At 64.0% G+C, this 54,442-nt stretch carries 59 protein-coding genes, 1 tRNA gene and 1 pseudogene (2 of these 61 only partly in view); 23 read left to right on the plus strand and 38 right to left on the minus strand.

Translation table 11 applies throughout. The features are described from left to right. Nucleotides 1-7 carry the beginning of a glycosyltransferase gene (locus CXY91_RS09965; RefSeq protein WP_100960938.1) on the minus strand. 1,013 nt of this gene lie to the left of the window's left edge, so only the first 7 of its 1,020 coding nucleotides appear in the window; the start codon lies at nt 5-7; its stop codon lies off the left edge, out of view. On the opposite strand from CXY91_RS09965, the gene CXY91_RS09970 reads away from it, so the two are divergent. Next, nucleotides 6-1,322 (plus strand): glycosyltransferase, encoded by a 1,317-nt coding sequence (locus tag CXY91_RS09970; RefSeq protein WP_248307426.1) that lies wholly within the window; start codon nt 6-8, stop codon nt 1,320-1,322. The genes CXY91_RS09965 and CXY91_RS09970 overlap by 2 nt on opposite strands. 18 nt (nt 1,323-1,340) lie before the next feature. On the opposite strand, the gene CXY91_RS09975 is transcribed toward CXY91_RS09970, so the two are convergent. From CXY91_RS09975 to CXY91_RS09985, 3 genes are all read right to left on the minus strand, one after another. Then, entirely contained in the window at nt 1,341-2,807 is a 1,467-nt protein-coding gene (locus tag CXY91_RS09975) for a mannose-1-phosphate guanylyltransferase/mannose-6-phosphate isomerase (protein WP_349236585.1), read from the minus strand. Continuing rightward, entirely contained in the window at nt 2,804-3,568 is a 765-nt protein-coding gene (locus CXY91_RS09980) for a hypothetical protein (RefSeq protein ID WP_100960940.1), read from the minus strand. The genes CXY91_RS09975 and CXY91_RS09980 overlap by 4 nt, the downstream gene beginning before the upstream one ends. 110 nt (nt 3,569-3,678) lie before the next feature. After that, entirely contained in the window at nt 3,679-3,906 is a 228-nt protein-coding gene (locus CXY91_RS09985) for a hypothetical protein (RefSeq protein ID WP_100960942.1), read from the minus strand. 192 nt (nt 3,907-4,098) lie between these two features. On the opposite strand from CXY91_RS09985, the gene CXY91_RS09990 reads away from it, so the two are divergent. The 8 genes from CXY91_RS09990 to CXY91_RS10025 all read left to right on the plus strand — a co-directional run bounded on the left by CXY91_RS09990 (nt 4,099) and on the right by CXY91_RS10025 (nt 14,223). Beyond that, nucleotides 4,099-5,436, plus strand: a complete 1,338-nt coding sequence (locus tag CXY91_RS09990) for a polysaccharide biosynthesis/export family protein (RefSeq protein ID WP_158673341.1) — start codon at nt 4,099-4,101, stop codon at nt 5,434-5,436. 71 nt (nt 5,437-5,507) lie between these two features. After that, nucleotides 5,508-6,131, plus strand: coding sequence for a LuxR C-terminal-related transcriptional regulator (locus tag CXY91_RS09995; RefSeq protein ID WP_091833802.1), 624 nt, complete (start codon nt 5,508-5,510; stop codon nt 6,129-6,131). 448 nt (nt 6,132-6,579) lie between these two features. Then, nucleotides 6,580-7,119 carry a sugar transferase gene (locus CXY91_RS10000; protein WP_248307467.1) on the plus strand — a complete coding sequence of 180 codons (540 nt, stop codon included), beginning with the start codon at nt 6,580-6,582 and terminating at the stop codon, nt 7,117-7,119. A 75-nt stretch (nt 7,120-7,194) separates the two neighbouring features. Next, nucleotides 7,195-8,352 (plus strand): glycosyltransferase, encoded by a 1,158-nt coding sequence (locus tag CXY91_RS10005; protein ID WP_091833808.1) that lies wholly within the window; start codon nt 7,195-7,197, stop codon nt 8,350-8,352. Nucleotides 8,353-8,389: 37 nt separating this feature from the next. Further along, nucleotides 8,390-9,082, plus strand: a complete 693-nt coding sequence (locus tag CXY91_RS10010; protein ID WP_100960946.1) for a class I SAM-dependent methyltransferase — start codon at nt 8,390-8,392, stop codon at nt 9,080-9,082. 64 nt (nt 9,083-9,146) lie between these two features. Further along, nucleotides 9,147-10,550, plus strand: a complete 1,404-nt coding sequence (locus tag CXY91_RS10015; protein ID WP_100960948.1) for a hypothetical protein — start codon at nt 9,147-9,149, stop codon at nt 10,548-10,550. Beyond that, the gene (locus CXY91_RS10020) at nt 10,547-12,550 is read left to right on the plus strand and encodes a glycosyltransferase (RefSeq protein ID WP_100960952.1); all 2,004 of its coding nucleotides are present in this window, start codon (nt 10,547-10,549) and stop codon (nt 12,548-12,550) included. Before CXY91_RS10015 ends, CXY91_RS10020 begins: the two co-directional genes overlap by 4 nt. Next, a complete protein-coding gene (locus tag CXY91_RS10025; RefSeq protein ID WP_248307427.1) occupies nt 12,547-14,223 on the plus strand; it encodes an exopolysaccharide biosynthesis protein in 1,677 nt (558 codons plus the stop codon). Before CXY91_RS10020 ends, CXY91_RS10025 begins: the two co-directional genes overlap by 4 nt. 5 nt (nt 14,224-14,228) lie before the next feature. Here CXY91_RS10025 and CXY91_RS10030 read toward each other — a convergent pair whose 3' ends face one another. The 3 genes from CXY91_RS10030 to CXY91_RS10040 all read right to left on the minus strand — a co-directional run bounded on the left by CXY91_RS10030 (nt 14,229) and on the right by CXY91_RS10040 (nt 18,920). Beyond that, nucleotides 14,229-15,371, minus strand: a complete 1,143-nt coding sequence (locus CXY91_RS10030) for an acyltransferase family protein (protein WP_158673342.1) — start codon at nt 15,369-15,371, stop codon at nt 14,229-14,231. Continuing rightward, nucleotides 15,368-16,849, minus strand: a complete 1,482-nt coding sequence (locus tag CXY91_RS10035) for an oligosaccharide flippase family protein (protein ID WP_100960955.1) — start codon at nt 16,847-16,849, stop codon at nt 15,368-15,370. Before CXY91_RS10035 ends, CXY91_RS10030 begins: the two co-directional genes overlap by 4 nt. Nucleotides 16,850-16,943: 94 nt before the next feature. Beyond that, a complete protein-coding gene (locus CXY91_RS10040) occupies nt 16,944-18,920 on the minus strand; it encodes an HAD family hydrolase (RefSeq protein WP_100960957.1) in 1,977 nt (658 codons plus the stop codon). Between the two features lie 264 nt (nt 18,921-19,184). Here CXY91_RS10040 and CXY91_RS10045 point away from each other — a divergent pair, with 264 nt between their 5' ends. The 3 genes from CXY91_RS10045 to CXY91_RS10055 all read left to right on the plus strand — a co-directional run bounded on the left by CXY91_RS10045 (nt 19,185) and on the right by CXY91_RS10055 (nt 22,683). Then, the gene (locus CXY91_RS10045) at nt 19,185-20,534 is read left to right on the plus strand and encodes an FAD-dependent oxidoreductase (protein WP_100960959.1); all 1,350 of its coding nucleotides are present in this window, start codon (nt 19,185-19,187) and stop codon (nt 20,532-20,534) included. Between the two features lie 75 nt (nt 20,535-20,609). Further along, nucleotides 20,610-21,704, plus strand: coding sequence for a glycosyltransferase family 4 protein (locus CXY91_RS10050; protein WP_100960961.1), 1,095 nt, complete (start codon nt 20,610-20,612; stop codon nt 21,702-21,704). Between the two features lie 46 nt (nt 21,705-21,750). Continuing rightward, entirely contained in the window at nt 21,751-22,683 is a 933-nt protein-coding gene (locus CXY91_RS10055; RefSeq protein ID WP_100960963.1) for a glycoside hydrolase family 16 protein, read from the plus strand. A 244-nt stretch (nt 22,684-22,927) separates the two neighbouring features. Here CXY91_RS10055 and CXY91_RS10060 read toward each other — a convergent pair. Continuing rightward, nucleotides 22,928-24,874, minus strand: a pseudogene (locus tag CXY91_RS10060) (excinuclease ABC subunit UvrA); the annotation flags it as partial. A gap of 68 nt (nt 24,875-24,942) precedes the next feature. Between CXY91_RS10060 and CXY91_RS10070 the strand changes: the two are divergent. Next, on the plus strand, nt 24,943-25,893 hold the full coding sequence (locus tag CXY91_RS10070; protein WP_248307428.1) for a J domain-containing protein: 951 nt from the start codon (nt 24,943-24,945) through the stop codon (nt 25,891-25,893). Beyond that, nucleotides 25,894-26,247: a chaperone modulator CbpM gene (locus CXY91_RS10075; protein ID WP_100960965.1), complete on the plus strand. Its 354-nt coding sequence runs from the start codon at nt 25,894-25,896 to the stop codon at nt 26,245-26,247. It abuts the gene before it with no gap. 3 nt (nt 26,248-26,250) lie between these two features. Here CXY91_RS10075 and CXY91_RS10080 read toward each other — a convergent pair whose 3' ends face one another. From CXY91_RS10080 to CXY91_RS10215, 29 genes are all read right to left on the minus strand, one after another. Continuing rightward, complete coding sequence (locus CXY91_RS10080) at nt 26,251-26,838, minus strand: nucleotide exchange factor GrpE (RefSeq protein WP_248307429.1); 588 nt, start codon at nt 26,836-26,838, stop codon at nt 26,251-26,253. Further along, the gene (dnaK, locus tag CXY91_RS10085) at nt 26,819-28,729 is read right to left on the minus strand and encodes a molecular chaperone DnaK (protein WP_100960966.1); all 1,911 of its coding nucleotides are present in this window, start codon (nt 28,727-28,729) and stop codon (nt 26,819-26,821) included. The genes CXY91_RS10080 and dnaK overlap by 20 nt, the downstream gene beginning before the upstream one ends. A 217-nt stretch (nt 28,730-28,946) precedes the next feature. Next, nucleotides 28,947-29,615 (minus strand): helix-turn-helix domain-containing protein, encoded by a 669-nt coding sequence (locus tag CXY91_RS10090; RefSeq protein WP_100960968.1) that lies wholly within the window; start codon nt 29,613-29,615, stop codon nt 28,947-28,949. Nucleotides 29,616-30,155: 540 nt separating this feature from the next. After that, nucleotides 30,156-30,223: transfer RNA gene (locus CXY91_RS30105), tRNA-OTHER, on the minus strand. Between the two features lie 403 nt (nt 30,224-30,626). After that, nucleotides 30,627-31,769, minus strand: coding sequence for a tyrosine-type recombinase/integrase (locus CXY91_RS10095; RefSeq protein ID WP_100960969.1), 1,143 nt, complete (start codon nt 31,767-31,769; stop codon nt 30,627-30,629). Between the two features lie 354 nt (nt 31,770-32,123). After that, on the minus strand, nt 32,124-32,462 hold the full coding sequence (locus CXY91_RS10100; RefSeq protein ID WP_100960972.1) for a hypothetical protein: 339 nt from the start codon (nt 32,460-32,462) through the stop codon (nt 32,124-32,126). Then, nucleotides 32,452-32,670, minus strand: coding sequence for a hypothetical protein (locus CXY91_RS10105; RefSeq protein ID WP_100960974.1), 219 nt, complete (start codon nt 32,668-32,670; stop codon nt 32,452-32,454). The genes CXY91_RS10100 and CXY91_RS10105 overlap by 11 nt, the downstream gene beginning before the upstream one ends. Next, entirely contained in the window at nt 32,663-32,899 is a 237-nt protein-coding gene (locus CXY91_RS10110) for a hypothetical protein (RefSeq protein ID WP_100960976.1), read from the minus strand. The genes CXY91_RS10105 and CXY91_RS10110 overlap by 8 nt, the downstream gene beginning before the upstream one ends. After that, nucleotides 32,892-33,086: a cytidine/deoxycytidylate deaminase family protein gene (locus CXY91_RS10115; protein ID WP_100960980.1), complete on the minus strand. Its 195-nt coding sequence runs from the start codon at nt 33,084-33,086 to the stop codon at nt 32,892-32,894. The genes CXY91_RS10110 and CXY91_RS10115 overlap by 8 nt, the downstream gene beginning before the upstream one ends. 322 nt (nt 33,087-33,408) lie before the next feature. Further along, entirely contained in the window at nt 33,409-34,590 is a 1,182-nt protein-coding gene (locus tag CXY91_RS10120) for a hypothetical protein (RefSeq protein WP_100960982.1), read from the minus strand. Continuing rightward, nucleotides 34,583-34,789: a hypothetical protein gene (locus tag CXY91_RS10125; protein WP_100960984.1), complete on the minus strand. Its 207-nt coding sequence runs from the start codon at nt 34,787-34,789 to the stop codon at nt 34,583-34,585. Before CXY91_RS10125 ends, CXY91_RS10120 begins: the two co-directional genes overlap by 8 nt. Further along, nucleotides 34,782-35,234, minus strand: a complete 453-nt coding sequence (locus tag CXY91_RS10130; RefSeq protein ID WP_100960986.1) for a hypothetical protein — start codon at nt 35,232-35,234, stop codon at nt 34,782-34,784. Before CXY91_RS10130 ends, CXY91_RS10125 begins: the two co-directional genes overlap by 8 nt. Before the next feature lie 10 nt (nt 35,235-35,244). Further along, entirely contained in the window at nt 35,245-35,400 is a 156-nt protein-coding gene (locus CXY91_RS30115) for a hypothetical protein (RefSeq protein WP_158673344.1), read from the minus strand. Then, a complete protein-coding gene (locus tag CXY91_RS10135) occupies nt 35,397-35,684 on the minus strand; it encodes a hypothetical protein (RefSeq protein ID WP_100960988.1) in 288 nt (95 codons plus the stop codon). Before CXY91_RS10135 ends, CXY91_RS30115 begins: the two co-directional genes overlap by 4 nt. A gap of 53 nt (nt 35,685-35,737) precedes the next feature. Beyond that, nucleotides 35,738-38,038 (minus strand): bifunctional DNA primase/polymerase, encoded by a 2,301-nt coding sequence (locus CXY91_RS10140; RefSeq protein ID WP_100960990.1) that lies wholly within the window; start codon nt 38,036-38,038, stop codon nt 35,738-35,740. Further along, nucleotides 38,035-39,078, minus strand: coding sequence for a DNA-methyltransferase (locus CXY91_RS10145; protein ID WP_199777398.1), 1,044 nt, complete (start codon nt 39,076-39,078; stop codon nt 38,035-38,037). The genes CXY91_RS10140 and CXY91_RS10145 overlap by 4 nt, the downstream gene beginning before the upstream one ends. Beyond that, nucleotides 39,078-39,275: a DUF6511 domain-containing protein gene (locus CXY91_RS10150; protein WP_100960991.1), complete on the minus strand. Its 198-nt coding sequence runs from the start codon at nt 39,273-39,275 to the stop codon at nt 39,078-39,080. The genes CXY91_RS10145 and CXY91_RS10150 overlap by 1 nt, the downstream gene beginning before the upstream one ends. A 224-nt stretch (nt 39,276-39,499) precedes the next feature. Further along, on the minus strand, nt 39,500-39,838 hold the full coding sequence (locus tag CXY91_RS10155) for a TSCPD domain-containing protein (RefSeq protein ID WP_100960993.1): 339 nt from the start codon (nt 39,836-39,838) through the stop codon (nt 39,500-39,502). Beyond that, nucleotides 39,828-40,628 (minus strand): DNA-methyltransferase, encoded by an 801-nt coding sequence (locus tag CXY91_RS30550; protein WP_199777399.1) that lies wholly within the window; start codon nt 40,626-40,628, stop codon nt 39,828-39,830. Before CXY91_RS30550 ends, CXY91_RS10155 begins: the two co-directional genes overlap by 11 nt. 183 nt (nt 40,629-40,811) lie before the next feature. Beyond that, nucleotides 40,812-42,524, minus strand: coding sequence for a DEAD/DEAH box helicase (locus CXY91_RS10165; protein ID WP_100960995.1), 1,713 nt, complete (start codon nt 42,522-42,524; stop codon nt 40,812-40,814). After that, nucleotides 42,524-43,456 (minus strand): oxidoreductase, encoded by a 933-nt coding sequence (locus CXY91_RS10170; RefSeq protein WP_100960997.1) that lies wholly within the window; start codon nt 43,454-43,456, stop codon nt 42,524-42,526. Before CXY91_RS10170 ends, CXY91_RS10165 begins: the two co-directional genes overlap by 1 nt. Before the next feature lie 271 nt (nt 43,457-43,727). Then, on the minus strand, nt 43,728-44,078 hold the full coding sequence (locus tag CXY91_RS10180; RefSeq protein ID WP_100961001.1) for a hypothetical protein: 351 nt from the start codon (nt 44,076-44,078) through the stop codon (nt 43,728-43,730). After that, a complete protein-coding gene (locus tag CXY91_RS10185; RefSeq protein ID WP_210202602.1) occupies nt 44,075-44,323 on the minus strand; it encodes a hypothetical protein in 249 nt (82 codons plus the stop codon). Before CXY91_RS10185 ends, CXY91_RS10180 begins: the two co-directional genes overlap by 4 nt. Beyond that, nucleotides 44,320-45,399, minus strand: coding sequence for a DNA polymerase III subunit beta (dnaN, locus tag CXY91_RS10190; protein ID WP_100961005.1), 1,080 nt, complete (start codon nt 45,397-45,399; stop codon nt 44,320-44,322). Before dnaN ends, CXY91_RS10185 begins: the two co-directional genes overlap by 4 nt. A gap of 155 nt (nt 45,400-45,554) precedes the next feature. Further along, nucleotides 45,555-46,328, minus strand: a complete 774-nt coding sequence (locus CXY91_RS10195; protein WP_100961007.1) for a hypothetical protein — start codon at nt 46,326-46,328, stop codon at nt 45,555-45,557. A gap of 80 nt (nt 46,329-46,408) precedes the next feature. Further along, on the minus strand, nt 46,409-47,014 hold the full coding sequence (locus CXY91_RS10200; protein WP_100961009.1) for a DUF669 domain-containing protein: 606 nt from the start codon (nt 47,012-47,014) through the stop codon (nt 46,409-46,411). 134 nt (nt 47,015-47,148) lie between these two features. Then, nucleotides 47,149-47,979: an ATP-binding protein gene (locus CXY91_RS10205; protein ID WP_100961011.1), complete on the minus strand. Its 831-nt coding sequence runs from the start codon at nt 47,977-47,979 to the stop codon at nt 47,149-47,151. Nucleotides 47,980-48,039: 60 nt separating this feature from the next. After that, on the minus strand, nt 48,040-48,897 hold the full coding sequence (locus CXY91_RS10210; RefSeq protein WP_158673345.1) for a hypothetical protein: 858 nt from the start codon (nt 48,895-48,897) through the stop codon (nt 48,040-48,042). An 11-nt stretch (nt 48,898-48,908) separates the two neighbouring features. Continuing rightward, nucleotides 48,909-49,139, minus strand: a complete 231-nt coding sequence (locus tag CXY91_RS10215) for a hypothetical protein (protein ID WP_100961015.1) — start codon at nt 49,137-49,139, stop codon at nt 48,909-48,911. Nucleotides 49,140-49,363: 224 nt separating this feature from the next. Between CXY91_RS10215 and CXY91_RS10220 the strand changes: the two genes are divergently transcribed. Beyond that, nucleotides 49,364-49,573 (plus strand): helix-turn-helix domain-containing protein, encoded by a 210-nt coding sequence (locus tag CXY91_RS10220; RefSeq protein ID WP_100961886.1) that lies wholly within the window; start codon nt 49,364-49,366, stop codon nt 49,571-49,573. A 40-nt stretch (nt 49,574-49,613) separates the two neighbouring features. Here the strand turns inward: CXY91_RS10220 and CXY91_RS30120 are convergent, their stop codons facing one another. After that, a complete protein-coding gene (locus CXY91_RS30120; RefSeq protein WP_158673346.1) occupies nt 49,614-49,892 on the minus strand; it encodes a hypothetical protein in 279 nt (92 codons plus the stop codon). A 139-nt stretch (nt 49,893-50,031) separates the two neighbouring features. On the opposite strand from CXY91_RS30120, the gene CXY91_RS10225 reads away from it, so the two are divergent. The 8 genes from CXY91_RS10225 to CXY91_RS10245 form a co-directional block, all read left to right on the plus strand. Next, a complete protein-coding gene (locus CXY91_RS10225; protein WP_100961017.1) occupies nt 50,032-50,460 on the plus strand; it encodes a helix-turn-helix domain-containing protein in 429 nt (142 codons plus the stop codon). A 91-nt stretch (nt 50,461-50,551) separates the two neighbouring features. After that, the gene (locus CXY91_RS30125; protein WP_158673347.1) at nt 50,552-50,908 is read left to right on the plus strand and encodes a hypothetical protein; all 357 of its coding nucleotides are present in this window, start codon (nt 50,552-50,554) and stop codon (nt 50,906-50,908) included. Beyond that, nucleotides 50,905-51,114 (plus strand): hypothetical protein, encoded by a 210-nt coding sequence (locus tag CXY91_RS30130; protein WP_158673348.1) that lies wholly within the window; start codon nt 50,905-50,907, stop codon nt 51,112-51,114. Before CXY91_RS30125 ends, CXY91_RS30130 begins: the two co-directional genes overlap by 4 nt. Further along, on the plus strand, nt 51,111-53,093 hold the full coding sequence (locus tag CXY91_RS10230) for a DEAD/DEAH box helicase (protein WP_158673349.1): 1,983 nt from the start codon (nt 51,111-51,113) through the stop codon (nt 53,091-53,093). Before CXY91_RS30130 ends, CXY91_RS10230 begins: the two co-directional genes overlap by 4 nt. Before the next feature lie 42 nt (nt 53,094-53,135). Beyond that, the gene (locus CXY91_RS10235; protein ID WP_100961022.1) at nt 53,136-53,492 is read left to right on the plus strand and encodes a hypothetical protein; all 357 of its coding nucleotides are present in this window, start codon (nt 53,136-53,138) and stop codon (nt 53,490-53,492) included. Then, nucleotides 53,489-53,791, plus strand: a complete 303-nt coding sequence (locus CXY91_RS30135; RefSeq protein ID WP_158673350.1) for a hypothetical protein — start codon at nt 53,489-53,491, stop codon at nt 53,789-53,791. Before CXY91_RS10235 ends, CXY91_RS30135 begins: the two co-directional genes overlap by 4 nt. A gap of 56 nt (nt 53,792-53,847) precedes the next feature. After that, nucleotides 53,848-54,225 carry a hypothetical protein gene (locus CXY91_RS10240; protein ID WP_100961024.1) on the plus strand — a complete coding sequence of 126 codons (378 nt, stop codon included), beginning with the start codon at nt 53,848-53,850 and terminating at the stop codon, nt 54,223-54,225. Then, nucleotides 54,225-54,442 carry the start of a sigma-70 family RNA polymerase sigma factor gene (locus tag CXY91_RS10245; RefSeq protein WP_100961026.1) on the plus strand. 337 nt of this gene lie beyond the right edge of the window, so only the first 218 of its 555 coding nucleotides appear in the window; its start codon is at nt 54,225-54,227; its stop codon lies beyond the right edge, outside the window. Before CXY91_RS10240 ends, CXY91_RS10245 begins: the two co-directional genes overlap by 1 nt.

A 54,442-nucleotide genomic window follows, 5' to 3' on the forward strand; every position in this document is an offset into this window, starting at 1 on the left:
CGATCATGCGCCGCTCCGCTGAAGCCTGGACCCGGGCGGCGCTCGCATGGCGACTGGTCTGCGCCATCGGCGACGAGGCGCCCGCTTGGCGCAGACATTGCAAGAGCCGTACCGGGCCGATCGACGGCGCCGGAACGATTGTCGAGCACGCAATGCCGGACAGGAAGACCAGGGTTCTCTATATCGTGCCGCCGACGCGGTCCTTTGCCGGCATAGAGCGTGTCACGGATTCGATCTGTTCGGCGCTGGCGACCGAATACCAGAGCGACCTCGACGTTTCAGTCCTCTACACGTCGCCCTTCGAGCAGATCGTCGGCCAACCGCGGCCATACCACGTCATTCTCAGCTTCTCCGACGGGCGGCTTGATCTGCTGCGGCGGGTCCGGAAGACGATCGCCGGCGGCCGGTTCGACCTCGTCGTGGTGCCGCAGGTCGAAGCGACCGCCGTTTTCTGGCTCGCCTGTCTCGGCATCAGACGCCGCTTCATCCTCTATCTTCACGGCAATCCCCGGCTCGAGCGACGTTCCTTCAAGGCGAGCGCGCTGTTCGAGGTGATGCGGCTTCTGGTCTTGCCGCGGCTGGCGCGCGTCTTCGGGACGTCGCCGCGCCAACTCGACGCCTTCCGAAGCGACTATCCCAGCAAGGTCGAACATGTCTGGGTGGCCAACCCCGTGCGCTCCTTCGATGCGCCCGTCCCTGTGCCGGCACCCGCCATCGGCCGCCCGGTCCGCTTCGTCACAGTCGGTCGCTTCGCCTATCAGAAGGGCTACGACATCCTTCTGCGCGCCTTCGCGGCCTTCTGCGAGAAGCGCGGGGATGCCGAGCTCGCGCTCGTCGGCTATGGCGAGGAGGAGCCCGCGATCCGCAGCTTGATCGACGAGCTCGGCCTCGCCGGCCGGGTCACGATCCAGCACTACCCCGATAGTCCCGCCATTCCATTGTCGAACAGCGACGTCTATTTGTCGGGCGCGCGCTGGGAAGGCTGGTCGCTCGCCATTTGCGAGGCGCTTCGCTTCGGCCTGCCGGTGGTCGCCTTCGACTGCGAATTCGGACCGAGCGACATCATCGTCGATGACCGGCTCGGCCGGCTCGTCCCGCTGGGCGATACTGCCGGTTTCGTCAAGGCGATGGTGCATTACCACGACCATGTCGTGTCGGAGCGCCGCCACGCGCAGTACCGCATCGACTACATCGATCGTTTCAGCCTCGACAAGGTGGTGCACGCCCATGCGCGAGCCTTGCTCGCCGCCGACGGACGTGTCGAGACACGGACCAGTGCCACGGCGGACAGCCTGAGAGCTGAGCCAGCCGGAGCGTCCTGAGTCCGGGGGCTGCTCCGCTCATACCCGGCGGTAAACGTCCTCGTAGCGGACAATGTCGTCCTCGCCCAGATAGGAGCCGGACTGGACTTCGATGATCTCGAGCAGGATCTTGCCCGGATTCGCCATGCGGTGAACGCAGCCGATCGGCAAATAGATCGACTCGTTCTCATGCACGAGGATGGTTTCGGCATCGCGCGTCACTTCGGCCGTGCCGCGAACCACCACCCAGTGCTCGGCGCGGTGATAGTGGCTCTGCAGGGACAGCTTCTGGCCGGGATCGACGACGATGCGCTTGACCTGGAAGCGCGCGGCGAGGTCGAGCGTCTGATAGTACCCCCAGGGCCGATCGACACGGCGGGAGCTCACCACCGCCGGATGGCCGTCGGCCTTGAGCCGCTCGAAGGCGCCCTTGACCTCCTCGGCGCGCTCGCGCTTCGTCACCATCACCGCGTCGTTCTCGACCACGACCACGGCATCCTCCATGCCGACGAGCACGGTGAGCGGGCCGCTGCTCTGGACATAGCAGTTGCGGCTGTCGACGAACTCGACATTGTCGCCGCCGGCATTGCCGGCCTCGTCCCGTGCCGAAGCCTCCCACACGCTCGACCAGCTGCCGACGTCCGACCAGCCAAAGGAGGCGGGAACGACGCTGGCGAGTTCGGTTCGCTCCATCACGGCATAGTCGATCGATTTGCGGGGCGCGCTGGCAAAATGTTCGGTGTCCAAGCGATGGAAGCCGATATCCTCCTTGGCGTGCGCCACGGCCGCCGTCGCGGCGCTCGCGATCGCCGGCTCGTGCCGGCCGAGTTCGGCCATGAAGCTGTCGGCGCGGAACAGGAACATGCCGCTGTTCCAGAGATAGCCCTCGTCGAGATAGCGGGCCGCGGTCGGCGCATCTGGCTTCTCGACGAAGCTCAGCACCTTGCGGGCGCCGGCATCGCCCGGTTGGGGGCGGATGTAGCCATAGCCTGTCGCGGGCTTGTCCGGGACCATGCCGAAGGTGACGAGCTGGCCTTGGATCGCAGCAGCGGCCGCGATCTCGACCGCGCTGCGGAAGGCTGGCAGGTCGCCGATCAGATGGTCGGAGGCGAGCACGAGGACGAGCGCTTGGGGATCGCGCTTCTGGATGAAGCTCACGGCGGCGGCGATGGCCGGTGCGGAATCACGGCGCGCCGGCTCGAGCAGGATCTCGCCCGCCATCTGGACCTGCTTCATCTGGCTCAGCACGAGGAAGCGGAAATCCTCGTGGGTCACGATCACGGGGGCGCCGAATAGCGGGTGCCTGATCCGGCCCAGCGTCTGCTGGAACATCGACTCCTCGCCGAGCAGCGAGATGAACTGCTTCGGGAACGCTTCGCGCGATGCCGGCCACAGCCGTGATCCAGCGCCGCCGCACAGCACGATCGGCACGATCGTGCCGGCGCGAGCGACGAGAGGTGGCTCGACCGCGGTCGCAGAAGCCTGGGTGATAGGATCGATCTTCACAAGCTCCTCGCAGATGGTTTGAGCCGCTCGACGCCGGAGACGAGCGCAAAGCCCAGCCCAAGGCCGATGGCCTTGATCCAGACGTCGTGGATGGTGCCGTGCCGCGTCGGCGACCAGTTCTGGGCGAGTTCGAGCGAGATTACCGCAGCAAGACCGACAGCGAAGATGAGAAAGCGCTGCCGCGGATAGCCGATCGCGAAGGCGGCGGCCGCGGCGAGAAAGGCGAGTCCGCGTTCAAGATCCGGGATGAGCCAGGAGACGGACGGCCGCTGCTCGATGCCGGACAGCGTCGCATAGACGATGACGAGCATCAGCGCCCAGCCGGAGACGCGTGAGAGGCGGCGGATGGCCGCCATCCGCGCCCGCACCAGCCGCACGAGGCGGGAGAGCCACCTGCTCGCTCTGGTTCCGCCACGCAGCGCGCCGCCGATGCCGGTGTCCTCGATCTCTGTGCGCCAGGCTGCCAGCATCGACCTTTGCGCCCGCAGCTGTTCGAGGCGGCGGAACGCGGCCATCATCTGCGCCTCCGCCTCGACCAGCCTGGCCTCGTCGGCCGGCTCGCGCTCGAAATAGATGCCGTCCTCGTTCCCGAGCAGCGCTGCGGCGCGGGTGCGGGCCTCGTCGAGCCGCCGCGACAACCCGGCGCTTTCGCGCTCGATCCCCGCAAGCGCCTGCTCGAGCTGGCGGTAGAGCGGTCCGAGCCTGTCGAGATCGGTTTCGCGATCTCGATCCAGGCTACGAAACCGGGCAGGCAGCGTCATTGCCCTGTCTCCCCTCGCAATGCGGGTAGCGGAACGACGCGCGATCGCGCCAACCGCTGTTGCGGGGATGATCAGCAATTCATGTGCCAGAAGGCCGGCGCAGCGAAGGGTCAGCGAGGCTGACGCGGCCCAAGGATGTCGAGGACGCCGCGCGAGCGCGGTTCTTTGCCGGTTGCGGTCCGCGACCTGAGGACCATGACGAGCGCGGCGAAGGCGGCGACGGCCGCGCTGGCGACCACGGCGGTGGCGATCAACGCGACCAGCAGCCCATGCGGCCACATGAGCCAGAGGGTCAACGCGCCGCTGGCAATGGCAGCCAGGAAGAAGACGATCAGCATCACTCGTGCTTTCGCGGCTCGCTATCGGCCAGTGACTATAGCTTTGCTCGCCGGTTCGAGAAAGGCTTCACGGGCGTGCGGACTATCCACCAGCCTGAGCCGTCGTGGTTAAGGGCGCGCTAACGGCGCTCGAAGGGGGCTGGCAACGGATTTGCTTGGGAGCTGCCGGATCAGTCCGCAGCGGAGAGTTTCGTGAGACGTCTCACCCTCCTCGACCATTTTTTCCCAATGCGTATGCACGCTTGTGCCTGGGCACTCGCCCCCTTGCTGACGGTGTTGTCTCTGACGCTTGCCGGCGCTGGGCAGGCCTGGGCGAATGACTTCGAATACCGTGTCGCCGCGCAGGATCGGCTTAAGATCAAGGTGTCCGAGTGGCGGCCGAACTCGCGCGAACTCTTCGAATGGTCGGCGCTCAGCGGAGAGTTCGCCGTCAGCTCGACCGGCATGCTTTCGCTGCCGGTGGTCGGCACGTTCTCGGTCGATGGCAAGGCCCCGGCCGAGATCGCGGCACTGATCTCGGAGCGGCTGAAGGGAACGGCCGGGCTCGTCAACGCGCCTGCAGCCGCCGTCGAAATTGCCCAGTATCGGCCGATCTATGTCGTGGGCACCGTCGAGAAACCCGGCGAGTACGCGTTCAGGCCGACGATGACCGCGTTGCAGGCGGTCGCGATTGCCGGCGGATTCCAGCGCATGGAGCTGGCGCTGGGCCGTTTCGAGCGCGAGACGATCGTCGCCGAGGGCGAAATTCGCGTTCAGCAGACGCAGTTGCTCGCCCTGCAGGTGCGCCGCGACAGGCTGCTGGCGGAAACGCGCCAGGCGGAAGCGATCACCTTCTCGGAGGATATCCGCAGGAGCCTCGATGACAGCGCCGCTCAGGCGATGCGCGAGGAGAACGCATTGTTCGCCTCGCGTCGCAAGGCGGTTCGCTCGCAACTCGATCTCCTGCAGCAATCGCGCGGGCTGCTTGAGGAGGAATTGCGCACGCTCGGCGCCAAGGCGGTGACCCAGCAGCGTCAGCAGGATCTTATCCGGCGCGAGCTGAACAATATCAACAGCTTGATCAGCAAGGGATTGGCCGTGAGCCCCCGCCAGCTCGCGGTCGAGCAGAATCTCGCGCAATCCGAGAGCCAGGCGCTCGACCTGATGCTCGCAACGGCGCGCGCCAAGCAGGAGATCAGCCGCATCGACCGCACGCTGGCCGATCTGGAGAACCAGCGCGAGATCGATACCAGGCGCGAACTGCGCGAGACCCAGCTTTCGCTCAAGCAGTCCGAGGACCGGATCGCGGCGCTACGCGCGCTCATCCACGAATCGACCGCACTAGCGCCAAGGCTGCAGAGCCAGCAGGAGAAGCAGCTCGCGCGCATGCGCTTGAGTGTACAGCGCCGCCAAGGCGACGCGGTGAACGAGATCGCGATCGAGGAAAGCTCGCCGATCCTGCCCGGAGATATCGTCAGGGTCGAGCGAGCCTCACTGCAATCGATCATCTCGTCGCTGCCCTCCACCAGCACGGCCGGGGCGCAGAACTAGATATCGCAGGAAACCCCCGGGTCGATTTGCGGCCGCTGAAAGCAGGCTCCCGTCCATGCGGAGGTAGGCCTATGTTGTCATTCTCGCGACCTGCTCGCATTTTTCTTGCAGACGAACATCCGATCTTCCTGGCAGGACTGCGCTTTTGCCTGGCCGACCAATCGAACATGATCGTCGTCGGCGAGGTCCATTCATCCGCAGACCTCGCACGGGTGGTCGAGAAGGCAGCTCCCGATGTCGCCGTCGTCGGCGAGCATTTCAACGGTGTTTCGGTCGTCGAAAGCCTGCTGAACGACCTTCCAGCCTTGCGGATCCTCGTCGTTGCCGAGGAGCGCGACAATGCCCGCGCCCATCGCCTGCTTGCGTTCGGCGTACGCGGCTATGTCCTGAAGCAATCGCCTGGCTCGATCATGTGCAAGGCGATCGCGACAGTTCTCCGCGGCGGCTGCTTCCTCGATTCAGTGGAGCCCGTTCCGCTTCAGGCAGGGGGCCGGCGAGCAGCTGTCCTGACCGAGCGCGAGCAGGAAGTTCTGCGCTTGATCGCGCTGGGATTCAGTATTCGCGAGGCAGCCGAGCGCATCGGAATCACCGCAAAGTCCGCGGAAACCTATAAGATGCGCGCCAGTGCCAAGCTGAGCATCGATAGCCGGCAGCAGATCGTGCAATACGCCATCACGCGCGGATGGTTTGAGTAGCGCTTCTAAAGAATTTAGATCGCGGTCGGTTCATCCATTTGTTTTATTCGGATCTCCCGCTGCGTCACCGCGACGCAGCGGAGGGCTGGTGCGCGGCTGGGCGCAGTTCGCCGATATGCTCCTGAAAGAAGCGAATTTCCGTCAAATCTGTCAGGAATTTTACTGACAAAGCCCAGCTCGCAGTCAGGCAGCTGCATTGCTGAACAAATATGCTGCATCGCACAAAAGCCTATTGTTATGTATTCGTTGCGCGTTAATAATCTATTAAGATGCGGTTTATGCGTAGGGTGCTGCAATGAGCCGATTTCCGGACTCGCAAAATTTGTCGGCGTCCTTCTCTCTACCCATGCGTGTATCGCAAGGGGAGTACAGATTCGCCAGGGGCGTAGTAAAGAGAGGGTTCGACCTTACGGCGGGAATCCTCCTTCTCTTTCTGCTCGCGCCCCTTATGCTGCTCATAGCTGCCCTGGTCAGGGCCGGCGATGGCGGTCCAGCCCTTTTCAAGCAGCCGCGGGTTGGCCGCGGCGGGAAAAGCTTTCGCTGCTGGAAGTTCCGCACCATGGCCTGCAACGCCGATGAGGCGTTGCAGCATCTGCTCGCCACCGATCCCGCTGCCGCCAAAGAATGGGCCGAGAGTCAAAAGCTCACACGCGATCCGCGGATCACGCCGGTCGGCGCCTTCCTGCGGCGCTCGAGCCTCGACGAACTGCCTCAGCTCTTCAACATCATCGCCGGCGAGATGAGCTTCGTAGGGCCGCGCCCTATCGTAGCAGCCGAGCGCGAACGCTATGGCGAGGCCTTCAATCACTGCTTTTCGGTCCCGCCCGGGCTCACCGGTCTTTGGCAGATCAGTGGCCGCAGCGATTGCTCCTACGCCACCCGAATCTCGCTCGACAGCCAGTACGCGTCGGAATGGCACCTCATGCTCGACGCCAAGATTCTGGTGAAGACGGTCCCGGCAGTGCTGATGCAGCGGGGGAGTCGATAAGGCCCGCCGAAGTCCGCGAGCCTGATCCGCAAGTTCACGCCCAGCTCAGATGGGTTCCATGGAGTTCCTCGGCCCATGAAAATCGCGATCGTCCACTACTGGCTCGTCGGCATGCGCGGTGGCGAGAAGGTGATCGAGGCGCTGTGCCGGATGTATCCGGACGCGGACGTCTTCACCCATGTCTACGTTCCCGAGGCGGTCTCCGACGAGATTCGGCGACACAAGGTGACGACGAGCTTCATCGGCAGGCTGCCGCGGGCCGCGAAGCTCTACCAGCGCTACCTGCCGCTGATGCCGCTGGCTCTCGAGCAGCTCGACCTGCGCGGCTACGACCTGATCATTTCCAGCGAGTCCGGTCCGGCCAAGGGCATTGTGCCGCCACCGGGTGCGATGCACATCTGCTATTGCCATTCGCCGATGCGCTATATCTGGAACATGTTCCACGAATACAGGGAGCGCTCCGGACCGATCACTCGCCTGCTCATGCCGACATTGGCCCATTACATCCGCAATTGGGATAGTGTCTCGGCCAATCGTGTCGATCACTTCGTCGCCAACTCCGAGACGGTGGCCACCCGGCTGCATCGCTACTATCGCCGCGCCTCGACGGTGATCCATCCGCCCGTCGATGTCGACGCCTTCGAGGTGCTGCCCAACGGCCTCGTCGAGGATTACTGTCTCATGGTCGGCGAGCTCGTCGGCTACAAGCGGCCGGAGCTCGCAGTCGAAGCGTTCAATCGCACTGGCCGACGCCTCGTCGTGATCGGCGGCGGTGAGATGCTCGCCGAGCTCCGCCGCATCGCCAAGCCGAATGTCCAGGTGCTTGGGCCCCAGCCCTTCAGCGTCCTGCGCTACCATTATTCGCGCTGCCGCGCCCTGATCTTCCCCGGCGAGGAAGATTTCGGAATCGTGCCGGTCGAAGCCATGGCGAGCGGGCGGCCGGTGATCGCCTTCCGCCGCGGCGGCGCCACCGAGACGGTGGTCGACGGCATGAGCGGCGTCTTCTTCGACGAGCAGAGTGTCGATGCGCTCATCGCTGCCGAGGAGCGGGCCAGGGCGATTGCCTGGCAGCCGCGGGAGATCGCGGACTATGCCCGCAGTTTCTCGACCGCCGTCTTCGAGAAGCAGATGGCGCTGCACATCAACCAGCTGCTCAAGCCGCTCGCCGGGACGATCTCGATGGCCATGCCGCCGGTGCAGCCACGCCCTGCCCTGGTCCAGAGCCTGGCGTGAACGAGACCGGCCCTTCGCGATACCGAGGAAGAACCCGATGCAGACGATCTACCAGAGCGACGTCTATGCCGACCTGAACCCGACCTGGCACGAGGAAGACTCGCCGTGGAAGGCGCGGCAGATCGAGGCGATCCTGCGCAAGAACGCGATCGCCTTCGACAAGGCCTGCGAGGTCGGCTGCGGCACTGGCGAGATCCTGTTCAACCTGGCGAAGGCGTTCCCGCAGGCACGTTTCGATGGCTACGAGATCTCGCCGCACGCTTTTCAGCGCGCCAAGTACAAGGAGACCGACCAGGTCAACTTCTCGCTTGGCGATTTCACGACCGAGGGCCCATCGGATTACGACCTGCTCGTGATCGCCGATGTGATCGAGCATGTCGAGGACTACATCGCCTTCATCAAGGCCTTGCGCGGCAAGGGCCGCTACAAGGTCTTCCACATTCCGCTGGATCTGTCCGTCCAGTCGCTGCTGCGCGGCTGGCCGATCACCAAGCTGCGCGAGAACGTCGGCCACCTGCATTACTTCTTCAAGGAGACCGCCCTCGCGACCCTCGCGGACTGCGGCTACCGCGTCATCGATCACGCCTACACCGCGAGCCGGCTGGAGCTGCCGAACCAGGCGCTGAGCAGCCGATTGATGCGCCTGCCGCGCCGGCTCTGCTTCTCGCTCAATCCGGACCTGACGGTCCGCGTGCTGGGCGGTTACTCGCTGATGGTGCTCGCCGAATGACCATGGCGCGCGGATACGATCAGGGCGGAGGCGGGCTGGCGCCACCGCGGAAGGCTCCGCTGCCATGAGCATGGAGCCGATCGGCGTGCTGACTATCCTGATCGGCCTGATCTGCCTGACACTCGGGACGGGCGCGCTCGTCCATGGGCTCGCGATCCTGGCGGTCCTGGGGGCAGCCGCGGCCATGCTGATCGGTGCCGCCAACATTCAGCCCGGGCATGTGATGCTGGTGTTCCTCGCCTTCGGCGCGCTGAGCCGCCGCCGCGAGGCCGCAGCCGCCATCCGCGCGCTGCATCCGAACGAGCCCGGCTTCTGGTTCGCCTGCCTCGTCATCTATGGTGTCGCCACCGCCTTCCTGATGCCACGCCTGTTCGCCGGCATCACCGAGATCGTCCCCCTCGGCACCACGGCCTTCGACGATACCGGCTCGACCGTGCCGCTGGCACCCGTCTCGAGCAACGTCACCCAGAGCCTCTATCTTTCGACCACTCTGCTCTGCCTGGTCACACTGACCGCGATCGCTGGGACGCGTCAGGGCTTCTCGGCCGTCTTCAATGCGCTGCTCGCCTGCTGCATCGCCAATACGGTCTTCGCCGTCCTCGACATCGCGACCTATGCGACCGGCACGCAGGAGTTGCTCGGCTTCATCCGGAACGCCCGCTACACGCTGCACACCGACACCGAGATCGCCGGTATGAAACGGATCGTCGGCTCCTATACGGAGGCTTCGGTCTTCGCACGCTCGACCCTCGGCGTGCTCGGCTTCACCGGCACCTTGTGGCTCTGCGGCGTGCGACCGGGGCTCACCGGCTCGATCGCCGGGCTCTCGCTCGTCCTGATCGTCCTCTCGACCTCCTCGACCGGCCTGGCCGGCGCTCCGGTGATGCTGCTCCTGCTCCATGCCTTCGCCATGACCCGGCTCGTGCTGGGCAATGCGGCGCGGCAGGCGACCTTCTTCGCCCTCGGTGCTCCGGTCATCGGTCTGGCGGTCGTCCTGCTGCTTCTGCTCGACGCCGAAGCGATCGCGAAGATCTACGGCTATGTCGACCTCGTCGTGCTGAACAAGGCGAGTTCCGATTCCGGCATCGAGCGCAGCTCCTGGAACGTGATCTCCTTCCAGAATTTCCTCGACAGCTGGGGGCTCGGCGTCGGGGTCGGCACCGCGCGCGCCTCGAGCTTTGCGGTCGCATTGCTCGCGAGCGTTGGCGTTCCCGGCGCACTCTTCTATGCGGTCTTCGTCTTCGAATGCTTCCTGCGCCCGCGCGGCCAGCCGGGGAGCCTCGAGGCCGACATCGCCGTCGCCGCGCGCAACGGCTATGCCGGCTTGCTGATCGGCGATCTGCTCGTCGGCCCGATCATCGATCAGGGCTTCTTCTTCTGCATGCTGGCCGGGCTCGCGGCCGCGATCAGGCCGCGAACCTCCAGCGTCCCCAGGGCTGTCCCTTCGTTCACCGGAGCGAGAATATGACCGAGACCTTCGCGGTGAACGGCCGCTTCATGGCGCAGGCAATGACCGGCGTGCAGCGCTATGCGCACAACGTCGTCGCCGCGCTTGACGAGAGCCTGGCGGCCGCCGGCCAGAGAGCCGTCCTCGTTGCACCGCAGGGTACCGACACCCCTGCGCTGCAGGCGCTCGATACGATCCGGGGCGGGCGATTGAAGGGGCACGCCTGGGAGCAGATCGAGCTGCCGCGCCTTTGGGGAGGGCGCCTCCTCAACCTCTGCAACACGGCGCCGGCCATAAAGGGCGACCAGATCGTCTGCATCCACGACGCCAATGTCTTCACGGCACCCGAGAGCTACAGCCGTGGCTTCCGCGCCGCTTACACCACGCTGCAGCCGCTGCTGGCACGCCGCAGCGCCAGGATCGCCACCGTCTCGCACGCCTCCGCCCGGCAACTCGCGCGCCACCTGCCGCTTCGCGCCGCCGAGATCGCGGTTCTCCCGAACGGCCATGAGCATGCCCTGGCCTGGGACCCGGCCAAGGCGGATCGGGCTCGGGCGCTGTTGGCGGCACCGGAGGTTAATGAGCGGCCTTTCGTCCTGGCTTTGGGCTCGCAGGCCCGCCACAAGAACCTCGCGCTTCTCGCCACGATCGCGCCGGCCCTGGCCGAACTCGGCGTCGATATCATCGTCGTCGGCGGCGGCAGCGGCATCTTCGCGCCGGAAGAGCGCGCGCAAGCCGCCAACCTCAAGCTTCCGGGGCGGGTCAGCGACGACGATCTTGCCTTCCTGCTCGAGCGGGCGCTTTGCCTGGCTTTCCCATCCTGGACCGAGGGGTTCGGCCTGCCGATCGTCGAGGCGATGGCGCGGGGCTGCCCGGTCGTCTCCTCGAACTGCGCCAGCATGCCTGAGGTCTGCGGCGACGCCGCGTTGCTGGCATCGCCCGCGGATCCGGAAGCGTGGGTCGAGCATGTCAGAACACTGCTGGGGTCGGCGGCGCTGCGGCAGGAGCTGAGCGGGCGCGGCCGCGAGCGTCTGCCGCTATTCTCCTGGCGCAGCAGCGCCGAGGGCTACCTCGAGCTGGCGCAATCGCCGAAGGCACATCGCGCCACGCCGCCCGCGCCGACGATCCAGGCCCCGCGCATCGCCGCCGTGATCGCCACTCGCGGCCGGCCGGAGGTGGTGACGCAGACCGTCCTGCATTTGCTCGCCCGGCAGAGCTTGAAGCCCGACAGCGTCATCGTCTCCTGTATCGATCCGGCCGATGCCGGCGAGTTGCAGGGGCGAAACGACGTCGTGGTGCTGACCGGGCCGGCCGGGCTCGCTGCGCAGCGTAACACCGCGCTCGCGAACCTGCCGCCCGGCACCGAGATCGTCGCCTTCTTCGACGACGATTTCGTCGCCCATGAGGATTGGCTGGCGACGGCCGCCCGCACTTTCCGCGACGAGGCCAGCGTCGTCGCCTTCACCGGCCGGGTCCTGGCCGACGGGGTGGGGGGCCCCGGTATCGAGCTTGCGGAGGCGATGAGGCTGGTCGCGGCTCCGCCGGCGAGCGACTGGTCCTGGGTCGAGCCCTACAGCCCCTATGGCTGCAACATGGCCTTTCGCCTCGCCAGCATCGGCGACCTGCGCTTCGACGAGCGGCTCGTACTCTATGGCTGGCTGGAGGATCGCGACTTTGCGGCAGGGTTGGCCCGCCGTGGCGGCCGCTTGGTCAAATCCGCCGATGCGATCGGCGTCCATATGGGCGTCAAGGGTGGGCGCATGGCCGGCGAGCGCTTCGGCTATTCGCAGATCGTCAATCCGCTCTACATGCTGCGCAAGGGCACGATGACGCTCGGCCAGGTCGCCGACCACCTCTTCCGCAACATGTCCGCCAATCTCGGCCGCTCGCTGCGCCCCGAGCCGTTCATCGATCGACGCGGCCGTCTCCTGGGCAATCTGCTCGGGATCGCCGACATCCTGCGCGGGCGCATGCAGCCCGAGCGCGCCGCCGCCTTGCAGCCGAGGGGTAAGTTCAGATGATGCTGGGAAAACCGGGCGCATCCGGCGCGCCATTCCGTATCCTGCCGCTGCCGGACCCGGCCATGGCGCCGGTAAGCGATGGCCCGGTCGCCCTGCTGCGGACGATCGGTGCCGCCGGCTTGCGGCACAAGGGCAAGCTGGCCGTCTGGGTCGCGCTCTGCCTGGCGGCTGGCTTCTTCTATGTTCGAACCACGCCGCCGACCTATAGCGCGGCGGCGACCGTGCTGCTGGAGCCGCGGCGGCAGGCTCCGAGTTCGGCGCGCGAGATCGCGGCACCGAGTTCGCTCGACCTGAATGCCGCCGACAGCGAACTGCAGGTGATCCGCTCGGAGCGCTTGCTCAGCACCGTTTTCGACGCGCTGGCCCTGAGCGATCATCCTGAGCTCGGACCACAGTCGCCAGGTCCGTTGCAGGCATTGAGCGGTCGCATCACAGGCGCGCTTCGCGGTGCCTTGGTGGCATTGGGACTGTCCCAGCCGCCGAGCCGGAGCGCGGAAGCGTCGCTGCGTGTCGATCCGCGCCGCAACGCCTTCGAGAATTTTGTGCGGCGTTTCTCGGCGCGCCGTGTCGGCCAGTCCTATGTGCTGGAGATCGCCTATTCCTCAGCCGATCCGGAGCTTCCGGCGCGCGTCGCCAACGCGGCCGCCTCCGCCTATCTGCTCCAATCCGTATCCTTCAAGGCCGACGCCGCGCGTAGCGGCGCGGAGTTCCTGCAAGGCAGGCTGGACACGCTCGCGACCCAGGTCCGGACCGCGGAAGCGGCTGTCCGCAGCGGCACGTTGCCGGCGCAGCCGATCCCCGATGCGGATGCCAGGATCATCGGTGCCGCCCAGATGCCGCTCGGCCCGTCGGCACCGCGCGGCAGCCTGATCATGGCGTTCGCCGGCGTCTTCAGCCTGCTCAGCGGCCTGTTCGTCGCCGTGCTCGCTTCGGTCTTCGACCGCCGCGTCCGCCTCCCGCAGGACCTCGTACGCGAAACGGGCCTGCCCTGCCTCGGCGTTGTGCCCCAGGTCGGGAGCTGGGGCGGGCAAGTGCGAGCCTCGGGCCCGGACAAGTCGCTGCTGGTGACGCGCGAGGACGCCGGTCCCTTTGCCGCGGCGATCCGTGATCTGCAGACGGCGATCGAGATCGCCTGGGGCGCGGGCCGCTCCCAGGGCAGCCCGGTCGTCGCGATCGGAGCGTGGCGGGCAGGTGCCGGCGCGACGCTGCTGACGATGAATCTCGCGCAGCTGATCAACCATCGCGGCCGGCAGGTCAGCGTCATCAGCCCTGATGCCGCCCGCACGCAGGCCGACCACGGCAAGGAGGGGGCATCGCTGACCGACGTGATCGCCTCGGGCAGCGCGGCGCCGGCGGCCTATGCCAACGTCGAGGGGGTTCACCTGCTGCCGATCCGCTCGGCGACGCCGCAGCTCAACCGGTTCGTCGACTTTCGGGATCCGCGCGCTGCCCTGGTCGTCGCTCAGGCGAGACAACGCGGCGAGGTGCTGATCGACCTGCCGCCGCTCGGCGAATCCTCCGATGCGGTCGCCCTCGCGACCCATGCCGACATCGTCGTCCTCGTCGCGGCTGAAGGCGTGACGAGCCATGACGAGCTCAACGAGGCATTGGGTTCTCTGCGGCGCGCCGGCATCACCGTCATCGGCGCCGTGATCAATCGCAGTCGATCCTGATTGTCTCAGCCGGCTGCGCCGCGCATGTCGCGGCGCCCGATCGGGATTGTGCGAAGCCGCCGGCGCAAGCCACCGAGCAGTCCAAGAAAGGGCCGCTCGAGCCAGCGCTCGGCGGCGTAGGCGATGGCGACCATGAGCAGCAGGCTCCCGGCGACGAGGCAGGTGAGCAGCGGCGCGTGTCGGCCTGCGCGCAGGGCGGCTTCCGCCACGACCGTGTAGATGAGCGGGACGTGGATGAGATAAAGCGGGAACGAGATCGCGCCGAGGAAGCGCCCGCTCCGGCCCGAGAGCCAGGTGACAAGCAGACCGGAGCGCAGGCAGCCATAGACGACGAGCAGCGCGCCGAGCGGATAGAGCAGGCCGCCCTTCTTCTCCGGATTCAGCGGCTCCGGCAGCCAGTCGAGACCGAGCTGGCGCGCCGCATCGCCGCTTTGGGAGCCGATCAGGAGACCCAGGAGCAGCGCGGAGATCGGCAGGGCTGACGGGAGTCGGCCGGCCGCCCAGACCTCGCGCAGGACGATGCCGAGCGGGAAGCAGACATAGTCGTAGCGTCGCAGGGCGATGAAGATCACGGCGCTGCCGATCGCGATCGCCAGCCGGGATCGGGAGCTTGTGAAAGCGCAGGCGGCAAAGCAGAGAATCGAACCGAGCAACTCGGGCCGCATCGTCCACAGGACGTTGTTGAAGAACGAGCCGCCGGTCAGGAAGATGCCGGCCATGCCGTTGTAGATCGCGGCTGCCGGACCGGGGATGGTCTCCTGATAGGTCCAGCCGAGCCAGCGGCTGCCGGTGAGCGCCGCGAGGTCGGTGGCGGAGGTCGGAAACAGGCTCAGCAGCAACCAGGCCACGAGCGTGCTGGCGGTCGCCGGGATCGCCAGCCGCAGATAGCGGATGACGACGTCGATCCAGATCGGATCGGATTTGCGCAGCGTTGCATTGGTCACGACGAAGCCGCTCAGCACAAAGAACACCGAGACGGCGAAGGTGCCATTCCAGAGCACGGCGAAGGGCGTATAGGCGAGCCAGTGCGCGCCGGGCTGCTGTTCCGCCACGAGCCATGGCACCAGCGCCGACATCAGGTGGAAGATCACGACCGCGACCGCAGCGACGCCGCGCAGCCCGTCGAGATGGTCGAGTCTCTGGCTCACCAGCCTTCCCCGATCTTGGCAGATCCGCTCCGCGGTCGCCACCAGCGGTCGGAAAGATCAAGGCGTCCGGCGCCGATCGCGAGCCGCATGCCGCAGGCGAGAAGCCCCAGCCCGTAGAGCAGAGCTCCAAGGGCCGCAATGGCGATGAGCTCGGCCAGGGCCGGCAGCTGCCAGGCGGCGACGGGGCCGCGCAGGGCGAGCACCCCGGCCGTCATGATGGCGCCAGCGAAGGCGACCTTCCAGAGATTGAGCAACTGCTCGGCGATGCCGATCGCGAGCAGGCTACGAAGCCAGCGCAGGAAGAAGGCCGCCATGACCGCGGCCGCGACCAGCCGGCCGGCCGCCATGCCGACGGCCCCCCATTGCAGGAAGCCGATGGTGACGGCGGGTACGCGAATGGCGAGGTCGTAGAGATTGAGCCGGAAGATCACCTCGGGACGGCCCAGCGCCAGGCTCAGCGAATACAGCGTCTGGAAATAGGGCGTCGCCATCACCGAGAGCGAGAGCAGGCTGAGCAGCCAGTCGGCACCATGCCATTTCGGGCCGAGCAGGACCTCGACGATCAGGTCCGAGGTCAGGGCGATGCCCAGGCTGCACGGCACCGAGGCCAGCATGCTGAAGCGCGCCGCCTTGAGGAAGGCGAGCCGCAGCCGCTGATCCTCTCCCTTGATCCGGGCGAAGGCGGCCATGATCGGCTGCAGCGCCGGGCCGATCAGGCTCTGGGTCGGCATGACCGAGAGATCGGCCGCGACCGCATAGCGCCCGAGCACTTCCTTGCTGCCGCCGAGCCCGAGCAGGATGCGATCGAACTGCCAGTTCACCGCCGAGACGAGCTGCGCGCAGGTGAACCAGCCGACGAAGCTGGCGAAATCCGACAGGCGGGACAGCGACAGTGCCGGGCGATAGGGCGCGAGACGATAGGAGATGGCGCAGCCGAAGACGGGGGCGGCGACGAAGTTGACGACGAGCGCCCAGTAGCCGCCGCCGAGCAGGAGCGTCGCGATGGCCAGGCAAAAGGCAGCGAGCTTGCCGCCGGTCTCCAGCAGGAAGTTCCGCAGGAAGCCGAGCTCGCGGATGAACAGGATGAGGCCGGGACTGGCGAGGCCTCGCGCGATCGGCGCGAAGGCGAGCGCGAGGATCACCGGTACGAGTTGTGGGTCGCCGTTGATCCAGGAGAACGGCCAGGCGACGGCGAGCAACAGCAGCGCGATGGCAAGGCCGCGCAGAGCGCCGAGAGTGAAGCCGGTGTCGAGATGGGCCTTGTCGACATGGGGCAGGCGAACCAGGGCCTGCGTCACCGGGATCTCGAGCACCATGTCGACGATCGCGACGCAGGACATGGCCAGCGCCGTCAGGCCGAAATCGGCCGGCGTCAGCATCCGCGCCATGATCAGCAGCGTGAAGAAATCGATGAACCGGCCGAGGAAGCGCGAGGCGACCAGCCAACCGGCGCCCCGGAGGGCTTTCATAGCCAGCATGGCGATCCCTTCTCGAGCAGAGCGGGCAAGCGCAGATGCCGGGCGCGCGCTACCACCGCAGCTATCGACTTGGCCTCGATCACCCCATTCCGCATCAGCGATGGAAGCCGGCGGAGAGCCCGCGCAGGGCATGAAAGGCTTCGAGTGCCGTGAGCAGCGGCAGGCGCGTGCGGGGGAAGGCGCGCGCGATGGCGCCCTCCCGCCAGAGCTGGCTGCGGATCGATGCGATGCGGGACAGCATGCCGCCGGACAACGCCTCGCCATCGCCGACGACGCCGGCCCGGCCGAAATCGACGGACCGCTCGCCGATTGCCAATGCCGCGAGATCGGCCTCGACCGGGCGAGTGACCGCCCGCCTAAGCCAGGGCCAGGCACGAGCCGCATCGGCCATGACTGCTGCGCCGCTGCCAACGCCGTCGATATAGGCGAATGCGCCGGCCAGCAGCGGATTGCCGATGCTGGGATCGACCGCGCCGAAGGCGATGTCGCCGGCATTGCAGACGACTTCGCCGTTCTCGTCTTCCGTGAACGAGCGCACCGACGGGATCGCCGGCTCGAACAGGCTTTCGATCAGTTGCCAATAGCGCAGCACCGTGGAGCGGACTGCGAAAGGACTGTAGCGGTTGCGTTCCACCGCGAGCCCGACCACCCGCGGAAAATGGTCTTCGCTGAGACCCTTGTAGTTGCAGCGCGCGAACTGGATGGTCTCGAAGCTCAGATCGGGCAGGCCGGCTGCGAGCAGGCGCTGCGTGCTGCCGTAGAGGCCCGTATCGCACAGGATGATCCGTTTCGCGCCAGTGCTGACCGAGGCGAGATGGCGCCGGAAGAGCGCGTTCTGCCGATCGATGTCGGCCAGGATGTCTTCGCCGGCAGGCCGCTCGAGCATCGCGAAGAAGCGCTCGGGCACGAACGGCTCGTCCCATGACTGGAGAAGCTCGTAGCGTTTGCCGCCCAGCGCGGCGGCGACATCGGCGAAGCTGGCGCCACTGAATTCGCGGCCGAGCTCGTCCAGCGCAGCGCCGCTACGGGCCATGATGGCGGCCCGGGCCGCAACCAGTCGAGAAATCATGAGGTTCTCGCGCGGCAGCGCGAGCGGCAGGCTCAGGCGTTCTGCAAGGCGCTCGAATGCCGCCCGGATGCCAAGACCGCCGCGGGCACAGAACAGCAGCGCGGCATCTCCGCGCTTGCCTGCTTCGTCGGCGTAGAGCCAGATCGCCAGGCAGAACTCGGCCACGATCGGCCCGAGCACCTCGCGTCCGAAGCTGTGGGGGTCGCTGACATGTCCCGCCGGCATGCGTCCAGGGGCCGTTGGCCGGCGAAGCACCCGGCCGAGTTCGCTCGCCGCGCCGTGCAGGCGCGACAAGCGGCGGCGCAGCCTGGGGCGCGGGAGATGGAGGGTCCGCAAGCCGAGCGCCGAGGGCACGACGTGGTCGGCGAGCCGATCGTCGCCGACATGCAGGGTCCGCCGGGCGTCGATCCTTTCCGTGGCGAGGACGGCATGGAAGAGGTCGCCGCGCCGCTTGGTCAGGCCGAGATCGGCGCTGGAATAGATCCTGTCGAGCAGGTCGGGGCCGTGGACATGCGCAACGAGCGCCTCGAGCGTCGCGGTCGGCAGCGCGATGTCACTGATCGCGACGACGCGGCGGCCTTCGCCACGGCAGCGGCGCAGCAGCGCCACCAGCTCTCGGTTTGGCCGCAACGAGTCCTTTTCGATGGCGAGCTCGATCGCGAGACGGATCTCGCACAGCTCCTCCACCCCCGCCTTCGGTACTCCGAGCATGAGGAGCTGACGCCGGATGATGTCGCGCAGCACGACCTCGCCGTCCTGATCGGCCATGTCGAGTGCGCGATAGGCAAGGCGCTGCGCTGCGAGGCGCGCTTCGACCAGCGAGCTTTCCGCCACCCTCAGGCCTTGTTCGACCAGTTTGCGAGCAAAGCGGCGTTCGCCGGCGATAATCCGTGCGCGCTCCGAGCGGAGTGTGCGCAGCAGCAGGGTGTCGAACAGGTCGGTCGAGATCAGCTCGACCCCGTCCAGCAGAGCCGCTTCGTCAGGATGTGGCCAGCCCGGCATCATACGCTCCGTGCCCAGACGCAAGGGTCGAGACCGTCGCGACAACGACGGCTGCATGCACAAAGGCATGCGTTACGCAGATGAAAGCAGGGACCGTGCCAGTCCAGCCCGGGCATCTTTTTCAATCGCGGGGGCAATTGCTCATTCGAATCGCAATCGCTGCGCGAATGAGCAGGAAAAGGATCGCCATGGTGACGAGTCTTGCTTTCAGCTGATCTTGCAGGCGACTAGCCTTGTTGCATGTCCGATCGATGGGGCTCGGGGATGGAAGAGACTGTCCAGCGAATCGACGATGCCGACAGCATGGCTGCCCAGCACTGCGATGCGATCGTCCTCGGCGCGGGCGTTTCGGGCCTGGTCGCGGCCTCGGTCCTCGCCCAGCAAGGTTGCAGGCGGATCGTCGTCGTCGACGAATACGCGCATCTCGGCGGGAACCATATCGACTGGTCGTCCGGCGAGTACACCTTCGACATCGGCAGCCTGATCTTCCAGGACGATTCGCCCCTGCTGCAGCATTTCCCCGAGGTGCTGCCGCTGTACGTGCCGATCGAGCCGCGTTGGGCCAGGCTGAACCCGCAAGGATTGATCACCGCTTATCCGATCTCGGTAAAGGACGACATCCTGCGCGCCGGGCCGGCCGAGGTCGCCCGGATCCTGATGTCGGCGGCCTATGCCCGCCTGTTCAAGCGGCGTATGCGCAATGCCCGCGAATTCGCCCGTCACTGGATCGGAGCGAGGCTGCTGCACCGCTCGGGCCTCGATGCCTACATGACCCGGTTCTACGGCATTGCCTCCGACCAGATCGGCATCGAACTGGCCCGCAAGCGCATGCAATGGATCAGTGAGCACGCTTCGCTGCGCGGCCTTCTCGGCCGCCTGCGCCGGGCGAAGCCGCAGGGCCCGGCCAACCGGCAGATGGCGCGACCGCGCGAAGGCTTCGCCACGCTTTACGCTGCCGCAGCTGCATCGTTGACGGCGCGCGGCGCCAGCTTCCTGCTCGGGGCAAAGATCGACCGGATCGAGAAACTCGACAATCGCTTCGTCCTTTTCCGCGAGGGAAGGGCGATCGTCGCCGATCGGATCGTCTCGACCATTCCAATCCGGCGCCTGCAGGCGCTCTGCAATCTGCCGGTCTCGCAGGAACTGGAGACGATCACGCTGCTGGCGCTCTATTTCAGCTTTGACGGCGCACGCGGCTTCGATGAGGAGATCATCTACAATTTCTCCTATGACGGCGCCTGGAAGCGCCTGACCATGTATTCCGATTTCTACGGCCGGGCGCAGGGGCGCGAATATTTCGGTGTCGAGGTGATCGCCAACCATATCGGCAAGTCCATCGCCCAGGCCGAGGCGGATTTCCGTGCCCATGTCGCGGCGAATGGATTGTTCCGCGGCGATCTCAGGCTCGAGGGTGGCCAGCTCCTCGACAATGCCTATCCGATCTATCGCGACGGCGCCGACGAGAGCGCCGCCGAGGCGGTCAAGGCGCTGAAGACCTTCGGCATCGAGTCCTTCGGGCGGCAGGGCGGCTTCAATTACCAGCCGACGGCGCGGGTCTCGACGATCGAGGCCGAGGCGGCATTGCGGAGCGCCGCAGCGATCCCGGCACGGTAAATGCAAGGCTCGTAGTGCCCAGCGGCGCAGAGGCGCGAGCGCAGGCGAGATGCGGTCCGAGCAGCGTGATGGGCCATGCGTATCCTCCATTTGCTGAATCACACGACGCAGTCCAACGGCCATGTCCATGCCGCCGTCGATCTCGCCTGCGAGCAGAGCCGTCTCGGCCATGTCGTCGCCGTCGCCAGCGGTGGGGGCGATTTCGATGCGCTGCTCGTCCGCAACGGCATCAAGCTCTTCACGATCGACCATCGGCGAAAGGCAAGGACGCTGTTGGGGTCGGCCTGGGCCCTACGGCAGGCGGTGGGCAGTTTCGGCGCCGACATCGTCCATGCCCATATGATGACCAGCGCGGTGCTGGCCTGGCCGATCTGCAAGCTTGCCGGCATCCCGCTGATCACCACCGTTCACAACGAGTTCGAGAAGAGCGCCATCCTGATGGGCCTCGGCACGCGCGTCATCGCTGTCAGCGCCGCCGTGGGCGCCTCGATGCGCCGGCGCGGCGTCCCGGCCGCCAAGCTCCGCGTGATCCTCAACGGCACCATCGGCTCGGCCCGCCTGGCGAACCGCGAGACCACGCCCGTCACGCTCGCCTCGCCGAGCATCCTCTTCGTCGGCGGCCTGCATCCCCGCAAGGGCCTGGCCGATCTCTTCGCGGCCTTCGATCTGGTCCATCGCCAGCACCCGCAGGCGCGCCTGCATATCGTCGGCGACGGGCCCTTCGCCCAGACCTATCGCGAGATGGTCGCGGGCCTCTCCTGCCATGAGGCCGTGCGCTTCGAAGGCAGCAAGGCGGACCCCTTTCCCTGGATGCGCGGCGCCGACATCTTCGTCCTGCCCTCCCATGCAGACCCTGCGCCGCTCGTCCTGCCGGAGGCGCGGGAAGCGGGCTGCGCCATCGTCGCGACCCGCGTCGACGGCATTCCCGAACTGCTCGAAGGTGGCGAGGCCGGCGTGCTGGTCCCGCCCCGCGACCCCGATGCGCTTGCCGCCGCTCTGTCCAGGCTGATCGCGGAGCCAGATGCGATCAGCCATTGGCGGGGGCGCAGCCAGTACCGGGTCGACCATCTCAGGATCGCGCGCGTCGCTCGCGAAACGCTCGATCTCTACGACGAGGCGGCCCTGCAACTGGGCCGCAAGGCCGGATCGGTTCTGCCGCGTACCGGTTGAACATGCCGGAGCCGCCTCGGCGCTTCCCACCAGACGGAGATGAGCCATGCCGACCATGCCATCCCGCCGGGCGCTGCTGCGTGCGGCAGCGGCCCTCGCGACAGCGGCGAGCGCGCGCCCGACACCAGCAGGCGCACAGCAGGACCCGGGAGACCCGACGCTCGGCCGCAGGCTCGTCTTCGACGAATCCTTCGCAAGCATCGATCCGGCGATCTGGCAGGCCGGTCCGAAGGCGACCACCCATGAGCCCGGCTTCTATGGGCGCTCGGCCTTCAGCCGCCGCGGCGGCGAAGAGGGGTTCGACCCCTACGCCATCGTCGCCGACCCGCTGGCCTCGGGCGGTCACGCGCTCGAGATTTCGGCCCGCTATCTCGGCCGGCAGATGAACGTGCCCGCCTATTACGGCAATGCGCTCCCGGAGTTCCAGTGGGTCTCCGGCAATCTCCAGACGGCGCGCCGGGACGGCACGATCCTGAAGGGCTGGCGCAGTGGCTATTTCGAGGCGCGGATGCGGTTCCCTGCCCATCCGCTCAGCTTCCCGGCCTTCTGGCTGATGAACGGCCGCAGCATTCTGTTCCCCAGGACCAGCGTCGAGATCGACATCGTCGAGCACAAGGGCTGGGAGCACCGGCTCTACGGCGCGTATCTGCACGAATGGGGGCAGCCGGGCGAGCGCCACGAAGGCATCGGCGTTCCGACGGATGTCGACCTGACCAGCGGCTATTTCCGCTATGGCGGGCTGATCGAGGGCGATCGCTGCGTGCTCTATTTCGAGCGCCGGCCGATCCACGATCCGAAGACCGGCCGCGCGATCGACTGGCGCATCGGGCGCGCGAGCGAACTCGACGCCCAGAACGACGTCTTCTGGCCGCTCATCACGCTCGCCCTGCGATCCGACGTGCCTTTTCCGCAACCGCTCAGGCCGGAGGACCGTGAGGCGCGGCTGCGGGTCGATTATGTCCGCGTCTACGGCAGCTGACCGAAATTCGGTGACACGCGCTTCCGGGCTGCGCCGCAGCTCGGGCGACCCTGGCGCGGCCATGCGACGAGCGCGTCTTTCTCACGGACGAAATTTGTTCGGCCGGTGATGTCTCGACCGCGCACGGAGCCTCCTAGACGGGGGTCGATGCGGCCAAGGCTGGTCTGAGCATCCATAATTTCATGGGCAGCGGACTGGTGATCGCCGCGGCGGCTGGTCTTGCAGGCCGTATCGCCGCTGACCGTCAGATGGTCGTGGCGACCACGCCTTTGCCGAGCGCGCGAGCGAGGTAGAGTGCGGTGCGGCTCGCTCGGCAGCTCGCGACCGTAGCCGGCGGGCCGCTTTCGACGATCCCGCCGCCCTCGTCGCCGGCGCCGGGCCCGATGTCGATCACCCAGTCGCTCGCCGCCGCGACCTTCATGTCGTGATCGACCAGGACCACGCTGTTGCCGGCATCGACCAGGGCATGGAGCTGGCCGAGCAGGCGCTCGACATCGGTCGGGTGAAGACCGGTCGTCGGCTCGTCGAGCACATAGAGCGCGCCGCCGCGCTGGGCGCGCTGCAATTCCGTGGCTAGCTTCACGCGTTGCGCCTCGCCGCCTGAGAACTCGGTCGCGGGTTGTCCGAGGCGCAGATAGTTGAGCCCGACCTCGCGCAGCACCTTGAGCGACCGGCAGACATGGGGCGCGTCGTCGAAGAATGCCCAGGCGCCCTCGACGGTGAGCGCGAGCACCTCGGCGATCGTCTTGCCGCGATAGCGGATCTCGAGCGTCTTGGGGTTGTAGCGGGTACCGTGACATGTCGGGCAGGGGGCGTAGACGCTCGGCAGGAACAGCAATTCGACCATCACGAAGCCCTCGCCCTCGCAGCGCGGGCAGCGGCCCTTGGCGACATTGAAGGAGAAGCGGCCGGCGTCGTAGCGGCGTTTCCTGGCTTCGGGCGTGGCCGCGAACAAGGCACGGACATGATCGAACAGGCCGGTATAGGTCGCGAGGTTGGAGCGCGGGGTGCGGCCGATCGGCTTCTGGTCGACCTCGATCAGCCGCCTGATCCCTTCGAGCCCACCGACGATCCGACCCTCCGTCGCGCCGGCGGGGCGGTCCTCGAGCGCGGCTTCGGCGTCCCTCTCTTCCTCGGCCGCGACCGGGGCGCCGAGGGCACCGGCGACCAGCTCCACCAGCGCCTGGCTGACCAGGCTCGATTTCCCCGACCCGGAGATTCCAGTGACGGTCGTCATCACGCCGAGCGGGATCGCGCAGTCGACCTGCTTGAGATTGTTGCGCGAGACTCCCTCAAGTCGCAGCCACCCGGCGGACTCGCGGCCTCGGCTCGGCATCCCGCCGCCTTCGTCGAACAGATGGCGCCTCGTCTCCGACGCCGCGATCTCGCGCAGCCCCTCGATCGGGCCGCTATAGAGAATCTCGCCGCCATGCTCGCCGGCGGCGGGCCCGACATCAACGATCCAGTCGGCACGGCGGACGACGTCCATCTCATGCTCGACCACGAACAGCGAATTGCCGACCGTCTTCAGGCCGTCGAGCGCCCGGATCAGCGCTTCGGTATCGGCGGGATGGAGACCGGCGGATGGCTCGTCCATCACATAGACGACGCCGAACAGGTTGGAGACGACCTGGGTGGCGAGCCGCAGGCGTTGCAACTCGCCTGGCGACAGGGTCGGCGTGCCCCGTTCCAGCGTCAGATAGCCGAGACCGAGGTCGAGCAACACCGACAGCCGGCGGCACAGATCGCCTGCGATGCGCGCGACGACGAGGGCCTTTTCCGGATGGGTCTTGCGCAGGGCTTTGAGCTTGGGGGCGTTAGCCTCGGCATAGGGCGCGAAGATCGTCGAAAACCGCGCCATCGGCAAGCGGCTCATCTCGGCGAGATCGAGCCCCTCGAAACGGATCGACAGCGCTTCCCGGCGCAGCCTCTTGCCGTCGCAGACCGGGCAAGGCCGGGCGATCATGAAGCGTGCGGCGCGCTTCTTCATCATCGCGCTCTGGGTCGTCGCATAGCTGTGGGTGACATGGCGCTTGGCGCTCGCGAAGGTGCCCATATAGGCAGGCTCGATCTTTTGCCGGATCGCGCGCTGGATCCGGTCATGGTCCCAGCCGGGATAGACCGGGACCTGGCTGGCCGCTTCGCAGAAATGCCTCGACCTCCGCCTCCTTCCCGGGCTTGGCGTCCATGGTGACGAGAAGCGCAAACTTGACCATTCGCTCATTCCTTCCGGGGAGTTCGGCGAAGCCGCGTCCTCGATTGCGTCGGAGGCCGGCGCATTCGTCGGATCAAGGCCGGTATGCGGCCTCACGCCTATCGAGCCTCAGGCGCGAGCGGGCCGCGCTGACGATCGTCAGCTTTGCAGAATTCTCGCGAAGCCGGTCGATCCGGGCGGCAACGGAGCATGACCTCAATCCCGGAAACAAGCAGGCCGAGCAGGACTTCAAGGCTCTGTCGGCGGCCTACGAGATTCTGCGCGACGAGGACAAGCGCGGGCGCTTCGATCGCGGCGAAATCGAAGCGACGGGAGCCGAAAAGGCCGAACGACGCTACTATCGCGACTTTGCCGGCGCGGATGCGGGCGCAGGGTCCTATGGCGAAGGCTTCGCGGATTTCGGCGGCGACGACCTCTTTGCCGAGTTCTTCTCGCGCCAGAGGAGTGGACCGTTCGGCAAGCGCGGCGGCGACATCCGCTATTCCATGGAGATCGATTTCCTTGAGGCGGTCAACGGCGGCACGCATCAGGTGACGCTGCCCGGAGGCCAGACGCTGGACGTCAGGATCCCACCCGGTGCGCGCGATGGGCAGACCCTTCGGCTGCGGGGCAAGGGCAGCGCCGGCGACGTCGGAGTGAAAGCCGGTGACGCGCTGATCGAGCTCCATGTGCGCGCCCATCCCTTCTATCGGCGCGAGGGCGACGACATCCGGCTTGATCTCCCGATCTCGCTCCGCGAGGCCGTGCTCGGCGGCAAGGTCAAGGTGCCGACGCCGGCAGGCACGGTAGCCGTATCCGTGCCGATGAATTCATCCAGCGGGCGCACGCTGCGGCTGAAGGGACAGGGTGTCGCCCGGCGGGACGGGAGCCGGGGCGACGTCTACGCAACACTCAAGATCGTCCTTCCGGAACAGCAGGATGCCGAACTGAAGGCATTCGTCGTCGGCTGGTCAGCCGGCAAGGACTTCAATCCGCGGCAGGCAATGGGGGTCTAGATGCTCGATCACTTCGAACCCAAGAGACGTCTTCCTGTCGACGATGACACGCTGCAGACCTTCATCGACAGGGGCTGGATCTTGCCGCCCGTTCGCGAAGGTCAGCGCGTGATCCGCGACGTCGATGTCGCGCGTGCGGCCCTGATCGTGGATCTGACCGATGGGATGGGTCTGAACGAGGAAGGCGTCGATCTGGTGCTGGATCTGATCGACCAGCTCTATGGCCTGCGTTCCGCCTTCGGCCATCTGATCGATACGCTGGCGGTGCAGCCTGATGGCGTTCGGGCTCGCCTCGTGAGCGACCCGAGGCGGCTTTACACGCTGAGCTACCGCCGGCCCCCGGCTGTCCGCTGACTCCTAGCCGGCGGCCCGGCCGCCATCGTGCGGTTCGCGAACCGCCACGCCAACCATCGCCGGGCGAAGCACCCGGTCGTGAAGCGTATAGCCTGGCTGCAGGACCTCGACGACGGTGCCGTCCGCCGCTGTCTCGTCCGGTCGCTGGAAAATGGCGTGATGGATATGCGGATCGAAGGCCGCGCCGAGCGGATCGATGCGTTGCATGCCATGCCGCGCCAGCGTCGCCAGCAGATTGCTTTCGGTGGTCTCGACACCTTTCAGCAGCGGCCCGATCGACGCGTGAGCCGAGTCCCCCGGGGGCACGCTCTCGATCGCGCGACGCAGATTGTCGAGCGTGTCCAGAAGGTCGCCGACCAGTTGCGAGGCCGCGAACTTCACTGCCTCCTCGCGCTGGCGCTGCATCTGCTGGCGGATGTTCTGCTGCTCGGCCAGAGCACGCAGCAGCTTGTTCTTCACATCGGCGAGCTCGAACTCGAGCGCCGCCTGCGAGGCCGGGGCGGCAGATTGCGCGGAGGGCGTGTCCGGTGACTGGGGCATCGGCTCCGCAGTTTTCTGTCCGTGGGGAGCCTCAGCCATGGCGCTGACCATTCTTGTCGTTCACCTCCTCGAAATCCGCGTCGACGACATCGTCTCCCGCGACCGACGCTTCGCCGGAACCGGAGCCCGGGGCACCTGCGGACTCCTGCACCTTGGTGCCGAACTCCGCCGAGGCGACCTGCAAGGCCTTGGCCTTGGTCTCGATCTCGTCGGCCGAGGCCCCGGCGATGGCCGACTTGACCTCCTGGATGGCCTTCTCGACGGTCGTCCGGTCCACCGAGGGCGCCTTGTCCTTCGCCTCGTCCAGAGCCTTCTGGCTGGTTCCGATCTGCGCATCCGCCTGGTTGCGGGCTTCGACCAGAGCACGCCTCTGCTTGTCGGCCTCCGCATTGGCCTCCGCCTCCCGCACCATGCGGTCGATATCGGACTGCGTGAGGCCGCCGGAGGCCTCGATCTTGATCTGCTGCTCCTGGCCGGTGGCCTTGTCCTTGGCCGTGACGTGGACGATGCCGTTGGCGTCGATGTCGAAGGTGACCTCGATCTGCGGCACGCCGCGCGGCGCCGGAGCGATGCCGACGAGATCGAACTGGCCGAGCAGCTTGTTGTCTGCCGCCATCTCGCGCTCGCCCTGGAAGACGCGGATCGTGACCGCATTCTGGTTGTCCTCGGCCGTCGAGAAGGTCTGGCTCTTCGTCGCCGGGATGGTCGTGTTCCGGTCGATCAGCCGCGTGAATACGCCGCCGAGCGTCTCGATGCCGAGCGAGAGCGGGGTCACGTCGAGCAGCAGCACGTCCTTGACGTCGCCTTGCAGCACACCGGCCTGGATCGCAGCGCCGATCGCCACCACCTCATCCGGATTGACGCTCTTGTTCGGCTCCTTGCCGAAAATGTCGGAGACCACCTCCTGCACCTTGGGCATGCGCGTCATGCCGCCGACGAGAACAGCCTCGTCGATGTCCGACGTCTTAACCTTGGCGTCCTTCATCGCCGCCCGGCAGGGGCTCTCGGTGCGCTGGATGAGATCGTCGACCAGATCTTCCAGCTTCGCCCGCCTGAGCTTGATCTCCAGATGCTTGGGGCCGTTCTGGTCGGCCGTGATGAAAGGCAGGCTGACGGTTGTCTCCAAGGTCGAAGAAAGCTCGATCTTGGCCTTCTCGGCGGCTTCGCGCAGCCGCTGGATCGCCAGCCGGTCTTGTCGCAAGTCGATGCCCTGGTCCTTCTGGAACTCGGTCGCCAGCCAGTCGACGACGCGCTTGTCGAAGTCTTCGCCGCCGAGGAAGGTGTCGCCATTGGTGGCCTTCACCTCGAACACCCCATCGCCGATGTCGAGCAGCGAGATGTCGAAGGTGCCGCCGCCGAGATCGTAGACCGCGATCTTGCCGGTCTTCTTCTTGTCGAGCCCGTAGGCGAGCGCGGCGGCCGTCGGTTCGTTGATGATCCTCAGCACGTCGAGCCCGGCGATCTTTCCAGCGTCCTTCGTCGCCTGCCGCTGGCTGTCGTTGAAATAGGCCGGCACCGTGATGACGGCCTGGGTCACCTTTGCGCCGAGATAGGCCTCCGCCGTCTCCTTCATCTTCACCAGGATGTGGGAGCTGATCTGGCTTGGGCTGTGTTTCTTTCCCGCCACCTCGATCCACGCATCGCCATTGTCGCCCTTGACGATCTTGTAGGGAACCAGCGTCTTGTCCTTCTCCACCACCGGATCGTCGTAGCGGCGCCCGATCAGGCGCTTCACGGCGAAGATCGTGTTCTCCGGGTTGGTCACGGCCTGCCGCTTGGCCGGCTGGCCGACCAGAATCTCGCCATCCTTGGTGAACGCGACGATGGAGGGGGTGGTGCGGCCGCCTTCCGCGTTTTCGATGATCTTGGCCTGCGCCCCCTCCATCACCGCGACGCAGGAGTTGGTCGTGCCCAGATCGATGCCGATCACCTTCGTTGCCATCTTCCATCTCCATCGAAATTGGGCGCCTGATGCGGCCGGTGCGACTGCGCCCGCATCCGAAGCCTTGCCGATGGCCAGGCCGCCGGCCTTGACGGTCGTCAGTTTCAAGCCTGTTGACGATTTTGCGCTGCGACTCGTCGTCGAGCCGGGTTTTCTCGAGGAGACAGGAGAGGCGACGTTACGGATGGCAGGTAGTTCGGCGCCGCGTCATCCGCCCTCAGCCATTCTGGCCGCCTCGCCTCCGGGTGATCCTGATGCGGCGCGGACCCTCCAGCGAGATGACGCCGCGCGCCTGCAGATCGGTAATGGCGCGGCAGACCGTTTCGGGCGAGATACCGAGCATGTCGGCGATGTCGTAGCGCGAGATCGGCAGCGCCATGCCCTCGTCCTTGTCGGCCGAAAGCCTCCGGTGAAAGTAGAGCAGGAATTCCCGGACCTTTTCCTGGGCCGTCATCGTGCCGATCACCAGGAGCTGCTCCTGCAGCCGTTCCAATGCCTCGAGGATCTGCCTTCTGATTTCGAGGGCGGTCTCGGAATCTTCCCTGGCCAGCGCCTCGACACGCTGGCGCGGGTAGCAGGCGATCACTGTCCCTTCAGTCACGGCCTGGACGGCAAACCGATGGTGCAGGCGCGAGGTGAAGCCGAACAGATCTCCCGGCAGATAGATGTCGACCAGTTGCCTGCGCCCGTCGGCGCGCATCAGAAATTTGCGCGCCGAGCCGGACATGACACGATACCAGGTGTCGCTGCGCTCCTCTTGGCCGTAGATGTCCTGCTCGCGATCGAAGCGACGCAGGTGCGCCAGCGACCGCAGCCGTGTCGGCTCGGCGGTCGGCGCGCTTGGCAGGCGTTGCAGGGTCGCGGACGTCGCGGATGCGTCGAGCATGGTAGCCTCCCCATCCTCCGCCAGCGCGCGAAGGCTTGCCATGCACCATTCGTCAGCCTTCGTCGAAGGGGAATTGGGGGTCTGTCCGTATCGTAGAATCCCGCATCCCGCTGATCGGGGCGTCTCCCTTCGATATGGCTGGCGGTCATGTGGGTAACACGCGCCTGGTCCTTCGCGGCTGTCGCGACGACGCAAGCCTGTATGCACCCGGCCCCAGGCCGGAAAGGGCCATGCTTGGCCAGCGTCAGTCGCCTCGGCACCAGGAGGTCAATGGGCTGATAGACGACGGCGCGCACGAACTCCGCGAGCGACCCACTGGCCGATACCTTTCCCAGGGACGAAAGTCAGGCGCACGTCCGTTGAACGTTGTGCGGCCCATGACCGCGTCCACAAGGTCCTTGGGGACGCGTTTGCGGTGGTAGTAGACCCCGGTCTTCGGATGTTTCCAACGATCGGCCACGCAAAGTACCATGTGTACCACTCGGTGGTCGCCAAACCCTTGCTGGTGCAGCCTTATTCCGCAAAACAAGGGGGTGGGGCTGGTGCTGCGAGAGAGGATTGAACTCTCGACCTCTCCATTACCAATGGAGTTACTGGAAGTTAATTATCATGTTATTGCTAGACTTAGCGGAGTCGATTTTGCGTTGCGCAGACTATGCACATGCCCGCTGTTTTTCAGCTTGGACGTTACTAGAACGAAAAAGGACCGGGCGCAAGGCTCCGGTCCTTTTGGTTAGAAGCCCTGCGGGGCTGTTTGTCGCAATCGGTCTAGGACTTCATCAAAGCTCATATCCCAAAGAGCATAGACCTTGATTGGCTGACCATTGGGCTGCGTCACCATGTGTGCGCGGTAAATGGCCCGACTGAATGGCGCGGTCGTTGGTACGGGTTCTCCGGCCTTCACGTCTGCGGACGCCTCACCGCCCATCGGCACGGACGGCGCACATTTAGTATCAGGCCACCACTGTCCGTCTAGCGGACCTCCGACGCAGGGCACGCTTTCTTGCTTCGTCAAGCCCGCTTCTCCTTCAAATCATTTCGCGCCCCAGTGCCAGGGACCAGCTTTCCACTCAGCCCCAACGGGTCATCCCACCACCACATTTCGCGCCACGACTGCGGGACCTCGATCGTGTTGATCGCGTCAATCAGCGGCTTCTGCGGGATGTGGGTATAGCGGCGCGACATGTCGTCTACGACGTGCCCAAGGATCTGGTCTTTGACGTAGGCGTGAACGCCATTGACCACGAGTTGCGTCGAAACGGTGTGGCGGGCCGTGTATGGTGACACGTCGCGAATGCCAGTCCGCTTCCGAGCTCCGTTGATCGCCGTCTTAATCTGACCGCCCGCATTCTCCGTGATCGGGTACGGCTCACCCCGAGGCTTGCGGAAAACCGCGCCGCCGCGCTGACAGAGAGACTCGAACAAGGGCACGAGGAACTCGTGAATCGGAATTCCGCGCCCTTCACCGATTTTGGAGTTCTCGAGCGTAATCCAGCGATCTGGCACGTTGACCATGGCGGCGTCGAGCACAAATAGCTCGATCGGTCGCATACCTGTAAAGAACAAGGCCGTCATGAGCATTGCCGGCGCCGGTGACATCGCGCCCACAAACCTGGCTGCGTGCTCGTAATTGGTCGGAGCGCTACCGGAGCGATACTTCTTCAACTCCTGAACGTTCGTCCCCTTTGGCTTCTTGGGCAACCGCCACTTCTTATGGTCGGCCCATCCTTCCATGGCAGCGTGGTTCCACACGGCTCGAAAAGGCGCGTAGAACTGGCGAACCCTCGTGTCGCGTAGCGCGGCCGGGTAGAGCCTGTTAGCGAGCTTGTCCAGGCTCTCCTGCGAGTAGCCGAAGAGCTTCACACCCTTTAACTCGACGGCGAGCCCCTTCGGCTTTCCGTTTCCGCCAATCTCGAGCAGGAAGCGGTCGGATCCGCCAGCCGCAATGAACGCGTCTGCCGCCTGGTCGAACGTGATCGTCTTTTTGCGGCCGTTGACCGTCTCATCTAGGAGGCGCGCCTCTTCCTTGATTCTAAGAGTCTCTGCCGCTTTGCGGTCGCTCGTGCCACAAGAGATGAAAACGCTTTCTCCTCGGACTGTGCCGCGGAGATACCAGTTGTCGCTTCCTTTGCGCTGGACGAGCTTGAGCGGCATCGCATCACATCCCAGATTGCCAAAACGTCGCTATCGCTAAAGCGAATGTCGCGACCAAAAACTGTACACAGACCGTGCCGCCTGGCCACTCGGCTGACGGCATGTCGTGTGGTCTTGAGGTAGTCCGCAGCTTCTCTAAGCGTGTAGACAGCCCCCAGCGGCCCGTTATCGTTGGCTGGTGTCATGTAGCGGCCCCGCTAATCAACGCCGCCCCCTTCGGGACGCAAACGGCGGTTTGCATCTGCCCAATCGCTTTTACCGCCGCACTAGCGACTTCGCATGCCTCTTTACCGTTGAACTCAGCGGTAGATGAACCGGAGCCCCACCCCATCCCTAGAATGATGAGAACATAAATCATCTCCCGTCTCCCGCCGCTGAGAGCATGGCGCTCGGAGGCTCGGGTGCCAGAAAGAGCTTGTGCTCGCCAGGTGGCAAGCGACTGAGCCGGCTGTCGATCTCATTTAGAGATATGCAGCGCCGCCCGTCATGCATGTAGACGGTCGCACGAGCGCTTGGTTCGGCTGCCGCCTCCTTCGGCTTGGCGGATTCGTAGGCCTCGATCGCGACGACAGCCAAGGCCTGAGCGCTCTCCCACTGGCGCTGCTGCCTATCGAAGTCCTGGTTGCTCACCGGGCCTTCCATGGCCTCATATAGCGCCTTCGCAACAGTGCTCTTCGCCTTCTCATCGATCATTGCGAGACTCCTGGTCTGCATCGCGGGCCTCGTCGAGTGCGGCGCGGCCGGTTTCCTCCCGCTCGACCAGGAAGCAGTCGCCGCAATCCGGGCAACGAATGATGTCCGTCCAAGCATGGCGAGGGGGCGGAACTCTGACCAGGGTCACACCCTGCGGGATCTCGCAGGCCTGCTGGCAGTCGATCGCCTTGCTCAACTTCTCACGCATCCTTGCCTCCGTCGCTGGTACGCAGGGCTTGGCGGCCGGCTTCGGTCAGGCGGTATTGACCCCATTCCGATACTTCGACGTGGCCGGCTTTGACCTTGCGTGCGACGATCGCGCGGTCCGCCTTGGTCACTCGATCAGACAACCCGGTCCAGCCTGTGAAAGTGCCGTACCAGATGCGGTCGGCGAGATATTGCCAACGCTGTTCAACTTTCGTCAGCCTCTCAGCCATCCTTGCCTCCATGGGGGCGGGTGCGGCGCGCGATTTCGTAGGCTTTATCGACATCCGCGTGCCATGTCGGATCGCCGTGTTTCGCAATCACTCGCTCATCCGCATCGAGCTTCAGGGCTCCGGGGCCGCCTTCATTCGTCCAGCCCCACCAGCGCATCCATGATTTCGTCTCGTCGAGATCGCTCACGACCGGCCCTCCTTATCGCCTGTGGGGTGGGGATTTGAGGTGGCATCCGCGAGACCGGTAGGACCGTTCTCCAGAGTATGGCCACCGCAATTGAGCCGCACGACGATCTCGTGAGCGAAGGCGACCTTCTCGGCATGTGACGCGGTGCTATCTCCTGGGAATGAATAGCTGTCGGTCCAGAAGACGCGGTCTCCTATCGAAAAGCCGATCCTTCCGCCTTCCCATGGCCCAGCACTCTCGTGGAAACCAGAGGATTTCTCGAAGACCAGTCGAGCAAAGTTCTCGGGGCCGGTCTTGGTCGAGGTCTCGCGGATGCCACTCCTCATAATCCCCCCTCCCCATGGCCGGGGGCGGGGTTGAGGGCGGCAGCAACAGCGGCGACACCCTTCCGGGTGATGTGAAGCACGCCGCCGGCGGCAATCTGCTCGATCGCAATCAGCCCAGCATCAGACAGCCGGAAAGCCTGCTCCCAAGCCTTCTGATCCTTCTCGATGACGGGGCGTGCACCGTCATGTCGGTTGTCCTGTTTGAGCCGGAACAGCAATTGCAGATCGCCCGGATCCACCACCTCCCCAGTCGCGGGAGAGGACAGGGCGGCGAGGATTGCATCGCGGTCTATATCGCTGAGAAAGAACGCCTCCCGATCATCGAACCGGAACAATGTACCGTTCGGCGCCTGCAAGTTCCCGTCATAATTTGAACGTGCGCCATATCTGATCAGCTTGTCGAAGGCTGCCATAGCCTCCCGCGCGTCCGCAGGCGCCGAAGCCGGTGGCGTGAGCTTGCGGATCTCGGCAGCCTTCAACCTGTCGCCATAGTCATCGCACGCCAGCAGATACTCCGCCGCAGCTTCAAGCCCGGACTTGAAGCCCGCCTCCCTTACCCCGCCCGCAGGCGAGGGAGAGGACACGGGCGATGAGGGGGTGGGCTTGGGGGCGACAGCCAGAGCCAATTTCCACCCGTCTTCGAAGCTGGCGCGCGCACTGTTCTGCCGGCCTTTCGCTCCGGCCCTCACCATCTCATCGGTGGGCTTCAGCGGCACCAGCAACCAGTCCCCATCCCCTTGCGTCGGGGCCGTGAGGGAGGCGACGCTCTGAGCGGCTTCGCGAGCGCGCATGACGATGTCACCCGGCGTGTCCCCCGGCGACCATGTCAGCGCTTCCAGAACTCGATCGCGCAGTTCACATACCGCCTCCACGCTCGCGGTCTGGACGGGCGCGGGTGGGGTGCGATAGAGCGCAACCGGTTCCACTGGTGGTGGATACGCGTGGATGACAGCCGGAACGCCCTCTGCGGCCATGCGCAGGCTGACTTCTGAAGTCCAACACGTCGGCTCAGTCGAGACCACCGCACCGCCCGCACCGGCCTGCGAGAGGCGGGCGAAACGAACGAGCGTTTCGGTCAAGTCGGTGACGAACTGGTCGTGATCGTCCAGCATGTCGATACCGGCGCGTTCCGCCAGCTCGCGAGCTTCCTTGCGCGCGCTCTCCACCACATCAGCCATTGGCGGAATCCTTCGCGTTGGCCTGCGCCCAAGCGAAAAGGACAGCTGCGATATCGGCGCCGGTCGGCTTCTCGTCGAAGGACACAATGTCGTTGATCCTATGGGCGAGCGTGCCGGCGAACTCTGTCAGCTCGCCGTAGCCAGCGGTCAGCACTGGTTCGAGGATGCGCTGTTCAAGCGTCTTGGCAGGATTATCCATCGTTCTTCTCCGTGCTGCGGGAGAGGGAGGCGCGGGCGCGGCGGAAGTCCTCAATGGTCAGCGAGCCGGCGTAGTTGGTGATCGACGGCTGATGCCTGACATGCTCCGCAGCATCGTAACGTTCAGCGACACTCGCGAACGGCTTCATCGCCGCCTCCAGGGCGGTGACGCGGGCTTGGGAGGCTGCCAGTTCGGCGCGCTGGGATTCGATGAGGGCGAGCAGGTCGGAGAGGCCGGACGGAGAGCAACGGGCGATCCAGGCGGCGTCCTCTTTCTTCCCATCTCCGAAAACATCAATGAACACATCTGTCATGCCGTCGGACTGGTCATCCGACGAAATCGCCCGCCCAACTTCAAACCGCCGGTTCTGCTCCCAAGGCCCCGGCGTCACGCCTTCCATAGCCGCACGCCATTCCGCGACCACATTCTCGGTGGGGGTGGTCATGCTGCGATCCTCAATGCCAATTGCGCGGATCGTCGAGCGGATCCGACGTATCGCGCCAGCGATCCCAAGCCCGCCCGATTGCCTTCGCCAGCCAGACCGCGGCGCCGCCCGACAAGAACCCAAAGGCGAAAACGACGATCACACCCTGTTCCGTCGCGACCATCACGCGGCCACCTTCAGCGCAGAGAGACCGGCCAACGGATAGTTCAAGAACCGCCGCCGCCAGCGTGCCGCCAACAACGCCCCGTCGATGTCCAGCAGGCGCAGAGCACAGGCTGCCCAGTGGTTGATTGCGATCAAATGGCGCTCGTGTGCACGCTTGACCAGCAAGTCGGAAACATCCGTTCCGACACGGGCCGACATTCCGCCGGAGCCCAGCATGGCCTCGGCAACGCTCTTCTTCAGCGACACATATGCGCCGACGTCGTATTTTTCAGAAACCTTGCCCATGCCACGAGTCTCCGTTTCGTGGCATGAGTTATAGCGAATCCTAATTAGGATTGTCAACTAGCAAGCAAGCGGATCGTCTGCCCGCTTCTCATCACTTGGCCGGTTTCTACCAACCGGTCCAGCGCGGCTGTAACCTGACGCCCGTCTGCCTTGGAAATGCCCTTGGCGCGAAGGAGTGTAGAGCGAGCCGCGGTGCCGTCCTTGGATTTCTTCAATGCCGACAGGATGGCCTTGGTCAGGGCTTCGAATTCAGACCCCGACATGAACTCGGCTATGCCGCGATCAAGGCAGTCAATGGAGCGCTGCACGATCGCGTAGCCCCATTCGACGTCATCCAACGTCACACGTGCTGCTTTGCCATCCCGGCTAAGTGCGCGCAGCGTCGCAAACTTCTGCGTCTGCTCCGCGGCACGGCCGACGATACCCTCGTGACCGCTGCGCTCTTCGATCTGGGCAATCTGCCAGTCTTCAATCCAGAGCCAGCGTTGTTTGGCTTCCTCCGACGCCCAAGGAACCGCCGCCATTTTGGGGCGCTGATTAGGGTCACGGTAAGCGGCGCCAGCAAAGCCCGATGGACGGGCGCCCTCTTCGGCCCGCTTGACGGCCGCAACCAACGATGGCGGCGCGGTCATGATCGGCTCGGCTTCCTGGCGGTCAGGCATCTCTGTCGCATGGATTACCGTCATGCGGTTGAGAAAGCCGTCGGACAGGTTGGCTTCGCTAAGCCCGTCATAGAACGTTGTCGGCGTCGTAACCGACATGAGCGTCAGAGTAGGGCAGTGAAGCGGCTCCGGGTCGGGGCGCTTGGGGTCGGAGAACTGCTTACCCATCCACATGTCAGTGGACAGCGAATAGACCTCAAGCAGGGCACGCCGCACTGTCTGTGACCAGCTCGAGCTATTGCGCCCGTTCACCGACTGCATAAGCAGACCGAACTCGTCGAGAGGAAGCACCTGGCTAGGCAGCTTTCGCAACATTCGCTCAATCGCAGAGTCGGACGTCGGCACGCCCGCGGCGACCATGTGCAACATGTTGCAGTCATTCGCGATCGTTCGGAGCGCCTTGAGCGGATGCCCCTTGCCCAGCGCTGACGCACCGAGCCCGACAAGATACACGTTCAGCCCGACGCCGGTTGGGCCGACGAACCTTCTGCCGTAGAGCCCGGCCGCGAACGCGATAGCCGTCATCATGGCAAATTCCGGCACGGGCCGGCGTCCGCATTCCAGTGTCCAGCGCGAGATTGCCTCGATCAGCCCGCCGGCGGACTTCGGCGGAAACGGGTTGACCGAAGAGCGCGGCGCGGCAACGTCTACGGGCTGCGCGGGTGCGGGCGCAATGTCGTCGTTGTCCGCAACGGGCTCCGGTCGCTTCGGGAACCACGGCTCCAGCCCCAGTAAGCCAGGCTCTTCGACGCCGATCTTTTGCTTGAGCCAGTTTGCCGCGAAGTCGAACGTGCAGCCCATGGCTGACATCACGAGATCAACAGGGGTATATCCCTTCTCTCCGTCGTGAAAATCGCGGATTCCCTGCTCGGAAATCTTCAGGTTCGGGTTGCGGTCATGAAGCGGCCTGCCGCGGTGCGACGGGCGCCAGAACGGCACGGCCACATAGCCACCCCGCCTGTTCCGAGACAGCTTGGGCAGGTCCAGTTCCGGCACCCATAGGTCGAGCTTAGTCAGCGCCTGCGTGTTCAGGTCGCGCCAGATGCCGCCGCCGAGCCCGTCTGAGACACGGGTGACGTGCGCCGGCGCGAAGTACCCGAACGGCTCTAGCGCGTCCGCAATCTGGTCGGCGATGTCGTCTGGCAGCTGGGGCAGGTCGTGCGGGTGCGTGTTCTCTAGCGTGTCGTCGGTCAGCCAGACATAGGGGCGCTGCGTGTCTGGGTGCACGGTCGGCGGAATAACGGTCTGCGTGCCGTACGCCAGCAGGTCGACCACCCGGCTCTTGTGGATGTCGAAGTGGCGTGATTGGATGGCACGGCTGCCGCGATAGAAGGCAGTGAAGCCCTTTTCGCCGCGCTTCTGGACGGTTGATAAAGGCAGGACGGCGGACAGCGCCGAGCGCATGGCGTCGTCGTCAGTGTCAACGTCCACCGCGATGACGTCGTTGAAGCCGAGCGCAACACACAGACCCGCATCCGGCCAGCGGGTCCACGTCCTTAGTTCATATTCAGTCGGCGCGCGGTCGCAATATTGGGACCAGTCGAAGCGTCCGTACCACGACCCGCCCTTGTAGTCGCCGGGCCGCTTGGAGCCGGGGCGGCAGGGTATCACGGAATAGCCGAGATCAGCGATGCGCTCGCCGTGGAGCGCATACGGGGCGTCGGCTGCGGGCTTGGTGGCGAAGGCGGTCATACGGCGACTCCAAACAGGTCGTTATCGTTCGCGGGCTTTGCCTTGCGGCGCGCACGCTCAAGCGGGCTGGCGGTGTCAGCGTCGATGCGGTCGCGAGCCATGGCAGCGTATTCGGGGTTCAACTCACACAGGACCGCGTTGCGCCCGTGTCGAGCCGCAACTAGTCCGGTCGTGCCCGCGCCACCGAATGGGTCAAGGACCGTGCCGCCTTCGGGGCAGCCGGCTAGGATGCACGGCTCGATTAGGTCGGGCGGGAAGGTAGCGAAGTGAGCGCCTGAGAAAGGCTTGGTTGCGACTGTCCAGACTGAACGGCGGTTGCGGTGCGTCGGCACGCCTTCCGCCTCAAGCTTGGCCGCGTATCGCCCGTTGAAGCCGTCATGCCGCCTGCCATGGCCGCGCTGCTTGTTCGCCCATTTGTCCGTGAATTTTCCGATAGTCGGGTCAACAGCAGGTTCCTTCACGGAGTCGCCGTCATAATAGTAGCGGGGCGCCTTGCTCAGCATGAAGACGTACTCATGCGCCTTTGTGCAGCGGTCTTTGACGCTTTCTGGCATAGGGTTTGGCTTGTGCCAGATGATATCCTGCCGCAGATACCAGCCATCCGATTGGAGCGCGAAAGCCACGCGCCACGGGATGCCGATTAGGTCTTTCGGCTTCAGGCCAGACGCGACCGTATTGGGGCGCTCGAAGCCACCACCCGAAGCATGGTATCCCTGCTCACCTCGCGTTCCCTTATTGCCAATACCGCCGCTGCTATCCCTGTGTGGCTGTGACTTGCCGCCGCCACTCGCATAGCTATCCCCCAAGTTCAGCCACAACGTCCCGTCATCGCGAAGCACCCGCCGCACCTCACGGAAGACTGTGACCATGGCCGCCACGAATTCGTCAGGCGTCGGCTCAAGGCCAATCTGGTCGTCGTGCCCATAGTCGCGCAATCCGAAATACGGCGGGCTCGTCACGCAGCAGTTCACGCTACCCGGCTCCATTGCCGCTAGCGTAGCGCGGCAATCGCCGGCGATGATGTTGACTGTTCCGCGCATCAGAACGGTGCCCTCAACTCTGCAACCTGCGCCCGTAAACTCTCGCCGAATTCATGGATAACAACTGTCAGCAGCTCTTCGGCCTCTTCTTCGGAGAATTCGCCGAGGTCGGTCTTGCCGAACCTTTCCAGCAGCTCGCCGACCTTCTCCTTGGCATCCGCGCGGGCGCGCGCTTCGTACGGGTCGAAGTTTCTCACCTGTCGGATTTCCTTAATTTGCGGGATGCAATCATCACAAACCCATCTAGGGCGGCGTCCATCCCCCGCGCCTATGCCGGTTGCGTGCCGCTTGCACAGGAAGCAGTCGGCGGGGTCGTTGATGTGTGGTTGCATGTGATGAAACCTAGAAATGATGCGACCAAGGACAGAGGTTTTGCATCGTATACGCTTCATATGGCCGCTAATGGAGCGTATACGATGCATTAGCCTGTGGCTGATCTGGGTTGGTTGGTATTGGCGGGCTCCGCCGCCAGCAGGTCCAACAGGGCGCCGATTGCGGACTCGGCTTCGCCGCGGTCTGTGCGGGACAGTGACTTGGCAAGGTCCGCGGCGGGGCAGCCGTACTGCAGCAACAAGCTCACGCTAACAGCAGCATCGCGGCAGTTGACTTGCGCGTCGCTGCCTACCTTGCCGTTGTCCAGAAAGACTTCGGCTAGGCGCCCGTCGGGGTAAAACGACACGCGCGCCGTGTAGGGCCGCCCGGCGTGCCAGAATGTGATGTTTTCAGACTCACGGCGGTTGGAAAGGCGTTCACGCGGCAATTTGGGTGTCCTTGGTGTTGTCGTTGGCGAAGAGGCTGGCGGGCTTGCTGGGCTTGGCCACCGTCGGCACGAACATGTCGCCTTGGTCGTAAGCCTTGCGAATGCGCTCACAGGCGACATCGAAGTACTTCGGATCCAACTCAACGCCGATGAACTTGCGGCCCATCCGAGCGCAGGCTACGCCAGTCGTGCCGGAGCCCATGAACGGGTCCAAAATCGTCTCGCCCGGGTTGGTGAAGTCTTTCAGAAGCTCCATCATGAGCGGGATGGGCTTCTCCGTCGGGTGGCGCCCGTCTCGGTCCCTCTGATTGGTCAGGTGAGTGTAGACACCGCGCTTTCCGCCCGCGTTCCAGCGGGCATGGCCTGAGCCGTTCCATGCCGTGACGAAGCACTCCGCGCCCTGACCCGGCCCCTGTCCGTTCAACTGCGGTGTCGCATCCGGTTTTACCCACAAGCAGCCGCGCTTGTATTTCATCGCTGATGCGTTGATGGCCTCGGCCCAATATGCAACGCCCTCGATGGTGCAGAAGGCGATAAACCAGCCCGTTGTCACTCGCTCGGCTGCAGCCACAACATCGGCGCGGATGCTGTTAATCGAGGCGAAGTCCAGACCCTTCAAGTCTGGGCCTGAGTCTGCGCGGACGGGTCCGCGCAGACTGTTCTTCGACGCATGCAGGCTTTCTTCGTATGGCGGGTCGCTGATGATGTGGCCAACGGCCTCCAGCCCCGCCATCACCTCTAGGCAGTCGCCATTATACAATACGCAGCCGCCAATCTGCTCACTGCGCATTCGCAGTCTCCCGGCGAACAACGGCCCAGCCCTCGTGCGCTAGAACCGCCAACACGGCAGATGCCAAAGTATCGAAGCCCATCGGCTGCGGATTATTGACAAGCATTCGGACAATAGCTTCCTGTGGCGTGGTCTGTGTCATAGGTCTCACCTTGTTTGCTGTGCTGCGCATACGCGCAGCACTCAAAACGGAATCGAGTCTTCCAAGATTTCTGCGGCAGGGCGGTTATCGTTACTCGCCGAGGGCACGTTGTCGTTTGCGGGCCTAAAGTCAGTGACGTCGAAATACTTGCTTCTCGGCTTCGGCTTGATCGCGAATTCTGCGGTGGCGACCAGTTCCGACTCGCGGCTCAACCACTCATCCACACTGCTAGGAAACGGCGTCTGCCCGCCGTGCTGCCGCCACCATCGATCCGCCTTGCTTTTGGCGAAGCCGGTGTGCTGCGGGCAAAGCCAGGTCTTGTACGTGGTCAACCCACTAGCGAACTCGACACGCACGCTAGGCAGCCCGCCGAGCTTTTCGTGATAGCGGAACTTACGGGACCGGACGGGGAGCCACTCCGCCGACGTCACACTAAGGATCGGCGCGGTGTCCGACCGGGCCTCAAACCGCGGCTTCTCCTCGATGTCGAACTCGTGGCCGCAGCAGGAGCACCGCCGCACGCTGGCGTGGTTGATCTCAAAGCAGCTAGGGCAGACCTTGATCGGCGCCTCGCCTTGTCCCTTCCCGGGCTTGCGCGGCTGGATCATGTCCACCGGCCCGTGCTCTTTGATATTACCGGCGAAATCCATGTACCGGCAGTTCGGCTTGATATGGCCCGCGATAGCGGCGCGTCTGGCTTCGGCGTCCACAGACTCCGGGTCGAACCCCGGCGGGTATACGACGCGCGTGCCCCTGCCGGCGCGCTGGACATACCTGGCCGCCGACATCGTGCGGTAGCAGTCAACAATGAGGTCGACGCCTACGATATTCGTGCCCGTGCTTAGGACGTTGTCATTGACCAGCCCCCACAGCTCGCCGGACTTCAGCGCCTCGATGAGCTTCCTGCGCTCGCCCGCTGGCGTGCCTCCGTGAACGACTTCGACGGCGCGGCCCGCCAATTGAAAGGCGTCCCGCATCCGCTTGGCGTGCTCAACGCCGCGGGTGAAGATCAGCGACTTGCGGCGCGTACCCTCGACGTCCAGCACCTCCTGCACAACGCGCTTGTTCAGGTCGTCGGTGTCGACCGCCTCACGGTAGTCGCTGAACTTGTAGTCGCCCATCGACTTGCTGACGCCAGCGACGTCATAGTTCGTGGACAGCGGCTTGCTCGAGAGCGGGGTAAGATAGCCGTCATCCACGCCCTGGCGGATGGAATAGGTGTAGACGACTCGGTCAAAAAGCTTGTCGTCACCTTCGTCCAGCCGGCCGGAGTCAAGGCGATAGACCGTTGCGGACAGGCCAACTATTTTCAGGTCTGGGTTGATGGTCCGCAGCGCGTCGATGAACTGCCGGTAGATCGCGTTTTCCTTGTTCGGGACCAAGTGCACTTCGTCGATCGCCAGCACGTCGACGTGGCCGATCTCTGCAGCCTTATTATAGATCGACTGGATCTGGCCGAAGAGAACTTGTGCCTTGTAGTCGCGGCGGTTCGCGCCAGCGGCGGCAACACCGGCGGGCGCGAACGGACAAAGGCCAAGGAACTCAGCGTAGTTGCCCAGCACAAGCTCAATCACATGCACGACGTTGAGCAGGCGCAAGTCGGGGTAGTCCCGAATAAGTTCCTCAAACAACGTTCCGAGCGTGATTGACTTACCGACACCCGTGGCCATGTCGACCAGCGGGTTGCCGTCGGCTTCTTTCCAGTAGTCAAAGATGCTGTCGACGGCTTCGCGCTGATAGTAGCGGATAGGCATTAGGCGCTCGCCCCATCAATCCAGAGTTCGCCCGAAGGCAGGCGGTAGGTGATCGTTTCGTTTTCTTCGTCCACGTCGATCTGCTCAGCCGGGACAAGAGCCGGAATATGCAAATGGTTGGGGCAGCCCTCGCGCTGTTCGTCGATGCCGAGCGGCTTTTGCCAGCGCCCGCACGACCAGGCGGCGTCTCCATGCGGCTCGGCTGACGCGTGAATGCACGACCGGCAATGCACCCGCGGCATTGCATTGCCCCAGCAAACGTCCTTCTGCCGGCAGAACACGCCGCGGAAGTCGTCTTCCTTGGTGCAAAGCCGAGCAGGCGGCTCCGGGCTCAACGCAATTCGCTCGGCCCGGGCGATCTGACGAAGGCAGTAGTCAGCGTCGTAGTCGCCACGCTCGATGTGCCGCTCGTCGGTGTTCTTGTTGACGATGACATAGGCCCAGCGGCTGTGGCCGAAGGCGTGGCAACCGAGCTGGCACTGCCCATAGTGGGTGGGCTGGGCAACCTTGACGCCTTTCTTTTTGACCTCGTTGAACTTGTCTTCCTTGTGCGACTTCACCTCGAGCAGGTGTTCGGTAACGGGCGCTTCGATGAGGCCGGACACCCCGCCGTCGCGCTTTCCCCGAAGGTGGCCGTGGGCAAACCGCATCTTGTCCTGCTGTCCCCACACGGTGCAGCCGGCCGCCTCAAGGTTGGCAACGATGCGCTCCTCCCAGAGGTTGCCCGTCTCAAAGATCGAACGCTTGCGTCCGTCGATAAACTCGCGCTCGCTGACCCACCGCATGGCCAGCCAAAGGGCGCGGTCGCATTCCAGGCCGATGTCCCCGACCGAGATGCCCCACGAATCCCAGTCCGTAGCTGCAAGCTCATACGCCCGATAGATCGCCAGGACGGTCGGGCTGATCGTGGTGGTTTGGGGGAGGGGAGCCATTAGGACGCAAGGGCCTCGCTAGCGCGCATAATCCGGATGACGGGATTTTGCTCGGGCCAGAAACCGCCATTCGGATCGAGATAGCCGCCACCTGGCTGGTAGCCCCCGCCAAACTCGGCGTCGTACTCTTCGTACTCAGACCAGCCGCAGTGACAGCCATACGGCCCGAAAATGACGCCGACCCCGACGTCAACCTCATCACGTCCGCAGGTGTCACCGCAGCGAGGACACACGCCCTCACTGGTCATTTCCTCGTGGCGACGCGCCGTCATCAGTTGACCGTGTACGTCTTGTGCGGGTCCACATCCGCCGTCGTGCCCTGCGCTGGCGGAATGCCGCCCACGCGCACTTCGGGCGACCATTTCCGCTCAAACGGAATGACCTTCACGTCGCCCGTCTCGCGGCGCCAAAAATCCCAGCCCGCCACCCCGTCCCGCGCCTGCGGGGGCTTGGGATAAAGCACCTCCCAAATCTTGCGCGCCGTTTCGTCGTCAGCGCGGATGAAAAACGTGTGCGGGTTAGCGAAGAAATTATCGCGTTGCGCTTCAGTCAGAAACGGCAACTGCTCCCATTCAACGTTCATCAGCTTGCGGAGGAAGTTGTGCGCGAATTCAAAGGTCATCGGGCCATCTCCTTGTTGTACTGACGCAGGCAAGCAACAGAGCTCGACCATTTTGGTCGCGTCATGCGCTCAACGATCGTCGGATAATCCTGCATTGGCGCGCTACGCAGCGCCTCGTGCAGGTCTTCGTCTGGCATTATGCCGCGCCGCTTCAACTCGTCTTCAAAGTCGTCGTCATCGCACTCTCTGAAAACGTCGCGGATATCGACTTCGGCCCGGACATAAACTGTGCTGTAGGCCATCACGACACGCGCATCGGCATCAGGGCGCAGAGCATGGGGCCGCCCGCATCAATCACGGCAGGGCTACTGGCGTCGTTCAAGCGCAGCAGAACGCTTTCGTCACCGAAGGTGCCGAGCACGTCGCGTAGATACGAGGCGTTGAATCCGATCTCCAGCGGCTCGGCATCATAACCAACTGCAAGCTCGTCTTCGGCTGAGCCCTCGTCGCTCTTGACAGACAGGGCCAAGGAGCCGTCCGCAAACGATAGCTTCACAGACCTGCCGCGCTCGCTCGAGATCGTCGACACGCGATCGGCAGCGGCGAACAAGGCGGCACGATCAACAGACGCGACCTTGGCGTTATCGCGGGGAATAACGCGCTGATAGTCGGGATATGTTGCGTCAATAACCTTAGACACCACCTCAAGCGCGTCCGACACAAAGCGAACCTTCGTGCTGGAAATGCTGACGTCGATCTCGCCGGGGGGCACTAGGCCGACAACCTTGCGCGGGACGATGACGCCGGGGAAGCTTTCAGCGGCGGCACCGTCATGTTGCGCGAGGCGATGCCCATCCGTCGCCACGGCCCGCAGCTTACCATCCACGGCGTGCAGGTAGATACCGTTCAGATAGAAGCGGGTCTCTTCCGTCGAGATGGCGAACGAAACCGGCTTGAACAGCGCCGCCAGGTCGGTTGTGAAGGTTGTCGTGAACTCGCCAACCGTGATGTCGGGGAAGTCCTCTGCGGGTAGCGTCGGGAGCTTGAACCGGCTACGGCCCGATTTCACAATCAGATTGTTAGGCTCGATGCTGATGGAAACATCAGCGCCGGTCGGAAGTTTGCGAACGATGTCGCCGAGCTTGCTAGCAGACACCGTAACGGCTCCGCCCTCAGCTACTTTAGCCGCCCCGCGGTTAGTAATCCTGATATCAAGATCCGTGCCAGTAACGCTGACGGAGCCGTCGGTGATGCCGTCCGCTGACGGCGTCACGGCAAGCAGAACGTTGCCGAGGACTGGAATGGTATTCCGGGCTTCGACCACCTTAGTGACCGGACCCAATAGGCGCAGCAGTTCGCTGCGCTCGAAAGACGCGCGCATTTGGTGTTCCTGTGATGTGAGGGGGCTACTGCGCGCGGTGCGCGGCGCAGTAGTTGGAATTAGCGGTTGGCGGCCAGGTAGGCGAACCAGCCCATAAACAGACCGCCAGTAACAATGCCGACCGATGCAACAAGTGCTTCAGGCCAACTCATACCTCACCCCCGCTCATTCGTAACTTTGACGCCGCGGGGCAGGTTGCCCTTGAGCTTGCGATAGTCGCGCGCCGCGCTAAGCAGGGCGTCCGCAACCTTGGCCGGCACCGCCCCTCCCAGCGCTATTAACTCCGCCAGCACCAACGGCGCGTCGATCACCTCCAAGACCTCGCTGGTGCGAAGAGTGAACGCGCGGCCCAATCCGCCACCGATGCGCGCCTTGACGTCGCGTTCGGCTCGAGCAGCTGCCAGGCTCGTCACCTTGTAGTCTGCGAAGGCGTCATTGGCCTCGCCGATCGCGTCGCCGACGTCGGTGAATTCGCCTTCCGACGCGTTGGCGATGGCTTCCTGTTCCCGGGCCTCCGCCTCCCGCGCCACGCGCTCGGCTTCACGCGCTGCAACCCGGAGCGCTTCGGCTTCCGCGGCCTTGCGCTTTTCCTCCGCAAGCGCGAACGCCGCCATGCGGGACTGCAGCTCGTCCTTCAACTTGCCAAGCGGCCCGCTAACTTCCTTGAAGCCGGCGTTGATGCTCTTGACCTGTTCGTTCAGGGGGCGGACCTGGCTATCGCGGTCCTCTTCCATTTCGTCCAAGGAAATCTTGGCGCGATCCCAGAACAGTTTGGCCTCTCGCGCCGTGTCTTCACTCTGAATGACCGGCGTTTCCGCAAGGAAACCAGAGACGTCGCGGTAAGTTGACCAAGCGTGGTCCTTCGTATTCGGCGGTTCGTTATTCCCCGGAACCGCACGGGGGTTGTGCGCGTTGTCGACCTGCGCCATATAGCGCACTCCTTTGCTACGGTAAGGGGGAACGGGCGGCGACTGCTATCTTGCAGGACTGAAGTCGCCGCCCGTCGACTTTACTTCTTGGACCAGGGCTTCGCCTTGGCAGGCGCGGCGGTAGCCGCCTGGCGGTTGTCGTTGTTGGCAGGCTTGGGGGCTGATGCCGTCTCGCCGCGGTCGAACAGATACTCGCGAATGACGTTTTCCATTTCGCCAGTGTCTTTGCGTGCCTTGACGCCGACCTTCACGCTGAACGTCTTGAAATGGAGCTCTTCGCTGTCGGAAAGCTCAAGCACGCCAGTCGCTCGGCGCAGGCCGGCGAAGTCGCGCTGACCGATTTCCTGCGCTGTCTCGTTCTTATTCTCGAGGTTGTAATTGATGTAGAACGGTCGACCGTCGTAGTCACCGCCGACGATCTGCGCCTTGCACTTCAGGATCATGCCGGAACCGCTTGCTGTAGCAACGTAATCGCTTTCGACAATCTCCATCTGGTATTCACCGGCCGGGAGCGGCGTATAGCCAAAACTCGGTTCGGCATCCGGATTATAAGAACCTGCAATACTCGCCATTTTGGGCAACGCTCCTTCGTTTACCGCCGTAGCGGTATTGTTTATCGCTGATTTGTAATTCAGTTGGGCCCCCGGGCCGCCGCTTTTTTTGTTGGCGCGGTCGTTGCCGCACATTTTTTAATCGTTACAAAAACGTTATACGCGAGCAAGTGTCTTTTGTGCAACTTGCATACAATTCGCTTACAAACGTTCGTTCCAGTCAATTTCCGTAATGAATGGACGTTCAAACATTACGTAACGGAATCTGGTTAAGCTGCGGCGCGGGCCGTATTGTTGTCGTTGTCGAACTTGATATGCTTCGACAGTTCGGCGAACCCTTGCCCCGCCTTGTAGGTAATCACGCCGGGCATGCTCATTCGGTTCTTGGCTAGAAACCCGGCCCGTTCGTCCGTGTAGATCAAACGTTCCTCGCCAGATTTACCCTCCGGCCTGGTCTCCTTCTTCGCGCCAAAGCCCTTGCCGTCGACCGTCTTGAGCGTGTGGCGACGGTTGAGGAACAGCAAAGCGTCACTCTTCTCGGTAACGATATCGACTGCCCGCTTCTGCAGTTTCGGCTTGTAGCGGTCATACGAATCCACGAGCGGATCGTTGAACGTCTTGGCCTCGCTGTGCAGGATGAAGATGACGTATAGGCCGGAGCGCGCCACAGCGCCCGCCGCCGCCATGACGTCGCGCCACTCGTCATCGGCAGCCAGATATCCCTTGCCGAATGCGGTCGGGGATCCCTTGTCGTTGCTGTCGATGGAGTCCCACCCCTGGCGCTTGCAGGTCGCCGCCCACAGCATGGGCTCGAATGCGTCGACGCTATCCACTACAACGGTCTTGAAGTCGTGCTCGCCAGACAGCAGCTGAGAAAAGTAGCCCTCGTCCGGGTCCATCAGGTCGGCGAACGACTCGATAGGCGCAGGTGTGAAGTCCACGCCGTCAGGCGGCGCCTCACCGTCGGTGTAGAGATACAGCGGACTTGGGAACTCAAGCGCAAGACTGGTCTTGCCGACGCCGCCGGTCCCGTACATCGACAGCACGGGAGGGTGGCCACGGCCTGACTGCTTTCGCAGTGTGTTGAGCGCGATTGCCAATTAGTGCTCCTTTTTAAACCCCGGCGGCGCTAACCGCCGGGTGGTGGTGGTCGGGGTTGATCAAGCGGCAAGCTTCGCGCGAAGGTCACTCAGGCGCTGCTCGAGCTCGTCGATCTCAGCCAGAATGGGCGCGTTGTCGTTGCTGGCTTTCGCTGTGCCAGGCGGGACGACTGTGAGTTCGTAGGCTCCGCACCACTCAGACGCTTCATCAATGTCGGTAGCGCCAACATAGCCGACCAAGTAGGGATGAATTTCCGTCTGGTCGTCGTGCAGCACGATCCCGATTTCACCGTTGTCTGTTCGGACCCAGTCGCCGACCTTGATGGTGATTGGCTCGAAATAGCTCGCTCCTAACCCGTTCTCGTCCCCCTCGTCATCAGAGACAACGCCTAGGCGGCTATCTTCGGAATCGTAATACCGAACGACGTACTCCTTGCCCTTGGTGAACTGGCCTGGGTAGTCCCGCACGCAACGAACCCGATCACCCACCTTGAACGTTACGGTTGCCGAGGCAACGGGCTCGTCCACCCATTCGGCGATCAGGTCGCACGCTGCAATTTCCGGTCGCCTATCTCCAACGTGATACAAGCCTTCTGTGGTCCACGATGTAACGAAGTCGCCCACCTTCTGTGGCGCAGTCCACGCGTATTCACGGCTGCCGCCGCCGCTGCCGCGGACCATCGGCCCGACCTTACGGCCATCTCGCGTCTTGTAGAACTTGCCCGCCTGGATGGTGAGAGCGGGGGCGTTGGCGATTAACTCAAGCTCCCGCTCATAATAGGTCCAGGAGTACGAACCCTCCCCGTCGACACGCACCGCGTGACGTGTGTCTTCGATCGACGTGATGACGCCCTCGTTCGGATCGAAGGTGAAATCACCGTTCGTGCGCACCCGATCCCCAACCTTAAACTTGCTCATCATTCCCTCCCTCAGTTCAAAGCCGCATTGGCCGCAGCCAAGTGCTCAGCCTCGCAGCAACAGCCTCCGTCGCAATCGTCGTCGTGATAAAGTTCTTCCGGGTAGAACCAGCGCGTGCGGATCTCGCCGCCTGGCAGTTCGTAAGCGACCTTGAACATCTGGCCGCGCTCGTCGATCCGGTCACCGACAATGGCGCCCTCCACGAAGGTCGCCACCTGATCGCCAATCATGAATTCCTGCATTTTTTCCTCCAGGCAAAAGCTTCGCTTCGCGGCCAAGGCCACGGTTAAAAAACACACTGTTGGAAACTGGGTAGGCGTAGGCTGCTGTGCGCTCGTCGCGCACCGAAAGGTTGTTTTATTCAGCCGTGTTGCTACCCTTGTACGCGTCTGTGCCTTCCGGCTGGTACGCTGTCAATATGCACTTGTACGGTGTACCGGCCTTGATCCACCCAGTTCAGATCCGCATGGCGCGGGCCGCCCTTAAGCTCGGCGTCCGTGAACTCGCGGAAAAATGCGGGCTAGCAGCGAATACCATCAGCCTTATTGAGAATGGCGGCACGGCCAAAACCACGTCGCTTGTAGCTATCGAGCGCGCACTTTCAGCGTGCGGCGTCACATTTTTGCCACCAAACAAGGACGGCCCCGGCATACGCGTCACCCCTCAACCAGACTAACCTTCCTACGTATAGGATCACAATCCTAAGTCAGAAGGAGTCAGGAGAGGCATGCCAAACGCGGCAGAGTCACAAGATGCGATTGCGTCGGATCCGTGCTCCAGCTCACCTGATGAGGCATGCGCTTTTGAATTACCTCGATGTTGTCATTGACCGCGCCACGCACCGCCCCTTTACGGAAAGCGCTCGGAATAAGGCGCCTTGCCGTGTTGCGAACCGTGTCGTCATTCAAGCCAAGAGCACGGGCGATGACAGCGGCGCTTTCGCCGCCGGCCGCGCGTCTGGTAATCTCGGCGCGGTCATGTTCCGTGGTCGCCATCGCTCTCGCCATATCAAAGCACCTCACGTTAACCGTGGAATCGTTATAGCGAATCCTAATTTGGATTGTCAAGCGAAACCTAATTGCAATTCGCTAGTTGATGCGTTATTGCGCCGCACACAGAGTTAGGAGTTGATCCATGTCAATGAACTTCGGCGAGCTCATTCGCTACGTGCGCGAGGTGCGCGGAATGGAATCCACTGAGTTGGCAGCTGCAGTCGGGTTAAGCCAGGGACGGATTTACCAGGTCGAAACCAACCAGGGCGGCCTACCGCGAAACTGGTGGAAGATCGTCGACGCTCTGAGGATCCCGCGCGCGACCGCCATTAAGTCGATGCCGCGCGCCATGGCTCTTAGCGCACTTGCTGCCCTCGAGCGGGCGGGGGAGCCGAACCCGCTGAAGACCGAGGGGCAGATCGAGGTTTTGCTCGCCGGAGCCGATACCTTCGACGTAAACAGCTTCATCGACCCTGACGACGTCAAACTGCCGAATTGGAAACCAAGCCCAACCGACAGCGCGCGCGCCGAGAACAAGCCAAGCGCTAGCGCTTCCAAAAATAAATTATAAATCGCTATTGCAAGACGAATTAGGAATCGCTATAACGGCCGCATCGAAACCGATGCGGCCGTTTTTCATGGGCCGCGAAAGGGGAGCGGTCATGGTCAAAAACAAAACGTCTATGCGGCAGGCGCCGCAGTATATCCGCAACTGGTGGTCTCGCACCGGCCTTGAGGCCGCTATCCAGCGCGCCGTTGAAATCGGCTATTCGTGGGAGGAGGCGCACGCCAGACTCTCTGCAATGTACACACGCTGGTTTGACGCTGGCATGCGCGGCATGAACCCGTTGCTGCGATTAGTTTCTCGGGTCTGTGCGGAGCGCGCCATTTCCTCTTACCGTTCTGGCGCTGAATTTGCGCGTCTGGTCATGGGCGGCGTACCGTGCCTGACGGTTAGTTTGGGTGGCGGCCGGTGGAGTAGTTATCTTCCCGAGTCGCGTTTCACGGTGCGGTCATGACCGCGCCCCGCATCGTCAACCCAACGCAGCGCAGCTTCAACTCAGCCATCCGCGCCGCGCAGGTGTGGCTCATGGCTGACGCGCCAGCGCGCGCTCTCGAGGCCCTGCGCATTGCGCTTGGTCACGCCAACCGTTTGAGCCCGGCCGCACGCAAAATGGTTCTGCGTGTCATGTGCTGGATTCGGCAGAAGGAGAGGATGGCGTGAGCGCGCTTCGTCCGTATCAGGTCACGGCTATTGATAGCGCCCTTGCGGCGCTATCAAACAGCGGTAGCGCGGTCCTGCAGATGCCGACGGGCGCGGGCAAGACGCGGGCGGCTACTGAGATTGTTCGCAATGAACCCGGCACAGTTTGGTTCATCTGCCACCGCCAGGAAATCGAGCGACAAGCCTCGGCTGCGTTCGCGGCGGCTGGTATCGGCCACGGCATTATCTCGCCGCGGGGTGCACCTGAATATAGTAAGCGCGTGCAGGTCGTCTCTGTTGCCACGCTTGCCCGTCGGCTCGCGGACCTTCCGCCGCCCGCGCTGGTCATCTGGGATGAGTGTCACCACGTCGCAGCCAAGTCTTGGTCCGCAATTCGCGAGCAGCTTGCCAGCGCCAAGCACCTCGGACTGACGGCGACCCCTGAAAGGTTGGACGGCAAGGGTTTGGCTGAATGGTTCGCCGAGCTTGTGGTCGGGCCGTCAACGCGTGAGCTTATCGACGCGGGCTACCTGTCCGACTTCCGCTATTTCGCTCCAAGCGAGCCGGACCTGACCGGCGCCAAACTACGGGCCGGGGATTACCGCAAGGAAGACGTGGCTAAGGCCATGAACGCGCCCGTTCTCATCGGGGACGCTATAGCCGAATACCGCGCCAAGGCGGACGGGAAGAGGGCGCTTGTGTTTTGCGCTGGCGTTGAAGCCAGCAAGGCGCTCGTTGAGCGGTTCAATGCGGAAGGTATCCCGGCTCTCCATGTCGACGGGACGACGCCGGCCACCGAACGAGACGAGGCCGTAGCGCAACTGGCGTCTGGCGAAATCAAGGTTTTGTCCAACGTGGATGTTTTCACGGAAGGCTTTGACCTCCCGGCGATCGACGCCGTCATTTTGCTGCGCCCGACGAAGAGCCTGGCGCTGTTCCTCCAGATGATCGGGCGGGTTCTGCGTCGCGCGGATGGTAAGTCGGAGGCGCTGATTTTCGATCACGCAGGGTTGTGGTTGGACCACGACTGGTTTGACCTGCCCACCACCTGGTCGCTGGACGGCGGCGCTCGTAGCCGGCGGCTGGCTGGACGTGCGCACGGCCCGCGCCGTTGCCCTGAATGCAAGGAAGTTCGCGCTGAGCGGGCACCTGTGTGCGACTGCGGATACGAGTTTCCTACCGGGAGAGAGATCGGTGAGTACGACGGCGATCTGCGCGAGATGCGGGGTATCGTGCCGGAGGGGTGTGTAACTCTTGTAGAATTTGCCAACAGCAGGAACGAAAAATACGGAACTGTCAAACATTGGCCTAAGATGGGGATGCCTATGGTCGGTCGTTACGTCCCTAAAGTTGAGGCGGATAACTGGGTGGATACTCACCCATCACTTAGGCGCTCGCCGGATAAAACAAGCGAATTCGTCTCAAAGCGCGCATTCGCCAAGATGGTCGGCGGGAGCGGGTCGGCGTGGGTTATAGCGCTACAGCGAAGGGGGCTGCCTGCGGCCCACAACGGGTGGGTTCCAGTCCAAGAGGGGCTGGCTTGGATGGCCGAACTTAACTCCGACAGAATTCCACCATTAGGGGTGGACGACCCAGAGAACTACGAAAGTCGGTCGAGTTTTGGTGTCAGATGCGGATACAGCGCAGGAATAGTCCCGTACTGGGAGAAGATGGGGCTCGTCACTGCTAGAAACGGGTGGGTACATGTACCAACGGGGCTAGTTTGGGTTTCCGAAAATATTGCTGGCAATCGAAGTAGACCTCGTAACGTTGAAGACGTAGGCGCATATGAGAGCTTTTCGTCGTTCCATAGACGCATAGGGATTGCTTATAAGCGCGCAAAGCAGATGCAAGAGCATCTTCCTCGCGCCTCCAACGGCTGGGTCCACATCCAGAAGGGTCTCGAATGGGTCCGCGACAATACCTCGATCGAGATACCGCCAGAGGCCTGGCCTTCGGCGAACGACAACGACGCTGCTGGCGATAGCGCAGCAGCGTAACCCCACCACCCGCGGCAGAGGCCGCATAACCTGGAGGACGACATGCTCACAGAACTGATTGAAAAGGCCGCGTCTAGGTACGTTGAGATTACGGTTTCCGCTAGGGAGCACTTCACGCGAAAGCACAGGTGGCGCGCATCCGTAAAGCCGTACTCCACGGTCTACATGTCTTCTGAGCTTCCGACGTTCTCGTTTGACGCGTCGGGCACGAGCGCGGAGGAATTGAGAAGCAACCTCGTTCGCATGCTCGATTTGTTCGAGCCGATTATCGCGCACCGAGAGACGTACATGCAGGAACAGGACCGCGTTCGCCTGGCGCGTCGTGCGGAATACGTCAAGGCCAACCCCGTTCTTCTCGACGGCGGGTATCTCGTGCCGAACATGGGGGCCGCCCTATGAACCGTCGATCGTTCTTCGCCCTCGTCCCGGCCACAGTTCTTGCTCCGGTTGCTGCGGCGTCCGTCGCAGCGGTGGGTGACGGGCACTTTGTCCCCGACGACACGCCATATGTCGATCGCGCCGAGTTTCGAAAGATGGTGTCCTCGGCGCGATCGACACGAGGGCGCGATGCCATCCGCCTTCATCGGTCGATGGAGGAAGTCATTCAAAAAGATGGATGGGTGCTTCGCTATCCGATGGTCGACACGCTCGTCGTCAATGGACGGGCGGTGGCAATCAGTCGTTCACCGACCTTCTAGTCATAACCACTTAAGGCGGCTGCGCCAGCGCCGCCTTAGTCACCAAGGACATCACCATGCTCAAAGCAATCAAGCAGGCGCTGGGGCTCGCCCCCAAGACCATGGAAATCGCCGTCACCATCCCGTCCTATGACCCCAAGTATCGGCCTGTCCGGCATATTAAAGCGGGCGATCGGGTCATCTACCGGGCCGGAGTTAATGCAGACCTCCCGCACCCGTTGGACGAGGAGACCGGGACGGTCGAATACATCGGGGTGCCCGATAAGGCCCGCGTCGGGGATGACGGGTTCTACGACGTGCCGGTTTTTGTCCATTTCGACGACCCCTCTGTTCGGGTACCGGACGCATACGGGCGCCATCGATCAATCAACTCCCGCAACCTCGTCACGCTTGTCGATTGGCTGGTTGAGCGCGAACTGAAGAGGGCTGCCTGATGGCTATCTTCGTCTCCGCCCAACCCGCCAACGACAATCGCCCCGCCAGTTTTGACCAGGCGATGCTGGCCTATCTCCCCAGCCTCGCCAACCTAGCCAAAAAGCTGCGCCCGACTGCGAGCCGACAGGACCGCGAAGACCTTGTGCAGGCCACGCTGTGCAAGGCGTTCGAAACCTGGCGCAGCTACCGCACCGACAAGAGTCCGTACACGTGGCT

It is taken from the genome of Allobosea sp. FBZP-16, assembly GCF_002831785.1.
In the GTDB taxonomy this organism is placed as follows: domain Bacteria; phylum Pseudomonadota; class Alphaproteobacteria; order Rhizobiales; family Beijerinckiaceae; genus Allobosea; species Allobosea lupini.

Bases quoted from the DNA above. Each gene is read 5' to 3' on its own strand.
- CXY91_RS10040 (WP_100960957.1), bottom strand. From the start codon at position 18,920: ATGCCGGGCTGGCCACATCCTGACGAAGCGGCTCTGCTGGACGGGGTC.
- CXY91_RS10025 (WP_248307427.1), top strand. From the start codon at position 12,547: ATGATGCTGGGAAAACCGGGCGCATCCGGCGCGCCATTCCGTATCCTG.
- CXY91_RS30135 (WP_158673350.1), top strand. From the start codon at position 53,489: ATGAACCGTCGATCGTTCTTCGCCCTCGTCCCGGCCACAGTTCTTGCT.
- CXY91_RS30125 (WP_158673347.1), top strand. From the start codon at position 50,552: ATGGTCAAAAACAAAACGTCTATGCGGCAGGCGCCGCAGTATATCCGC.
- CXY91_RS10020 (WP_100960952.1), top strand. From the start codon at position 10,547: ATGACCGAGACCTTCGCGGTGAACGGCCGCTTCATGGCGCAGGCAATG.
- CXY91_RS10045 (WP_100960959.1), top strand. From the start codon at position 19,185: ATGGAAGAGACTGTCCAGCGAATCGACGATGCCGACAGCATGGCTGCC.
- CXY91_RS09980 (WP_100960940.1), bottom strand. From the start codon at position 3,568: ATGACGCTGCCTGCCCGGTTTCGTAGCCTGGATCGAGATCGCGAAACC.
- CXY91_RS10140 (WP_100960990.1), bottom strand. From the start codon at position 38,038: ATGACCGCCTTCGCCACCAAGCCCGCAGCCGACGCCCCGTATGCGCTC.
- CXY91_RS30130 (WP_158673348.1), top strand. From the start codon at position 50,905: ATGACCGCGCCCCGCATCGTCAACCCAACGCAGCGCAGCTTCAACTCA.
- CXY91_RS10120 (WP_100960982.1), bottom strand. From the start codon at position 34,590: ATGGCTGATGTGGTGGAGAGCGCGCGCAAGGAAGCTCGCGAGCTGGCG.
- CXY91_RS10075 (WP_100960965.1), top strand. From the start codon at position 25,894: ATGCTCGATCACTTCGAACCCAAGAGACGTCTTCCTGTCGACGATGAC.
- dnaN (WP_100961005.1), bottom strand. From the start codon at position 45,399: ATGCGCGCGTCTTTCGAGCGCAGCGAACTGCTGCGCCTATTGGGTCCG.
- CXY91_RS10200 (WP_100961009.1), bottom strand. From the start codon at position 47,014: ATGTGCGGCAACGACCGCGCCAACAAAAAAAGCGGCGGCCCGGGGGCC.
- CXY91_RS10225 (WP_100961017.1), top strand. From the start codon at position 50,032: ATGTCAATGAACTTCGGCGAGCTCATTCGCTACGTGCGCGAGGTGCGC.
- CXY91_RS10145 (WP_199777398.1), bottom strand. From the start codon at position 39,078: ATGCGCGGAACAGTCAACATCATCGCCGGCGATTGCCGCGCTACGCTA.
- CXY91_RS10165 (WP_100960995.1), bottom strand. From the start codon at position 42,524: ATGCCTATCCGCTACTATCAGCGCGAAGCCGTCGACAGCATCTTTGAC.
- dnaK (WP_100960966.1), bottom strand. From the start codon at position 28,729: ATGGCAACGAAGGTGATCGGCATCGATCTGGGCACGACCAACTCCTGC.
- CXY91_RS10000 (WP_248307467.1), top strand. From the start codon at position 6,580: ATGCTGCTCATAGCTGCCCTGGTCAGGGCCGGCGATGGCGGTCCAGCC.
- CXY91_RS10005 (WP_091833808.1), top strand. From the start codon at position 7,195: ATGAAAATCGCGATCGTCCACTACTGGCTCGTCGGCATGCGCGGTGGC.
- CXY91_RS09995 (WP_091833802.1), top strand. From the start codon at position 5,508: ATGTTGTCATTCTCGCGACCTGCTCGCATTTTTCTTGCAGACGAACAT.
- CXY91_RS30120 (WP_158673346.1), bottom strand. From the start codon at position 49,892: ATGGCGACCACGGAACATGACCGCGCCGAGATTACCAGACGCGCGGCC.
- CXY91_RS10090 (WP_100960968.1), bottom strand. From the start codon at position 29,615: ATGCTCGACGCATCCGCGACGTCCGCGACCCTGCAACGCCTGCCAAGC.
- CXY91_RS10055 (WP_100960963.1), top strand. From the start codon at position 21,751: ATGCCGACCATGCCATCCCGCCGGGCGCTGCTGCGTGCGGCAGCGGCC.
- CXY91_RS30550 (WP_199777399.1), bottom strand. From the start codon at position 40,628: ATGCGCAGTGAGCAGATTGGCGGCTGCGTATTGTATAATGGCGACTGC.
- CXY91_RS10180 (WP_100961001.1), bottom strand. From the start codon at position 44,078: ATGACCTTTGAATTCGCGCACAACTTCCTCCGCAAGCTGATGAACGTT.
- CXY91_RS10210 (WP_158673345.1), bottom strand. From the start codon at position 48,897: ATGAGCAAGTTTAAGGTTGGGGATCGGGTGCGCACGAACGGTGATTTC.
- CXY91_RS10105 (WP_100960974.1), bottom strand. From the start codon at position 32,670: ATGCGTGAGAAGTTGAGCAAGGCGATCGACTGCCAGCAGGCCTGCGAG.
- CXY91_RS10080 (WP_248307429.1), bottom strand. From the start codon at position 26,838: ATGGTCAGCGCCATGGCTGAGGCTCCCCACGGACAGAAAACTGCGGAG.
- CXY91_RS10170 (WP_100960997.1), bottom strand. From the start codon at position 43,456: ATGGCTCCCCTCCCCCAAACCACCACGATCAGCCCGACCGTCCTGGCG.
- CXY91_RS09970 (WP_248307426.1), top strand. From the start codon at position 6: ATGCGCCGCTCCGCTGAAGCCTGGACCCGGGCGGCGCTCGCATGGCGA.
- CXY91_RS10130 (WP_100960986.1), bottom strand. From the start codon at position 35,234: ATGACCACCCCCACCGAGAATGTGGTCGCGGAATGGCGTGCGGCTATG.
- CXY91_RS10220 (WP_100961886.1), top strand. From the start codon at position 49,364: ATGGCGCGGGCCGCCCTTAAGCTCGGCGTCCGTGAACTCGCGGAAAAA.
- CXY91_RS10240 (WP_100961024.1), top strand. From the start codon at position 53,848: ATGCTCAAAGCAATCAAGCAGGCGCTGGGGCTCGCCCCCAAGACCATG.
- CXY91_RS10010 (WP_100960946.1), top strand. From the start codon at position 8,390: ATGCAGACGATCTACCAGAGCGACGTCTATGCCGACCTGAACCCGACC.
- CXY91_RS10015 (WP_100960948.1), top strand. From the start codon at position 9,147: ATGAGCATGGAGCCGATCGGCGTGCTGACTATCCTGATCGGCCTGATC.
- CXY91_RS10110 (WP_100960976.1), bottom strand. From the start codon at position 32,899: ATGGCTGAGAGGCTGACGAAAGTTGAACAGCGTTGGCAATATCTCGCC.
- CXY91_RS10095 (WP_100960969.1), bottom strand. From the start codon at position 31,769: ATGCCGCTCAAGCTCGTCCAGCGCAAAGGAAGCGACAACTGGTATCTC.
- CXY91_RS09985 (WP_100960942.1), bottom strand. From the start codon at position 3,906: ATGCTGATCGTCTTCTTCCTGGCTGCCATTGCCAGCGGCGCGTTGACC.
- CXY91_RS10050 (WP_100960961.1), top strand. From the start codon at position 20,610: ATGCGTATCCTCCATTTGCTGAATCACACGACGCAGTCCAACGGCCAT.
- CXY91_RS10215 (WP_100961015.1), bottom strand. From the start codon at position 49,139: ATGCAGGAATTCATGATTGGCGATCAGGTGGCGACCTTCGTGGAGGGC.
- CXY91_RS10235 (WP_100961022.1), top strand. From the start codon at position 53,136: ATGCTCACAGAACTGATTGAAAAGGCCGCGTCTAGGTACGTTGAGATT.
- CXY91_RS10195 (WP_100961007.1), bottom strand. From the start codon at position 46,328: ATGGCGCAGGTCGACAACGCGCACAACCCCCGTGCGGTTCCGGGGAAT.
- CXY91_RS10125 (WP_100960984.1), bottom strand. From the start codon at position 34,789: ATGGATAATCCTGCCAAGACGCTTGAACAGCGCATCCTCGAACCAGTG.
- CXY91_RS10100 (WP_100960972.1), bottom strand. From the start codon at position 32,462: ATGATCGATGAGAAGGCGAAGAGCACTGTTGCGAAGGCGCTATATGAG.
- CXY91_RS10135 (WP_100960988.1), bottom strand. From the start codon at position 35,684: ATGGGCAAGGTTTCTGAAAAATACGACGTCGGCGCATATGTGTCGCTG.
- CXY91_RS10035 (WP_100960955.1), bottom strand. From the start codon at position 16,849: ATGCTGGCTATGAAAGCCCTCCGGGGCGCCGGTTGGCTGGTCGCCTCG.